Genomic DNA, 46,262 nt, shown 5'->3' with positions numbered 1-46,262 from the left:
TGCTGCGACCACGGACTGTGGGAGGCGGCTTGCCGGCGATGCTTTTTCTGAAGCGATCTATCAGTGACTGAGCTNGCCATCGCCGGCAAGCCGCCTCCCACGGGGTATGCATTCAGTCAGTCACTTTCGTTTTGCCCCCCGTTTTGCGCGTCTTGCGGACTTGGGTATAACGATGAGCGCTGGAGCGTGGGAACGATCAGCGTTCCCGAACTATCACTGATCGTGCCCATCGCTCCGCGTGGGCATGCCGCCCGTGACGCTCCGTGTCAAATTCCCGAGAGCGCCTCTCTTTTTCTGAACGGCGCTTGATCAGCGGTCAGCCATCCATGAACGCAGAGATCACGGATGCAGCTGCATTCGTGCGTCCCGTGCACTTATACGCTGTGCAAATGTAAATTTTCCTGAGTGGCCCCGTTTTCTAAAATGCCAGCGCTTCCCTCGCTCTGGATCCATCGCCCATGTCTTCGCTTGTCGCCATCGACCCTGTCATCCCGGCTGCCCAGCCCATCAAACCTGCGCCTGCGGTATTCGGCCTGCAGACGATCATCGGGCTTCTGGGCGTGCTGCTGGCGGTGCTGGTCGCCGGGATCAACGAGGGCGTGACGCGCATTGCCATGGCTGACATTCGTGGTGCGATGTTCATCGGTGCCGATGAAGCGACCTGGCTGGTGGCGGCCTATTCGGCGACCTCGGTTGCGGCGATGGCCTTCGCGCCATGGTTCGCGGTCAGCCTGTCGCTGCGACGCTTCACCCTTGGCGCTATCACAGCCTTCATCGTGCTTGGCCTGTTGTGCCCGTTCGCGCCGAACTATCCCGGCCTGCTGGTCCTGCGCATCCTGCAAGGTCTGGCGGCGGGCTGTCTGCCACCCATGCTGATGACCGTCGCGCTGCGCTTTCTGCCGCCGCACATCAAGTTGTACGGGTTGGCCGGGTACGCCCTGACCGCAACCTTCGGCCCGAGTCTGGGTACGCCGCTTGCCGCGTTGTGGACCGAGCACTTCAACTGGCGGTGGACGTTCTGGCAGGTCATCCCTCCGTGTCTCGTCGCAATGATCGCCATTGCCCACGGCATTCCGCAGGACCCGTTGCGTCTGGAGCGCTTCAGAGCGTTCAACTGGCGTGGCGTGCTGCTCGGTTTGCCTGCCATTGCAGCGCTGGTGATCGGCATCCTGCAAGGCAATCGCCTGGACTGGTTCGAGTCCACCCTGATCTGCTGGCTGCTGGGCGGCGGACTGGTGCTGCTGGTAGCGTTCATGGTCAACGAATGGTTCACCCCGGTGCCGTTTTTCAAACTGCAGCTGCTGGCGGGTCGAAACCTGTCGCATGCGTTGCTGACGCTGGGTGGCGTGCTGATCGTTCTGACGGCGGTCGCCTCGATTCCGTCGTCCTATCTGGCCCAGGTGCACGGTTATCGCCCGCTGCAGACTGCACCGCTGATGCTGATGGTTGCTTTGCCACAGTTGCTTGCACTGCCTCTGGTGGCGGCGCTGTGCAACGTGCGCTGGATCGATTGCCGCTGGGTATTGGCGACCGGGCTTGGCCTGCTCGCGCTTTATTGCGGGTTGGCGACGCAAATGACTTCGGAGTGGATTCGCGACAATTTCTACAGCCTGCAACTGCTGCAAATCATCGCCCAGCCGATGGCGGTCCTGCCGTTGCTGATGCAGGCGACTGGCGGGATCGCTCCGCCCGATGGCCCGTTTGCGTCTTCATGGTTCAACACCGTGCGCGGTTTGTCGGCGGTTATCGCCACCGGCGTGCTGGAAGCCCTGACCACCTCGCGCCAGCATTTTCACTCCAACGTGCTGGTCGATCGTCTGGGCAACTCACCCTGGCTCGCTGCTGACGATTCGGTGGCCTCCCTGACCCATCGACTGCACGAGCAGGCCGTGGTGCTGACCAGTGCCGATCTGTATTTCTGCATGGGCTGGCTGGCCGCCGGACTGATTCTGTTGATTCCTTTGATGCCGACGCGGGTCTATCCGCCTCGTGCGCCGAACTGATTTTCTGTCGAGACTTTTTCATGAGCATGACTTCAAAACAGACCCTGGCCCTGTGCGGCGCCGCCATTGTGCTCGCCGGTCTGGGTATCTACACACTGACCGGTGACAGCACGCGTCAGGCCACCAACGACGCATTCATCACCGCCGATTATTCGGTGGTCGCGCCCAAAGTGTCGGGTTTCATCAGCCAGGTGCTGGTGGAAGACAACCAGCCGGTCAAGGCAGGGCAATTGCTGGCGGTGATTGATGATCGCGATGTGCAGACGGCGCTGGCTTCGGCAGAGGCGGGTGTAGCGACCGCAGCGGCGGAGCTGGAGCAGGTCACTGCGTTGTTGCAGCGTCAGACTGCGGTGATCGATCAGGCCAGGGCCGCGTTGACCGCCAGTACAGCAGCGGTGCGCTTTGCCGAACAGGAACGCGACCGCTACGAGCATCTGGCAGGCGCCGGTGCAGGGACTGTGCAGAACGCGCAGCAAGCGCGCAACCGGATCGACACGGCCAATGCCAACCACGCCAGTGCCAGTGCGTCACTGGTGGCCGAGCGCAAGCAGGTCGATATCCTGACGGCTCGCCAGCACAGCGCCGAAGCAGGCCTCAAGCACGCACAGGCCGCCCGTGATCAGGCGCAGTTGCAGGTGTCCTACACGCACATCGTTGCGCCCATTGACGGTGTCGTGGGTGAGCGGGCGGTGCGCGTCGGTAACTACGTCAATCCCGGCAGCAAGTTGCTGTCAGTGGTGCCGCTCGCCGACGCCTATGTCGTGGGCAATTTTCAGGAAACCCAACTGACCCATGTGAGTGTGGGGCAATCAGTCGAGGTGCGTGTCGACACCTATCCCGATGAAGTCCTCAAGGCTCACGTACAGAGTATTGCCCCTGCCACCGGCGTGACCTTCGCTGCCGTGCGGCCCGACAACGCCACCGGTAATTTCACCAAGGTCGTGCAGCGCATCCCGGTGAAAATCATCCTCGATCCGGGGCAACCGCTTGCGGCAAGGTTGAGGGTCGGGATGTCGGTGGACGCCAGTATCGACACGCAATCCCCATCCACTGAACAGCCAGTGGGTGCCTTGTGAGCCGCATCGCTGCTGCGAGCAGCCTGGTGCTGCTGGCGAGTCTGTCGGGCTGCCAGGTCGGACAGGATTTCCAGCGCCCGCAAACCAGCGACGTGCAGTGGTTGCCCATTCAGGGAGAACAGGCAGCCAGTCAAGTTAATACCACCCCTTATAGCGCTCGATGGTGGGAGATATTCCGTGATCCCCAGTTGTCATCATTGATTGATCGGGCGGCGGCTTCCAACCTTGATCTGAAAATGGCGGAGGCGCGACTGGCGCAAAGTCGGGCGGCGCGTCAGGTGATCGCCGGCGAGCAAGTGCCCAGTGTGGACGGCAAGCTGGGTTACCAGCGCAAACGCAACAGCGCCGAAGGGTTGAACGATCCGTCGGGCAACGAGGGCAGGGCGGCGTTCAGCCAGTGGGACGGCGGCATCAATGCCAGCTGGGAAGTTGATTTGTGGGGGCGGGTCAAGCGCGAAGTCGAGGCTGCCGACGCCAACGTAGACGTTGCGGACAACGACCGGCGCGCAGCCTTGCTGTCGCTTCAGGCGGAAGTAGCGAGGGACTATCTGCAGCTGCGTGGCACCCAGTCGGTCCTCGCCGTGACCCGGCAAAACCTGCAATTGTCCCGCAACAGCCTGGAGCTTTCGAAGGTCAGGCAGGGCAGTGGGGTGGCGACCAATCTGGATGTGGCTGAAGCCGCTGCGCAGGTATCGGCGATCGAGTCCCGTCTTCCAGTACTTGAGCAGCGACAGGCCAGGCTGATCAATGCATTGAGCCTGTTGCTGGCGCAATCGCCCAGAGCCTTGCAGAGCGAGCTGGAAAAACCTGTGGAAATGGTTGCTGTGCCCGCCACTGTACCGGTGGGCCTGCCCTCCGAGCTGGCGCAGCGCCGCCCGGACATTCGCCGTGCCGAAGCGCGGCTGCATGCCGCGACCGCGAGCATTGGTGTCGCACAAGGCGATTTCTATCCACGCATCGTGCTGTCAGGCAACGTCGGTTTTCAGGCCCTGCAACTGTCTGACCTCGGCAGTTGGGGCTCACGCCAGTTCGGTATCGGCCCACAACTGAGCCTGCCGATTTTCGAAGGCGGCCGGCTGCGCGGCATGTTGCGTTTGCGCGAAGCCCAGGGGCAGGAAACAGCACTGGCGTATCAGCAGACCGTGTTGCGCGCCTGGCAGGAAATCGACGACAGCATGAGTCTCTACAACGCCAGCCAGCTTCAGCAGCGCAAACTGGACGAGGCGGTGCGCCAGAACCGTATCGCGCTGGACACCGCCAAGCGGCAATACACAGAAGGTGTGGTGGACTTCCTCAACGTCCTCACGGTGCAGCGCACCCTGTTGGACATCGAGGAACAGTGGGTCCAGAGTTCAACCACTCAAGCCCAGGCGCTGGTCGGGCTGTACAGCGCGCTGGGCGGTGGCTGGTAGCTCAGGCTTTTGCGGCCTCTTCTTCGTCGAGCCGGTCGGCCTCGAACAACTGGGCCAGCTCGACCCTGGCCTCGCGGGCTGTTTGCAGCACTTTTGCTTCGTCGTCGTAGATCTCGTGCTGCGCGGCGAGCACCTGTTCGTCATGACGTTTGAAGCGGCTGATGCGCGCATCGGCCTGCGCCTCGCTCAAACCCAGCCCCAGCAGCGTCTGTCGCGACATTTCAAGGCTTGAGTAGAAGGTCTCACGCACTGCATGTGCACCGGCATCCATCAGCTTGTGAACGTGCTGACGGTTGCGGGCACGAGCGATGATCTTCATGTGCGGATACAGCTTGTTGATCAGTTCGGCCGTCTTGATGTTGATGTCCGGGTCATCGGTGGCAATGATGAAAAACTCGGCGTCCTGCACCTTGGCTGCTCTGAGGATTTCCGGACGCAACGGATCGCCGTAGAACACTGGCACGTTGCCGAAGCTGCGAGAGAATTCGATGGACTCCACTGCAGTGTCCAGGGCAATGAACGGGATTTTCTGCGCACGCAGGATACGCGCAACGATCTGGCCCATCCTTCCCATGCCGGCGATGACCACGCGTGGCTTGTCGGTCTGGATGTCGCGGTACTCTTCCGGTACTTCCACCACTTTGGCCTTGGGCTTGATCCAGCGCGCCAATGCGATGAACAAGAGCGGGGTGATCGCCATCGACAGGGTGATGGTCAGTACCAGCATGTCATAGAGGCCTGCTTCGAACAGCCCCTGAGCGCTGCCGATCTTGAACACCACGAAGGCGAACTCACCGCCCGCTGCCAGCACCAGACCCAGGCGCAATGCGCTGCGCTTGCTAAGGCCACCTGCGGTGCGGCCAATGATGAACAACAGCGGCAACTTGATTGCGACCAGCAACACCGTGAGGCCAAGCACCACCAGTGGCGCGCTGAACAGCAGGCCGATGTTGGCGCCCATGCCGACACTGATGAAGAACAGCCCCAGCAGCAAACCCTTGAACGGTTCGATCTGAGCTTCCAGTTCGTGTCGGTATTCGGAGTCGGCGAGCAGCAGGCCTGCCAGAAAAGCGCCCAGCGCCATGGACACACCGACCAGTTCCATCAACCACGCTGTGCCGATCACCACCAGCAGCGCAGTAGCGGTCGACACTTCCTGAATGCGGGTCTTGGCCACGATGCGAAACACCGGGCGCAGCAAGTAACGTCCGCCCACGACCACGATGGCGATGCTGCCCAGTACGCGCAGACCATGGTTGATGCTTTCCTGAGTGCTGGTCGCATGGTCCCCACCGGCCAGAAATGGCACCAGCGCGATCAGCGGGATGGCTGCAATGTCCTGAAACAGCAGAATGGCGAACGCCGTACGCCCATGCGGGCTGTTCAGTTCCTTACGCTCGGCCAGACTCTGCAGGCCGAAAGCCGTGGAGGACAGTGCCAGACCAAGGCCCAGCACAATCGCGGTGTTCATCGATTGTCCGAAGGCAACCAGGGCAACTGCGCCGATGACCAGACCAGTCAGTAACACCTGTGCCGTGCCCACGCCGAACACTGCCTTGCGCATCACCCATAAACGCTTTGGCGACAGCTCAAGGCCGATAATGAACAGCAGTAATACCACCCCAAGTTCGGAGATATGGCTGACACTCTCCGTATCTCCTATCAACCCCAGCACCGATGGGCCGATCACGACGCCGGCGGCCAGATAACCGATCACGGCACCGAGTTTCAGGCGCTTGGCCAGCGGGACGGCGATGACGGCGGCGAACAGAAACACCACTGCTGCCTGCAGCAGGCTGCCTTCATGGGGCATGTGAAACTCCTTGGCAATGTCAGGAAACGATTTGAAACAGGCCCGCATTAAACCACGTGAGTTTTTCACGGCAACGTTGAATCCGGCATGACGAACATCAATCGCATTGATGTTTGCACACAGGATCGTAGAAAGGGGAGGTGGTAAGTTGCAGGGACGTATTCCGTCCATGCCATCGGTCATGCATCAGCGTAAGATGTCGGCGCATTTGCACCGCGCCAATGCCGTTCATGACGTAATCAGGAAAACCGATATGACCAACAAGCAGCGTTTGATTTACTCGATTCTGATCGCTTTGGGTGTGCTGGCGATCATGCTGGGCCTTTCGCATTTGCAGAACAGTGGTGTGATCAGCGAGAAGACCTTTCAGTACATCGCCATCGGCGTTGCTGTGCTGGTTGTGGTGCTCAACGGGATCATGCGCCGCAAGGTCAGGCGCTGAGTTTCACGGGGCGTCTGATTATCTGCCCGACTCGCCCAGCCATTCCATGGCACGAGGATGCAGACTGTAGGTCTTGTCCTCGTTGAGATGGATGACGCCTTCATCGCACAGACGCTTGAGCACCTCGCGTACGCTGAGGAATGACAGCGGCACGTCCAGCCTGAGCAGTTGACTGTGCACACCTCGCACGCCGAGTGACTGACCGCTTTCGTTCGATACCAGCAGTGCATCCAGCACCTTGAGTCTGACCAGACTGGTGCGCAGGCCGAAGCTCTTGAGTAGCAGCCGGATGTGATCATTGCCCGGACGCTCGATCTCTCCCGCAGGCGATTGGACCTGGGTCTGCGCCTGCGCAGAAATGGCCGTCTGCCTGAGCATCGTACGGGTCGTTGTTCCTTGACGATTGAACATGCGCAAATTCCTTTTCAGGCTTTTAAACAAAATCTCATCTATAAGACGAACGAGCGGCGCAAAACCTCAGGTGCGAACGCAAAAAAATAGCAGAGAGCTGCACGACGAGCCGGATTACCTGCGTACAAAGTCGCGAAAACAGCGGCGCCGAGCACGATGACTTCACTCGGAAGGGATGTTTCAGGATGTAAGATCAGCGCCGTCTCGGGACATGAGTCAGCCTTTGGGTGAGTTGGGGCCACGTATGTTCAGGACCGGATTTCCATTCTGGTTCTGCGTCACATAAACCGGCAATACCTTGGGCAGTGACGTGAGCAGGCTCGAGATGTCTCGGGTGTTGTAGGTGCCGCCAAGACGAATCGCACCGGTGGCATTGTCCGCCAGCAGGATCGGCGTCTGCAGGTAGCGGTTGATCATCGGCAATGCCTGGCTCAACGGCATATCATTGAAGATCAGTTTGCCGTTGCGCCACGCCAGACTGGTGTCGTCGGCGGCAACGTGACCAATGCTTGGGCGGTTATCACCAGCCTTGTACGTGGCCTGCATGCCGGGATCCAGGTGATCGCTGAAGCCAGGTTGCGAGCGATCGCTGCTGACCTGTACCGACCCCTCGACCAGCGTTACACGAACCTGATCCTGATAGGTCCACACATTGAAGCGCGTGCCGGTTACCTTGATGCTTCCTGCGCCGACGTCCACGACGAAAGGGTGGGTGAGGTCGTGGCTGACTTCGAAAAATGCTTCGCCTTTTTTCAAGGTAACGCTGCGGCGGTCCTTGTAATTGGCGTAGGTCAGTTCTGTGCCCAGGTCCATTTCCACGCGGCTGCCGTCGCCCATGGTGATGAGACGAGTAGCATTGGTTGTGGTGTAGGTTTCGTACGCGTTGGGAATCAGCCCCTGGTTCCAGCCAATGTAGCCAGCCGCGGGTATAGCCAGTGCGGCAACGGTTGCAGCCACGGCGAGAGGACGCCAGTTGCGTCTGCGTCGTGGCAAGACACCAGGCACTGCAGCTGCGCTCGATACGACGGGCGAGGGCGGCGGATTGACGGGTTCCAGCTGTCCCGACACCTCCCAGATATCGCGCATTGCCTCGAACTCGGTCGCGTGCAGCGGATGAGCCTTGAGCCACTGATCGAACAGTTTCCGCTCGGCAGGCGAGCAGTCGTCAGCGTGCAGTCGCATGCACCATTGCGCGGCGGCATCGGTGATCTGCTCGTATTCTGCTTCGCTGAGGCTGGGTTCGTTCATGGACTCTCCGTTACTGACCGCTGGCGCATTCTACCCCCGGATAGGAGAGGGAGAGAACATTGGACCGTTACGATGTATCAATCCCGGCTTAATTCTTCGTGAATGTGATCGGCTCTCATTGATGTATCGGACTACGGGAGTGTTTCTGGAATGCGCTTGGCGCTACTCTTGATCGCAACCCAATACCTGCCCTGACCGTCATGATCCGGAGTTCCAGATGCACGCCGCTCACCCTGATGACTCGACCCGAACCCTTTCCCTTGCGCAACTGACCGAGCTGTTGCAGCGAATCTTTCTGGCCCATGGCACGTCGCTGGATGTGGCGACTGTCCTTGCTGAAAACTGCGCCAGCGCCCAGCGGGACGGTTCGCACAGTCACGGCATCTTTCGCATTCCGGGGTATCTTTCTTCGCTGGCCAGCGGTTGGGTGGACGGCAAGGCGGTGCCGGTTGTGGAGGATGTCGCATCTGCGTTCGTGAGGGTCGACGCGGCCAACGGCTTTGCCCAGCCCGCGCTCGCGGCGGCGCGGCCGTTGCTGATCGACAAGGCGCGCAGCGCAGGTATTGCGATTCTGGCCATCCGAAACTCCCATCATTTTGCGGCACTGTGGCCGGACGTCGAGCCGTTCGCCGAGCAGGGGCTGGTGGCCCTGAGCATGGTCAACAGCATGACCTGCGTTGTGCCGCACGGTGCGCAGAAGCCGTTGTTCGGAACCAACCCCATCGCGTTCGCGGCGCCTCGCCACGGGTCGACGCCATTGGTTTTCGATCTGGCGACCAGTGCCATGGCCCATGGCGATGTGCAGATCGCAGCGCGCGAAGGCCGTCTGTTACCCGAAGGTATGGGTGTGGATCGTGAGGGACAGGCGACCTGTGACCCCAAGGCGATTCTGGATGGCGGGGCACTGCTGCCGTTTGGCGGGCACAAGGGTTCGGCATTGTCGATGATGGTTGAACTGCTGGCGGCGGGTTTGACCGGCGGAAATTTTTCGTTCGAGTTCGACTGGTCAAAGCATCGCGGTGCGCAAACGCCCTGGACCGGCCAGTTGCTGATTGTCATCGATCCCGACAAGGGCGGTGGCCAGTCCTTTGCGCAACGCAGCGAGGTCCTTGTGCAGCAGCTTCATGGTGTCGGTCAGTCGCGTATGCCGGGTGATCGTCGTTACGCCGAGCGAGCCAGATCGATGGCGCATGGCATCGAAATGAACGCCAGCGATGTGATGCGCCTGCAGGCACTGGCAGAGAATGACCATTCGTCGTAACCGGGCTTGTATTAGCCTCTGGATCTAAATACTGTATGCATAACCAGTAAAAAGAAAGAGGTGTTCCATGTCCCTGAAGTCAGCGCATAGCCCGGTTGCCCATCAGCTTCGAACCGGTACGTCGGTCAACGAAATGCAGCGTGAAGATTTTCTGGCTCTGGCCGCAGCACTGCGCCAGTTCAATGCGTACGAGGCTCAAGTGTCCATGGTCGTCGCAGCTGCTCAAGCAGGTGGTGACTACCGTGAAAGCCGCGCGAGTGAATAAAACCCGATAACTCAACATGATTAATGGATGCAGCGTATCGTGATGGATGCAATTCCGCCTCAGGTGCATCCATATGAAAGATTTCGGCGCGCGACTGAAAGAAGAGCGCCAGGCATTGGGGCTATCGCAACACAGATTTGCCGCCATTGGTGGTGTCGAGGCCAATGCCCAGGGCAAATACGAGAACGGTAAGCGCATGCCGCGTTCCACTTATCTGGTGGCGCTGAGCGAGAAAGGAGTCGACGTGCTTTATGTGCTGTGCGGTAAAAGATTACCGGTCTGCATCGACTCACTCTCGGCTGCCGAAAAAGACATCATCCTGCGCTTCAGATCACTGAGCTGCGTCGACCAGAGCGCGATCAGCCAGCTGGCGTTATCGTTGTGCAAGCGTCTCGACTGATCACCTGACACGCCAGTTCTGTTGCTTGTGAATATACGAAACGTATATGCTTCGTATATTCAAAGTGAGGTGAACCATGGGCCTGGTCAAAATTTCCGAACACATGCACGCGGATCTGCGTTGCGCCAGTGTTGCGTTGAGTCGTTCCATCAATGCTCAGGCGGAGCACTGGATGCGCATCGGCATGCTCGCAGAGCTGCATCCAACGTTGGACTACAGCGAAATCTGTCAGATGCTGATTCGTCTCGAAGACGCTGACGGTACTGTGCTGTCGACTCAATCCTTCAAGCTGACCGAACTGTCGAAGGCGGCCTCATGAGCGGCGGCATCAGTCTCAAGACCGAGCAGGATCTGGTTCAGTTGCGCATCGCCGGCAGGCTCGCGGCTGACGTGCTTGCGATGATCACGCCTTACGTCAAGGCAGGCGTGAGCACCGAAGCGCTGGATGACATCTGCAACGAGTACATCGTCAAGGAGCTCAAGGTGATTCCGGCCAACGTCGGGTATCACGGCTTTACCAAGACAACCTGCATTTCCCCGAATGCGGTGGTCTGCCATGGCATTCCGTCGGCATCGGACATCCTGAAGGAAGGCGACATCGTCAACATTGATGTGGCCGTCATCAAGGATGGCTGGTACGGCGATACCAGTCGCATGTATCTGGTCGGCGAGGTCAGTCCGCTGGCCCGGCGTCTGGTCGAAACCACCTACGAAGCAACCCGTGCAGGCATTCACGCGGTGCGTCCGGGTGCGACGTTGGGCGACATCGGGTACGCGATCCAGAGCGTTGCCCATCGCGAAGGTTTCAGTGTGGTGCGCGAGTACTGCGGGCACGGCATCGGGCGCAAATACCATGAAGAGCCTCAGGTGCTGCATTACGGTACGCAGGGCAAAGGCCTGAAACTCAAGGAAGGCATGGTCTTCACCATCGAGCCGATGATCAACGCAGGCAAGGCGGGCACCCGCACATTGCCGGATGGCTGGACAGTATTGACCAGTGACATGTCACTTTCAGCGCAGTGGGAGCACATGGTGGCAGTCACCTCGACGGGCTTCGAACTGCTGACGCCTTGGCCCGAGGGCACAGGTTCTTACCCCGCGATCTGAGTCGCATTGCAGCCCAAAAAAACGACCTCCAGGTGAGGTCGCTTTTTATTGTGAGTCTCGACAATGCCGACTCAGGTCTGCTCAGGCTGCGTACACCGCTTCCAGTGCACTTCGGTCACACCAAAGCCTTGAGCCTGCAAGGTCGCCAGTCTCACAGGCCCGGCGGCGACATGATCGCTGACCGTACCGACACCTGCATGCAGCGTTGCGCAATGCAGCGCATCGCTCTGGCAGAGTTGAAGAGTCTGGTGAAGAAAGGACCGGGTTTCACCCTTGAACCGATAGTGAATTTCAAATTCCGTTTGATTCATCATTACCTGCCTGCAAGGCGTAGACACTACGCCATCCTAAAATGAGTACGTGGGGTACTGGGCAGTTCGAAGCCGGGGCTGCTTCGACGCTGCAACATCATTTCGAGATCGATACAGGCGTGTACGGCTACACGTCGCCTTGATCGGACCGCTGTCTCAGAAGGGTGAAACGAGAATTACACCGTTTCGATTGCAAGTGAACAGTCGTCCGACAAGTGGCACTAAGCCATATCCGTTCGCGTGTAAAAGTTGTGTATGACTGCCCGAACGAAGGTGTCGCGATTACAGGATGTTCAACTGGCTGATCTGCTGACAATCAGCCAGGTGATGAATGCCACAAGCGGTGCGAGCAATGCCACGCTTCCGACGACCAGCGCCCAGCCAAATGCGAACCCGCGTTCGCCTTTGAATCTGCCGCCACTCAAGGCTTTCAATATGCGTACGCCGACACTGTGCGCCAGCAGGTTGAAGAAGGCGTCAAAAATCCCGTCCAGCGTAATCACGGTCACACTCCATGCGTTATCCAGGCCAAGCGTCGTGGGATTCTACGTTCAAATCAGAGGCTGCATTGAGAGCTGAAAACCGCCCCTCAATCCTCCTTGGGCACTGTCCAGAACAGCTGTACGCCACCATCATCACGCCAGGCGAGGGTGACGTTGTCGTTCTCGGCTATCTCTTCAAGCAACTGAGCCCAATCATCTTCCGATTCATCCTGCAGACGAAAGAGCAGGGCGGCTCTGGATTTCTGCGCGGTCGGCGAGTTGATGATCTTCTGTACCCGAATGCCCATGCGCTGATAGGAGTCGGGGGCTGAGGTCGCTGAGGATTGATTTGCCACGGAAAAGTCCCTGAATAAGCTGTACGTGCGCACAGTATTTGAGTGTCGGATCTTTCGCAACACTTACGTAGGATAATGTTTCCGCCCTTTGATGATGCCTGTATCGTTTCACCTGCACATTCGTATAGGCCCAAGGAGTGAACATGAAATTCAAATTGCTGGTGTTGCCTGCCGTGGTTGCGGCCTCTCTCATGTTGTCTGGATGCTCCACCCCGTCGGTCGTCACGTTGCAGGACGGAACGCAATACATCACCAAGGATGCGCCAAAGACCAAGAGCCGTGACGGCTTCTATGAGTTCGAAGATATTTCGGGCAAAACCATTCGGATCAAGGCCGACGAAGTGGCCACTGTCCGCCCCGAAGAGTGAGACAGCGCTGCCCGGAGCAATGCTTCGGGCAGACTTCATTTCCCCGATTGACAAACCCCGCGACATTTTTCATAGTTCGCTTCTCGCAAACGTTTGCGTATCGATCCTGCGGATTGATTCTGCGTCGTTCGCCCGAACAATAATCACAAGATCGGAGATGAACTCATGAAGCTGCCATTCGCTGGACGCCTGCTCGCTGTCGCCATGTTTTCTGCCCTTGCGGCAATCGTTCCCCTCTCTGCCGTAAACGCTCAGACCCCTGAAAAGCCTAAAGTCGCGCTGGTCATGAAATCCCTGGCCAACGAGTTCTTCCGGACCATGGAAGACGGTGCCAAGGCTTACCAGAAAGAACACGCCAGCGAGTTTGATCTCGTCTCCAACGGCATCAAGGATGAGTCCGATACCGCGAGCCAGATTCGTATCGTCGAGCAGATGATTGTTTCCAAAGTCGATGCACTGGTCATTGCGCCTGCCGACTCGAAAGCACTGGTGTCGGTCTTGAAGAAAGCCTCCGATGCCGGGATCAAGGTCGTCAACATCGATAACCAGCTCGACGCCGACGTACTCAAAAGCAAGAACCTGCAGATTCCGTTCGTAGGCCCGGATAACCGCAAGGGCGCTGCCCAGGTCGGTGATTACCTGGCGACCAAGCTGAAGGCAGGCGATGAAGTCGGCATCATCGAAGGTGTGCCGACCACCACCAACGCTCAGCAGCGTACGGCCGGTTTCAAGGACGCCATGGATAAGGCACAGATGAAAGTCGTGTCGGTACAGTCCGGCAACTGGGAAATCGACAAGGGCAATGCCGTCGCGTCCGCCATGCTGAACGAATACCCAAACCTCAAGGCACTGCTGGCCGGCAATGACAGCATGGCACTGGGCGCCGTTTCTGCCGTACGTGCTGCAGGCAAGACTGGCAAGGTGATGGTGGTGGGTTACGACAACATCAACGCCATCAAGCCGATGCTCAAGGACGGTCGAATCCTCGCCACCGCCGATCAGTACGCTGCCAGGCAGGCCGTGTTCGGGATCGAAGCGGCACTCAAGGCTGTCAAGGGCGAGAAGGTCGACACCAACGAGAAAGGCGTTATCGAAACGCCGGTCGAACTCGTTACCCAACCTTGATCCACACCGAGTGAAAGGCGTCTGCCCGAACAGGGCAGGCGCTGGGAGAAATGTATGTCAGCGTCTGCTCAGACGGCTGTTCTTTCGGTCAGTGGCATTGGTAAAACCTACGCTCAACCCGTGCTTGGCGATGTCGACCTGACGTTGATGCGCGGTGAAGTGCTGGCCCTGACCGGGGAAAACGGTGCCGGAAAAAGCACCTTGACAAAGATCATCGGCGGGCTGGTCACGCCCACCACTGGCAGCATGCAATTTCAGGGGCAGCCCTACCAGCCAGCCAATCGCACCCAGGCCGAAAAGCTCGGCGTGCGTATGGTCATGCAGGAACTGAACCTGCTGCCAACCCTGACCGTTGCCGAAAACCTGTTTCTGGACGATCTGCCACGTCGCGCGGGCTGGATCGATCGCAAGCGCCTGCGTGAAAACGCCATCAAGGCCATGGCCCAGGTTGGGCTGGACGCGATTGACCCGGACACGCTGGTTGGCGATCTGGGCATCGGGCATCAGCAGATGGTTGAGATCGCCCGTAACCTCGCTGGCGACTGCCACGTGCTGATTCTCGACGAGCCGACGGCAATGCTGACCTCGCGTGAGGTCGAAATGCTGTTCGAGCAGATCACGCGGTTGCAGGCTCGTGGCGTCTCGATCATCTACATTTCCCATCGCCTCGAAGAACTGGCCAGAGTGTCGCAGCGCATCGCCGTATTGCGTGACGGCAAGCTGGTTTGCGTCGAGCCGATTTCCCGTTACAACAGCGAGCAACTGGTCACCCTGATGGTGGGGCGCGAACTGGGCGAACACATGGACATGGGCGCCCGGCAGATCGGCGAAGTCGCACTGTCGGTCAAATCGCTCAACCGCAAGGGCAAGGTCCAGGATGTCTCCTTCGATGTTCGCCGTGGCGAAATCTTCGGTATCTCCGGGCTGATCGGCGCGGGGCGGACCGAGCTGCTGCGCCTGATCTACGGCGCCGACATCGCCGACAGTGGCACGATTGAAGTGGGCCAGCCATTACAGGCCGTCACCATTCGTTCGCCCGCCGATGCGGTCGAGCATGGCATTGCCTTGATCACGGAAGACCGCAAGAGCGAAGGCTTGCTGATGTCGCAATCGATCAGCGCCAACATCGCGCTGGGCAACATGAAAGCCATTTCCAGCGCAGGCATCGTCAATGCCGCTGACGAGCTCAAGCTCGCGCAGCGTCAGGTGGACGCCATGCGTATTCGCAGCTCCAGCCCGACGCAGTTGGTGTCGGAACTGTCCGGCGGCAACCAGCAGAAAGTGGTGATCGGCCGCTGGCTGGAGCGCGATTGCCCGGTCATGTTGTTCGACGAGCCAACGCGGGGCATCGACGTCGGCGCCAAATTCGACATCTACGCGCTGCTCGGCGAACTGACCCGTCAGGGCAGGGCGCTGGTGGTGGTTTCCAGTGATCTGCGCGAACTGATGCTGATCTGTGACCGCATCGGCGTGCTGTCGGCCGGTCGCCTGATCGATACGTTCGAACGCGACAACTGGAGTCAGGACCAATTGCTGGCCGCAGCCTTTGCCGGTTATCAGAAACGTGATGCGCTGCTCAACGATGCAGCGCCCAGGAACGAGCCATGAAAAACGACACATCCCCGACGCTGACACTGCCGGCCCGTCGCGGCGGCACTTATTTCGGCCTGGGCACTTACCTGGGACTGGCGGGCGCCTTGCTGGCGATGATCGTCCTGTTCTCGCTGCTCAGTGACCATTTCCTGTCGTACCAGACCTTCAGCACCCTGGCCAACCAGATTCCTGATCTGATGGTGCTGTCTGTCGGCATGACCCTGATCCTGATCATCGGCGGCATCGACCTGTCCGTGGGTTCGGTACTGGCATTGGCTGCAGCCGCGGTCAGCGTGGCTGTTCTGGGCTGGGGCTGGAGTGTGTTTCCGGCCGCGTTGCTGGGCATTGCCTGCGCAACACTGGCGGGCACCATCACCGGTTCGATCACCGTCGCATGGCGCATCCCGTCATTCATCGTTTCGCTGGGCGTGCTGGAAATGGCCCGTGGCGTGGCGTACCAGATGACTGACTCGCGCACGGCCTACATCGGTGATTCATTCGCCTGGCTGTCCGATCCGGTGGCATTCGGTATTTCCCCGTCGTTCATCATTGCGCTGCTGGTGATCATCGTCGCTCAGGCTGTGCTGACCCGCACCGTCTTCGGTCGCTACCTGATCGGTATCGGCACCAACGAAGAAGCCGTGCGTCTGGCAGGTATCAATCCCAAGCCCTACAAGATCCTGGTGTTCTCGCTGATGGGTATGCTGGCGGGCGTCGCGGCGCTGTTCCAGATATCGCGACTGGAGGCAGCTGATCCAAACGCCGGTGCTGGGCTGGAATTGCAGGTGATCGCAGCGGTGGTCATTGGCGGTACCAGCCTGATGGGTGGACGCGGTTCGATCATCAGCACATTCTTCGGCGTGCTGATCATTTCGGTACTGGCCGCAGGCCTGGCGCAGATCGGCGCCACCGAACCCACCAAACGCATCATCACCGGCGCTGTGATCGTGATTGCCGTGGTGCTGGACACCTACCGCAGCAACCGGGCGCGGCGACAGGGCTGACATGGCAACCATCAAGGACGTAGCAGCACTGGCCGGGATTTCCTACACAACGGTTTCCCATGTGCTGAACAAGACCCGGCCGGTGAGCGAGCCGGTCCGGCTCAAGGTCGAGGCGGCCATCGCACAACTGGACTACGTGCCCAGTGCGGTGGCCCGTTCGCTCAAAGCCAAAAGTACGTCGACCATCGGCCTGTTGATTCCCAATGGCATGAACCCGTATTTCGCCGAGCTGGCCAGAGGCATCGAGGACTACTGCGAGCGCAACGGTTTCTGCGTGATTCTGTGCAACTCCGATGACAATCCCGAGAAGCAGCGCAGTTACCTGCGGGTTCTGCTGGAGAAGCGGGTAGACGGCCTGATCGTCTCATCGGTGGGCGCAGACGCGAGTGTTGCGGGAGGTCTTGCGGACGTTCGCACGCCGTTGGTCATCGTCGACCGCGAGCTGGAAAGTATCGAAGCCGACATGGTGCGTATCGATCACGAGCAGGGGGCCTATCTGGCGACGCGTCATCTGCTCGATCTGGGGCATAAACGCATTGCCTGTATCGGTGGGCCTCGCAACAGCACGGTTGCCGAAATGCGTCTGGCAGGGTATCGGCGTGCGATGCAGGAGGCGTCTGTCGAAATTGATCCGCAGTGGGCCGTACACAGTGATTTCACCAGTTCGGCCGGATACGACGCCGCAGGCGAGCTGTTGGCCAGGCATCAGCCCACCGCGATCTTCGCCGGTAACGACGTCATTGCCATTGGTGTGCTGAGGGCTGCCGCCGAACGCAATATTGCTGTCCCGCAAAATCTGTCGGTCATCGGTTTCGATGACATCGAAATGAGCCGCTATGTCTATCCCGCACTCACCACGGTGGGACAGTCGATCATGCAACTGGGCGAAACGGCGGCGCAAATGCTCTTGTGCAGAATCGCGTCGCCTCATGACTCGCCCGTCGAGAAGCGTCTGGTGACGCCTGTCGTCGTGGTGCGTGAATCCACGGCTGCACCCTACAACGCTCCTGATCAATGATGAGCACGCACAGCAACGAGTGAATGAGCCATGCAAGCAAAAATAGTGATAGTGGGCAGCCTCAACATGGATCTGGTGATCCGCGCCCAGCGTCTCCCGCGCCCTGGCGAAACACTGACCGGAGAGAGCTTCGATACCGTTCCCGGTGGCAAGGGCGCCAACCAGGCGGTCGCCGCTGCACGTCTGGGTGCTGAGGTGGCAATGATCGGCTGTGTAGGTGCCGACGCTTACGGTGAGCAACTGCGTGCTGCGCTGCTGGCCGAACAGATTGACTGCCAGGCGGTGACAGTGGTCGATGGCGTGCCCACCGGCATTGCCTCGATCGTGGTCGACGCGAACAGTCAGAATGCAATCGTCATCGTCGCGGGCGGCAATGGGCAACTGACGCCTGCGCTTATCAAGCGCTTCGACCCGCTGCTCGCAGGTTCGGACATTGTCATTTGCCAGCTCGAAGTGCCGACCGAGACGGTCTTCCATACCTTGTCGCGTGCCCGTGAGCTGGGCAAGACCGTTATTCTGAATCCTGCTCCCGCCAGTGAGCCGCTGCCCGCCCACTGGTACAGCCTGATCGATTACCTGATTCCCAACGAAAGCGAAGCCCAGGCATTGTCCGGGATTAATGTCGACTCGCCAGCCTCTGCGCAAAAGGCGGCTCTGGCGCTGCTGGCAGCCGGTGCACGTAACGTGATCATCACGCTCGGTGAGCAGGGGACGTTGTTCGCCAGTGCCGCTGGCGTCGAACATATTCCAACGCGTCGCGTTCAGGCCGTGGACACCACCGCTGCAGGTGATACCTTTGTCGGTGGTTTTGCAGCGGCGCTCGCCAGAGGGCAGAGCGAATCGCAGGCCATCCGCTTTGGTCAGGCTGCCGCAGCGCTGTCGGTCACCCGCGCAGGCGCGCAGCCGTCCATCCCGACGTTCGAGGAAGTACAAGGATTCAACCCGAGATGAAAAAAACACCGCTACTCAATATCGCCCTGTCGCGCGTGATCGCATCGCTGGGTCACGGCGATATCCTGATGATTGTTGACGCTGGCATGCCCGTGCCGCCCGGCGTCGAACTGATCGACCTGGCCCTGACCCGTGGCGTACCGGATTTCGTCAGCGTGCTGGATGTGGTGTTGAGCGAAATGCAGGTCGAAAGCCACGTGCTGGCAAATGAAATGGCTGAAATCAAGCCACCTGCGTTGCAGGTCATCGAGAGCCTGAACCTTGATGATCAATTGGGTCATCAGCGCTGGATCAGCCATGACGACCTGAAAATTCTGAGCCGCAAGGCCAAGGCCATCATCCGCACTGGCGAGTGCCAGCCCTACAGCAATGTGGCGCTGGTATCCGGAGTTGTGTTCTAGGCATTTAGCCTGAACACGTATTCATGACAGGGAGTTACACATGACATTGACACAGTTTTCCAGACAACTCATTCGGGGAGCGCTGCTCTTGTCCATTCTCGGTGCGACAGCCGTTCAGGCCGTCGAAAAGCGTGACGTGATCATCGACACTGACCCGGGTGCCGACGATGTGGTCGCTTTGCTGCTGGCGTTGGCATCGCCTGAAGAACTCAATGTCATGGCGATCACCACCGTTGCCGGCAATGTGCGTCTGGACAAGACATCACGTAACGCCAGACTCGCTCGCGAGTGGGCGGGCCGTGAGGAGGTGCCAGTGTATGCCGGTGCGCCCAAGCCGCTGGTGCGTACGCCGATCTACGCGGAAAACGTGCATGGCAAGGAAGGCCTGCCCGGCGTGCCGGTACACGAGCCTGCCAAAGGCCTGGCCCAAGGCAACGCCGTCGATTATCTGATTCAGACACTGAGCAAGGCCAAGCCTCATAGCATTACCGTTGCAATGCTTGGCCCACAGACCAATCTCGCGCTCGCATTGGTGCAGGCACCGGAGATCACCCAGGGCATCAAGGAAGTGATCGTCATGGGCGGCGCGCACTTCAATGGCGGCAATATCACGCCGGTTGCCGAGTTCAACATCTTTGCCGATCCTCATGCGGCGCAGATCGTTCTGGCCAGCGGTGTGAAGCTGACCTACGTGCCGCTGGATGTGACTCACAAGATCCTGACCAGCGAGAAGCGTCTCCAGCAGATTGCCGCGCTGAACAATCAGGCTGGCAAGCTGGTGGAAGGTATTCTCAATGAATACGTGAAGCTGGATATGGAGCACTACGGTCTGCCGGGCGGCCCGATTCACGATGCCAGCGTCATCGCCTGGATGCTCAAACCCGAGCTGTTTTCGGGCAGGCAGATCAATGTGGCGATCGACAGCCGTGAAGGCATTGGTTTCGGCCAGACCGTCGCGGACTGGAACGGCACGCTCAAGCAACCGCAAAACGTCTTCTGGGTCGAGGATGGCGACGCCCAGGGCTTCTTCGATCTGCTGACCGAGCGTCTGGCTCGATTGAAGTAACGCTGTCTGGAGTCGAACGCTGTCAGGCAGGCAGCTCTGTCGTCGCGTACCGGCTCCACACTTGAGTGATGAAGGCTCGGGCACCCTCGGTGCCCAGTTCCTTGATCAACAGATCGACAGCGATGATCACCAGCTCCTCCGGTGTGCCCGGGCTGTGCGAGCAGTGGCCCTGGGGCCATTTGGCCTTGATGTCCGCATCGATTGAAATCACTGTCATGTCCGTCTCGCCTTCAAGAAAGCACCGCATTGCTCAGGCCGCCGTGCATCGCCCTTTATCCCTATGGTCGGTTGCAGTAAACCATTGTGCGAGCCGTTTGACACTTCTACTTACGCATCATGAGCGCGATCTGACGTCCATTGAAAACATGTTGTGACGATTTGCGGGCGCATGGAAAAGCGGGGCGAGGCAGACTGCGCGCGCCTTGCAGACATCTTCGCTTACGAGTGGTGGCGATGACTGCAGTGCAACCAATGCGGCAAGGTGCGGTCGCACAAGGTCTGGAAAATGTTTATTGGCAAAGGAGGGTGTATGCCCTGGAAATTCGCAACATTGGGTTTTGTGGTCGTGACGTCGGTTCTGGCAGGGTGCAGCAGCACGCCTGATTCGGTGCCCGAGGCCACCAGCAAGACCGAGGCGCCCGCCGCCAGTAATACCGTGCCGGGCCGCTGTGATGCAGAGCCTGCACAATTTGCCATTGGCAAGCAGGCATCCATCGATTTGCTGACCCAGGTACGCAGCCGTACCGGCTCCATGGATGCACGCATTCTGGGTCCCAACGACATGGTCACGCTTGAGTACCGCTCCGAGCGCGTCAACGTCAATACCGACGCCTCCGGCAAGGTGATCCGCATCAACTGCGGCTGAACCTTGCTCATTGCGCAGGCATAAAAAAACCCCGTCAATGACGGGGTTTTTTCAAATCAAGTGGATCAGTCCACTTTGACTTCTTCTGCCTGCATGCCTTTCTGGCCTTTAGCAGCAACGAAAGAAACGGTCTGGCCTTCTTTCAGGCTTTTGAAACCGTCGCTCTGGATTGCTTTGAAGTGTACGAACAGGTCGTCACCGCCACCTTGTGGAGTGATAAAGCCGAAGCCTTTTTCATCGTTGAACCATTTTACGGTGCCGGTTTGGCGATTAGACATGGTGTATCTCCAAGAACATAATTTTCAATAGCGTGCTGCTCAGGCCAACTGGGCACACCGGCCTATCATAGTCGAAATGTACGAAAAGACAGCTATTTAGGTGGGAACTTTGAGCGTCGCGCGTAGGTATGCAGATCGTCATATTCAGGAATGGCCGAATCGGCTTGCTAGCTGGCGTGGAGTTACGCGTACGAGGAGGGCGCTCAAAGCCCCGTTTGACGGGGCCTTGAATGGTATTGGTACTGACAGGATGCCGCTCAACGACAGGGCGTTTTTACACGCCCGGCCGGATATTAATTTTTTGCTTTAGTGCAGTTTTCGGTGACCAGTTTCTGCAATTTCGAGGTCAATTCCGGGCTTGGCGCAGTGCCAGTATTGTTCAGTGACGCGATTTCCTTGTCGGAGAAATGGCTGTCCACCTGTTTGGCGCCGCAGTCGCAATGCGCCTTGGCGGTCTTGTCATCCAGGTTCTGTGCCTTCGCGGCACTGATGCACTCTTGAGTGAACGTGCTGCGAGTCGCTCCGTCCATCGCGGCCTGGGCGCCCAATGGGGCCAGAATTGCAGCGCAAGCGAGGAGTGCGGACAGACGTGGAAGCTTCATGGTGTTCTCCTTTGCTGGGGAAATTCTTGCAAGTTGACGAATAGTTCTGACGGTCTGCGGACGTACCAGTTCAGGTGCTGTGCCGATTTCATCTTCATTTGTCATGAGGTGCGACTAGACGGCTGCGCTGTGGTAGGATGCGCGTCCTGTAAATTTCCAGCACCCTCTATTGGCTTTGTTTTCAGTCAGGTGCAAGCAGGTTTTTGTACACTCCAGTCATCTGGTCCGTTTCAAGGTTGGCCGCAAGGCTCCTGCCACTGTGAGGCAGGCGTACCACCGGATCACGTACTGGCTCATCCCAACCCACGTGACCTTTGGTAGGGGTCACCACTAGGAGAGGAGGCGCCATGCCAACTATTACTCTTCCCGACGGCAGTCAACGTTCTTTCGATCATGCGGTTTCCGTAGCCGATGTCGCGCTTTCAATTGGTGCGGGTCTGGCCAAGGCCACCGTGGCCGGCAAGGTCGACGGCAAGCTTGTCGACGCCTGCGACCTGATCGAAAACGATGCCAGCCTGCAGATCATCACCCCGAAGGATCAGGAAGGACTGGAAATCATCCGTCACTCTTGTGCTCACTTGGTAGGCCATGCCGTCAAGCAGTTGTACCCGACTGCAAAGATGGTCATCGGCCCGGTGATCGACGACGGCTTCTATTACGATATCGCCTACGAGCGCCCGTTCACGCCAGATGACATGGCGGCGATCGAGCAGCGCATGCAGCAGCTGATCGAAAAAGACTACGACGTCATCAAGAAAGTGACCCCGCGCGCCGAAGTGATCGAGGTGTTCACCGCTCGTCACGAAGACTACAAGCTGCGTCTGGTCGAAGACATGCCGAACGAGCAGGCCATGGGCCTGTATTATCACGAAGAATACGTCGACATGTGCCGCGGTCCGCACGTGCCGAACACCCGCTTCCTGAAGTCCTTCAAGCTGACCAAGCTGTCCGGTGCCTACTGGCGCGGCGATGCCAAGAACGAGCAGTTGCAGCGCGTCTACGGCACCGCATGGGCTGACAAGAAGCAACTGGCGGCCTACATCCAGCGTATCGAAGAGGCCGAAAAACGCGACCATCGCAAGATCGGCAAGCGTCTGGGCCTGTTCCATACCCAGGAAGAAGCGCCGGGCATGGTGTTCTGGCACCCTCAGGGCTGGACCCTGTATCAGGTGCTCGAGCAGTACATGCGCAAGGTTCAGCACGAAAACGGCTACCTTGAAATCAAGACGCCGCAAGTGGTTGATCGCTCGTTGTGGGAAAAGTCCGGCCATTGGGCCAACTACGCCGACAACATGTTCACCACCGAGTCCGAGAGCCGCGACTACGCCATCAAGCCCATGAACTGCCCTTGCCACGTGCAGGTATTCAATCAGGGGCTGAAGAGCTACCGCGAGCTGCCGATGCGTCTGGCCGAGTTCGGTGCCTGCCACCGAAATGAGCCGTCAGGTGCCTTGCATGGCATCATGCGTGTACGTGGCTTCACTCAGGACGACGCGCACATCTTCTGCACCGAAGAGCAGATGCAGTCCGAGTCCGCAGCCTTCATCAAGCTGACCCTGGATGTCTATGCCGATTTCGGCTTCAAGGACATCGAGCTCAAGCTGTCCACTCGCCCTGAAAAGCGCGTCGGCTCCGATGAGTTGTGGGATCGTGCAGAATCGGCTTTGGCCGCAGCACTCGACAGCGCAGGTCTGCCTTACGACCTGCAGCCGGGCGAGGGTGCGTTCTACGGTCCGAAGATCGAGTTCTCTCTGAAAGACTGCCTCGGCCGTGTCTGGCAGTGCGGCACCTTGCAGCTGGACTTCAACCTGCCGATCCGTCTCAGTGCCGAGTACGTTTCGGAAGACAACAGCCGCAAGAGTCCGGTCATGCTGCACCGTGCAATCCTCGGTTCGTTCGAGCGTTTCATCGGAATTCTGATCGAACACTACGAAGGTGCGTTCCCGGCCTGGCTGGCGCCGACTCAGGCAGTGATCATGAATATCACTGATAAACAGGCCGATTTTGCCCTCGGAGTCGAAAAAACCTTGGCCCAAAGCGGGTTTCGTGCCAAGTCCGACTTGAGAAATGAAAAGATCGGCTTTAAAATCCGTGAGCATACTTTGCTCAAGGTTCCTTATCTCCTTGTGATAGGAGATCGGGAGGTTGAAATGCAAACTGTCGCTGTGCGGACACGCGAAGGCGCTGACCTCGGCTCGATGCCGGTCGCCCAATTCGCTGAATTCCTCGCACAAGCGGTTTCCCGGCGTGGTCGCCAAGATTCGGAGTAATTATTATTAAGCGTGAAATGAGACAAGATAAACGAGCTGCACCCAAGGCCCCGATCAATGAGAATATCTCGGCCCGCGAGGTTCGGTTAATTGGCGCTGACGGCGAGCAGATTGGCATCGTCTCGATTGATGAAGCGCTTCGTATAGCGGAAGAGTCGAAGCTGGATCTGGTAGAGATTTCTGCCGACGCAGTACCTCCTGTCTGCCGTGTGATGGATTACGGCAAGTCGATCTTCGAGAAGAAGAAGCAGGTCGCTGCAGCGAAGAAAAACCAGAAGCAGATCCAGGTTAAAGAAATCAAGTTTCGTCCAGGGACGGAGGAAGGGGATTACCAGGTAAAACTGCGCAACCTGGTACGTTTCCTGAGTGACGGGGACAGGGCCAAGGTATCGTTGAGATTCCGCGGTCGTGAGATGGCCCACCAGGAGCTGGGTATGGAATTGTTGAAGCGGGTTGAAGGTGACCTTCTCGAATACGGTTCCGTCGAACAGCATCCTAAGATGGAAGGACGCCAGCTGATCATGGTCATCGCCCCGAAAAAGAAGAAGTAACCACCAGGGCACGGCAGGCCTTGCGGTTATGTTTATCAACTGAATGCGGAGTATCCGAACATGCCAAAGATGAAGACTAAAAGTGGTGCAGCTAAGCGGTTTCTGAAAACTGCTAACGGCATCAAGCACAAACACGCTTTCAAGAGCCACATCCTGACCAAAATGTCGACAAAGCGTAAGCGTCAACTGCGCGGAAGCAGCCTGCTGCATCCGTCCGACGTGGCAAAAGTCGAGCGCATGCTGCGCCTTCGTTAATTTTGATCAAGATATAGAGGAAGTAACTCATGGCTCGTGTTAAGCGTGGCGTCATTGCCCGTAAGCGTCACAAGAAAATTCTGAAACTTGCAAAAGGCTACTACGGTGCGCGTTCACGCGTATTCCGTGTTGCCAAGCAAGCGGTAATCAAGGCAGGCCAATACGCCTACCGTGACCGTCGTCAGAAAAAACGTCAGTTCCGCGCTCTGTGGATCGCTCGTATCAACGCTGGTGCTCGTGTTAACGGTCTGTCCTACAGCCGTTTCATTGCCGGCCTGAAAAAAGCGTCCATCGAGATCGACCGTAAGGTTCTGGCTGATCTGGCAGTGAACGAAAAAGCGGCGTTTGCTGCGATTGTCGAGAAAGCTAAAGCCACTTTGGCCTAAGTCCCCGACAATCACTGGCCCCGGTTTTCCGGGGCCGGTGTTGAACGTCATAAATAGGGGAAGAGCCTTCAGCTCTTCCCCTATTTCGTATCTGGAGTCTGTACATGGAAAACCTGGACGCGCTGGTCTCTCAAGCTCTTGAGGCTGTGCAAAGCGCCGAAGATATCAATGCCCTGGAGCAAATCCGGGTTCACTACCTCGGCAAGAAAGGCGAGTTGACTCAGGTGATGAAGACCCTGGGAAACCTGCCTGCTGAAGAGCGTCCGCAAGTCGGTGCGCTGATCAACGTTGCCAAGGAACGTGTCACAGAGGTCCTCAATGCACGCAAGGCATCGTTTGAGCAGGCAGAACTGACTGCCAGACTCGCGGCCGAATGCATCGACGTGACCCTGCCGGGCCGCGGTCAGACCTCTGGTGGTCTGCACCCGATCACCCGCACTCTGGAGCGGATCGAACAATTCTTCACTCACATTGGCTACGGCATCGCCGAAGGCCCTGAGGTCGAAGACGATTACCACAACTTCGAGGCGCTCAACATCCCTGGCCACCACCCGGCGCGGGCGATGCATGACACCTTCTATTTCAATGCGAACATGCTGTTGCGTACCCACACCTCCCCGGTGCAGGTGCGGACCATGGAATCGAAGCAGCCGCCGATCCGGATCGTTTGTCCGGGCCGCGTCTATCGCTGCGACTCGGATATCACCCACTCGCCGATGTTCCACCAGATCGAAGGCTTGCTGGTTGACCGTGATATCAATTTCGCGGACCTGAAAGGCACCATCGAAGAATTCCTGCGCGTGTTCTTCGAGAAAGAGCTGGCCGTTCGCTTCCGTCCTTCGTTCTTCCCGTTCACCGAGCCATCGGCGGAAGTCGACATGGAATGCGTGATGTGCAGCGGCAAAGGCTGCCGCGTCTGCAAGCAGACCGGCTGGCTGGAAGTCATGGGCTGCGGCATGGTCCACCCGAATGTGCTGCGCATGTCCGGTATCGATCCTGAAGAATTTCAGGGTTTTGCATTCGGCATGGGCGTAGAGCGTCTGGCCATGCTGCGTTACGGCGTCAATGATTTGCGCCTGTTCTTCGACAACGACTTGCGGTTCCTCGCGCAATTTCGCTAGGTCGCACGTAACGAATCTTTCAGGAGAGCAGGATGAAATTCAGTGAACAATGGCTGCGCGGCTGGGTAAGCCCGCAGGTTTCCCGCGACGAGCTGGTTGCTCGTCTGTCGATGGCCGGTCTTGAGGTTGACAGCGTCACGCTGGCCGCCGGCGCATTCACCGGTGTCGTGGTCGGCGAGGTGCTGAGCACCGAGCAACACCCTGATGCCGACAAACTGCGTGTTTGCCAGGTCAGCAATGGCACCGAGACTTTCCAGGTCGTCTGCGGCGCGCCCAATGTGCGCCCGGGCCTGAAGATCCCTTTCGCCATGATCGGTGCCGAGCTGCCGGGCGATTTCAAGATCAAGAAAGCCAAGCTGCGTGGCGTCGAGTCCAACGGCATGCTGTGCTCCGCCGCGGAATTGCAGGCCGGCGAGGGCAACGATGGCTTGATGGAACTGGCTGCTGATGCGCCGGTGGGTCAGGACATTCGTGTCTATCTGGGGCTGGACGATGCCAGCATTGAGGTCGATCTGACCCCGAACCGTGGCGACTGCCTGTCGGTTGCCGGTCTGGCTCGTGAAGTCGGCGCGCTCTATGCCGCCGAAGTCACGCGTCCACAGGTGGCAACCGTTGCTGCCGTGCATGACGAAGTTCGCCCTGTTGAAGTGCTGGCACCCGCTGCTTGCCCACGCTATCTGGGCCGCGTCATCCGTAACGTTGACCTGTCACGTCCGACCCCCTTGTGGATGGTCGAGCGCCTGCGTCGTTCCGACGTGCGCAGCATCGATGCCGCTGTCGACATCACCAACTACGTGATGCTTGAACTGGGTCAGCCGCTGCATGCGTTCGATCTGGCCGAAATCAACGGCGGGATTCGCGTACGCATGGCCGAGGAGGGCGAGAAGCTCGTTCTGCTCGATGGTCAGGAAGTCAGCCTGCGTGCCGGCACCCTGGTTATCGCCGACCACCAGCGCGCGCTGGCGATTGCCGGTGTCATGGGTGGCGAACACAGCGGCGTGACCGCTGGCACGCGCGACATTTTCCTGGAAAGTGCCTTCTTCGACACCATCTCGGTGGCTGGCAAGGCGCGTTCCTATGGTCTGCACACCGACGCATCCCATCGTTACGAGCGCGGTGTCGACTGGCAACTGGCTCGCGAAGCGATGGAGCGGGCAACCGGTCTGCTGCTGGAAATCACGGGTGGCGAAGCCGGTCCTGTGACCGAAGTGGTCAGCGAACAGCACTTGCCGTCCGTGGCTCCAGTGACATTGCGCGCGAGCCGCGTCGAGCAAATGCTCGGTCTGGTGATCGAGAATGCCGAAATCGAACGCCTGCTCAAAGCGTTGGGTCTGGGTGTTTCGGCTGAAGCGAATGGCCAGTGGCATGTCACCGTGCCGAGTCATCGTTTCGACATCAGCCTCGAAGTCGACCTGATCGAAGAGTTGGCGCGTCTGTATGGCTACAACCGTCTGCCGGTACGTTACCCGCAGGCCCGTCTGGCGCCGCAGGCCAAGGCCGAAGCCCAGGGCGATCTACCTGAATTGCGCCGTCTGCTGGTTGCACGTGGCTATCAGGAAGCGATCACCTACAGCTTCATCGATCCCAAGTGGTTCGAACTGTTCACGCCGGGCGTCAAACCTCTGTTGCTCGCCAACCCGATCTCCAATGACATGGCCGCCATGCGCGCCTCGCTCTGGCCGGGTCTGGTCAAGGCGTTGCAGCACAACCTCAACCGTCAGCAGGATCGTGTGCGGATGTTCGAAAGTGGCCTGCGTTTCGTCGGGCAACTGGAAGGTCTGAAGCAAGAGCCGATGCTGGCGGGTGTGGTGTGCGGCAGCCGCCTTCCGGAAGGCTGGGCGCAAGGCCGTGACGCTGTCGATTTCTTCGATGTGAAAGCCGATGTGGAAGCTGTATTGGGCTTCGCTGGCGCACTGAGCGATTTCAGCTTCACGCCGGGTGAGCATCCTGCGCTTCATCCAGGCCAGACAGCGCGTATCCTGCGCGATGGTCGTGAAGTCGGTTTCCTGGGCGCAATTCACCCTGAGCTGTCGAAGAACCTGGGTCTGGATCGTCCGGTATTCGTTTTCGAGCTCGTTCTGGGGGAAGTCGCCAAGGGCCGTCTGCCGAAATTCCACGAGCTGTCGCGCTTCCCTGAAGTGCGTCGCGACCTGGCACTTCTGGCCGATCGGGATGTCTCTTCCAGTGCGGTAATGGACGTTATTCGTGAAAATGCAGGCGAATGGCTCACAGACCTCAGGCTATTTGATGTTTATCAGGGTAAAGGCATTGATCCGCATAGAAAAAGCCTTGCGGTCGGCTTGACCTGGCAGCATCCATCGCGCACTCTTAATGACGATGAGGTCAACGCAACGACACTTGCCATCCTCACCTCACTTGAGGAGAGGTTAAACGCCACATTAAGGAAGTAGCGTATGGGGGCTCTGACGAAAGCTGAAATGGCCGAACGTCTGTACGAAGAGCTGGGCCTGAATAAACGAGAAGCCAAGGAATTGGTGGAGCTGTTCTTCGAGGAAATCAGGCACGCTCTTGAAGACAACGAGCAGGTAAAACTGTCCGGTTTCGGTAATTTCGACCTGCGAGACAAACGCCAGCGGCCTGGGAGAAATCCCAAGACTGGCGAAGAAATTCCGATCACGGCACGCCGTGTGGTCACCTTTCGTCCAGGGCAGAAGTTGAAGGCCCGAGTTGAGGCATATGCTGGAACCAAGTCATAACGACGAGCTGCCGCCGATTCCTGGCAAACGCTACTTCACCATCGGTGAGGTGAGCGAGCTCTGCGCGGTCAAACCGCACGTTTTGCGCTATTGGGAACAGGAATTTCCTCAGCTCAACCCCGTAAAACGCCGCGGAAACCGTCGGTATTATCAGCGCCAGGATGTGCTGATGATCCGCCAGATCCGCGGCTTGCTATACGACCAGGGTTTTACCATCGGCGGTGCGCGATTGCGCCTCACCAACGGTGAAGCCAAGGACGACACCCAACAGTACAAGCAGATGATCCGGCAGATGATTGTCGAACTGGAAGACGTGCTGGTCATGCTCAAGTCGTAACCGAGCCCACCAGATACTTCCATAATTCAAAAGCTTAGGGTATATTCCTCGAAGTTCTCGCAACATGCGAAACAGTTTCACGCCTAGTCGGGGCGTAGCGCAGTCCGGTAGCGCACTAGCATGGGGTGCTAGGGGTCGAGTGTTCGAATCACTCCGTCCCGACCATATTCTCCAATGATCGAGCCCAGCCTTTTCAGGTTGGGCTTTTTCATGGGCGGGACTTTTGCAGGGGATAGGCCAGTGGTGATTCAGCCTCTTTGCGGATCAATAAGCACAAGCAAGGCAAGTAACATAATCCCCGGTTTCGAATCTGCCGATGACCGGCAACCAATGAGTCTGCCAATCGTCTATTCTCGGTGAAACGATTTTGTCAGGTGGAATACAAGATGTTTTCAAAGTCTGATCTTCAACGAGTCCTTGAGACCGCTTTTTTGCCCTCCAAGTGTGAATGCGTCATGGGGGCGAACGAAACCTTTTCGGTCAAGCTTCTCCATCCCGAAACAAGTGAGCTTCAGTTGTATGTCACGGGGATGCCGTTGTCCGACCTGGCCACCAGCCGGTCCATCGCAAAACTGGTGCTCTCACTGAAAGAGCAGAGAGACCTGATGGGGCAGATGGAGCTGTCGATGAAGCGTCTGGCTTAGGGCGGAGCGAAAAAGCCCGGCACCGTGCCGGGCTCGCCTTACTTACAGGTGCCGCCCTTGTGGTGCGAACCTGTTCCCCCAGTCGGATGCGTGCCCTTGGGGCAGGCTGACGCAGAGACTGAAACGATTGAAAGTAGAGCGATGAGTCCGGCTACAGCTATCTTTTTCATGATGCCTCCTTGCACTGCGGTACAAGGCTATCGGCGCTGATGGTAACTTCTTAACGAACTCGGCATTGAGATGCCGAAGTCTCTTCTATCGTCCAATCCCCGCGCCAAGCGCCAGCCGGAACCGCGTTTATCGTGGATAGGGTGCCATGGGCGAACGGTTGCCAATCCGATGATCAGCCTTCATGCCACCATGAACTCCGCCAGACGATCACATGCATCAACTGAGACTTCTCTTGGCATGCGCACACAACTAAAAACTTGAAAAATCCATAAAGTTCAAGCGATTACAGTCGATACCCATACGCACCGTTACTAAGTGGCAATTTGGTACAGACCTGTTCAGGATGCCGCGTTACTTGATCGTCATGGAAAGCGAAATGAACGAAATGAAAGTCCCGTCTTCACCCCGCAAGGTCGGAATCATTCTGGGGATTCTGATTGCGCTGATGCCTCAGTTCTTCGCCTGGCTGCTGCTGCGCAAAGGGCATACAAAAAAAGCCAGGCTGATTGGCTTCGGGTGGATGGCGCTCTGGATGATTATTTCCCTGGTCTTACACAAGCCTGCCAATCGTGATTCATCAGCTTCCGTTGCTCCGGCCGTTGCCGTAGCCCCCTCAGCGTCGCCCGCAACCCCGGCTGATGTTGCTCCTGTTCTTGCTCCAGTTCTAGCCTCGGCTCCAGCGGCCAAACCTGTCGCTCAGGTACCTGCCGAGCCCGTTGCAGAACCTGTAAAAGCCTACACGGCCCTACAAGTATCGACCGGGTACGATGAAAATACCGTAGCGGCGGACATGCTGTACAAGGACAAACGCGTGCAAGTGACCGGTCGCATCCTGGACATCAATACCGATTTCATGGGGTATCCGTACCTGATATTGGCAGGGCACAACAGGATGCTGGCGCCGCAGTTCAAGTTCGGCAAGTCTCACTTGTCATCGATCGCGGCGCTGAAGAAGGGGGCAGAGGTTTCTGTTGTCTGTACAGGGACCGGCGACTTGGCCAAGACGCCGATGTTCAAGGACTGTGTGTTTCCAAAGTAAACACGAGTCACCGGGTCAAGCGTGAAAGACCTCATCACCACTCGCCTCATAAAACGTGCATCAAACGAAAAAGCCCATCCTGAGATGGGCTTTTTCATGTCCAGCGAGTTTCACACGTTCTGCGGCAACGCTCTTGCAGGCTACTGAACAACCATGATTTTTTTAGGCTGACACATCAGCAATGAACTGCCATCCGGCATTTCCAGAATGATGCCGTAGGCCCCTGTGTCCAGACCAGACAGGTCGACGGTGAAATTGAATCCCGTCTTGAGCAGTTTTTCGTTATTAAAGGCTTTGACGATATCCGGCCGATCTACCTGAGCGGGCTTCTCGAAGGTATGAGGTGCGCCTTGTGCACCTGTGAGACGAAGCCTCAACTCAGTCGGTGACGCCTGTTTCTGCGTGTCAACGGCCCAGCCAGAGATCATGACCGTACCCCGCTTGACGTAGACGGTTGCGTCGCCTTTTCCGCCGATGGCGTCGACAAAGCATTTGTCTGTTGCAGACCGGTTGGCAGCTTTGCTTTCTTGCGTGTCGCCGCATCCTGCAAGCGAAGCCAGGCCGATAGCCATTGCAACAAATGCGGTAAGTTTTCTGTACATGAGGTTTCCTGAGAGCGGCATGGTGAAATTTTGCCAGTCAATCGCTTTTCAGCCGACCGCCGTTTCGCCTATGAGAGAAGGTAAGTCACAGGTCGCGTGCACAGCGCCCGGCGACTGAAGGGTGCGCGATTATGGAGTGAGTGTCGGAATGTAACAAGATAGCTTTCCGAGGTTTCACAAACCTTGTCTCACTTGCGTCGCACCTGCGGCGCAACGCCTGTCAGATGCAGGCGGGCAGTCGCCCAGGCGAGGTGCAGGGCCTGGCGCAACACCACCGCATCAGTGCCCATTATTCTCACCGACACCCCGCAATCACTCGGCAAGGCACTGACCCCCACGTAGCTGTCAGTTAGCCCGCGAAACGCCTCTCGCAACCCCGTCTTTATCTCTTCTAATGGCAGCCCGTGGCCGAGCAGCATGAAAGTGGCGACGGCTTCAAATGGACCGCTGACACCCGGTAGGCGACGTTGCAGGTCTTCGCCGGTCAGGGCCAGCCTATCTCCGGCCAAGAGCCGCCCAGCTGGGCAACGTACTTCAAGATCGGCGCGGTAATAGCCCGGCAGTCCGTCTGTGCCGTGCGGCGTGTGCACGCAGAATGCGTCGCAGAGCAGAACGCGAGCGTTGGGGTGCAAGCTCACGAGCACCTGGCTGTGCAGGCGGGCCTGGGGGAACAGGATGGTTGCCATCGGCAGGTATTCCAGCAGCGCGCCGGTCTCGGCCACCAGCGTAACAGTCTGGTGTGCGGGTTGTTCGAGCATGCTGTGGACGATGGTCGCCGCGCCTGTGCTGACATGCACTTGCGTGTCGGCCTCGGCGTGCAGACGTAGATGCAAGTGCTCTCCCGCGAACAGGCCTCCCGAGCAGGATTGCAGATAGACCGCCGCCATGCCGGGTGGGTCCTGAGGCAGTTTCAAGGTCCGGCCCAGGTGGAAGGGATAGCCCACTTCCTGACGCGAGACGTAGCTGATCCCCGACGGTGCTCTGCTGAAGCTGATCTGTGCGGCAGGGCGCGTCTGCACGGGCACGATGGGTTGACGGGCGTTCATGCTCGGTCGAACAGCACGGCACGGCTGATCGCCTCGACCACTGCATCGACGCCATCCCCGGTGCTGCAGTTGGTGAACAGCACCGGGCGGCCGTCGCGTGCTTCGGCAGACTCACGTCGCATACGCGGTAAATCGACGCCGACATAGGGCGCCAGATCGTATTTGTTGACCACCAGCAGATCGCAGCTCAGCACGCCAGGCCCTCGTTTGCGTGGAATATCATCACCACCGGCGACGTCGATGACGAAAATCCAGTAATCCACCAGATCCAGTGAGAAGGTCGAAGCCAGGTTGTCGCCGCCGGATTCGATCAGCACCAGATTGAGGTTCTTGAAATGCGCTTCCAGCTCATCAGCCATTTGCAGGTTGAGTGTCGGGTCCTCCCGAATCGCTGTATGCGGGCATGCACCCGTTTCCACCGCGCGGACTCGCATCGGGTCGATCAGGCCGCTGCGCTGCACGCGTTCGGCGTCCTCGCGGGTCGCGAGGTCGTTGGTGATGATGGCCAGCTCGATTCCGCGGGCGATGAAGCGTGGAATCAACTGTTCCAGCAGACGGGTCTTGCCCGAGCCAACCGGGCCACCGATGCCGACACGTGCAGCGCCGGGGTGAGGCTGTGAAGTGGACAGGGTTGGCGCATTCAATGGCAGATGCATGATCAGGCTCCTTCGGTCATGGACTCAGCGCAGCATGTAGCGTTGAGCGAGCGGGACTTCGCTGACCGGATCACAGAACAGCCGCTCGCCGTCGGCGTACACGTCGAACGTCTGTGGGTCGACGCGAATGTCCGGGCAGGCATCGTTATGCAGCATGTCGGACTTGCGCAGGGTGCGGGTGCCGAACGCGGGCAGCAGCGCTTTCTTCAGGCCCAGTTTGCTGGCCGTGTCGGCTTCGACGGCCAGCCGGTTGACGAAGTTGACCGACAGCGCCTTGCTCGCTTCACCGAACGCACCCCATTGCGGGCGCATTACCAGCGGTTCGCAGGTGTAGAGCGAGGCGGCCGAGTCACCCATCACGCCGTGCACGATGAAACCGCCTTTGATCACCAGTTCCGGCTTGATACCGAAAAAGGCTGGTCGCCACAGCACCAGATCGGCCAGCTTGCCCGGCTCCAGCGAGCCGATGTAGCTGTCGATGCCGAACACACGCGCTGCGTTGATGGTGTACTTGGCGATGTAGCGTTTGATGCGTTCGTTGTCACCCAGCGCTGTGGCTTCTTCCGGCAGACGACCGCGCTGATCCTTCATCTTCGACGCCAGTTGCCAGGTGCGGCAGATGACTTCGTTGATGCGGCCCATCCCTTGACTATCCGAGCCCAGAATCGAGATCGCGCCAGTGTCGTGGAGGATGTCTTCGGCAGCGATGGTCTGCGGCCTCACGCGGGATTCGGCGAACGCTACGTCTTCCGGCACGTCCGGATTGAGGTGGTGGCAGACCATGATCATGTCCAAGTGTTCGTCGAAGGTGTTGATCGTGTAAGGGTTGGTCGGGTTGGTGGAGGAGGGGATGCAGTTCGGCTTGCCCGCCACGCTGATGATGTCCGGCGCATGCCCGCCGCCCGCGCCTTCGGTGTGGTACATGTGGATCGTTCGGTCGCCTATGGCGGCCAGGGTGTCTTCCAGAAAACCCGATTCGTTGAGCGTGTCGGTGTGCAGTTGCACCTGAAAGTCATGTTCGTCGGCGACCTTTAAGCAGGTGTCGATCACCGCAGGCATCGCGCCCCAGTCCTCATGGATTTTCAGCCCCAGGCAGCCGCCGCGCAGTTGCCCGAGCAGCGATTCGGGTTTGCTCGAATTGCCGCGTCCGAGAAAGCCGAAGTTGATCGGCCAGTGCTCGGACGCCTGCAGCATCTTGCCCACGTTCCACTCGCCACCGCAGTCTATGCCGACGGTGATCGGGCCCAGCGAGCCGCCGATCAGGGTGGTCAGCCCGGCCGCCAGCGCGTGATCGCACAATTGTGCCGAGTCGAAATGTACGTGCACATCGATGCCGCCGGGGGTGACGATCAAACCTTCCGCATCGCGCACGGTGGTGGCGACGCCGCAGATCAGTTGCGGGTGCACGCCGTCCATGATCTGCGGGTTGCCTGCCTTGCCGATGGCGACGATCTTGCCGTCCTTGATGCCGATGTCGCCTTTGACGATGCCGATCACCGGATCGATGATCAGCGCGTTGCAGATCAACATGTCGAGGGCGCCGTCGTCGCTGTCGTGACCCGGCATCAGGCCCATGCCATCGCGCAGGGTCTTGCCGCCGCCGTGCAGGCATTCGTCGCCGGGTACCGCGTGGTCGAACTCGACCTCGGCCAGCAGCGAGGTATCACCCAGCCGGATCGCGTCGCCCTTGGTGGGGCCGTACATCGCGGCGTATTCCTTGCGGGTCATCGTGGCCATGGGTCAGGCTCCCTTGAAGTGCTGGGCGCGTGCACGGTCCAGCGCCACGCGCTTGCAGGCCGGGTCGTGCAGGTTGCCATTGGTCAGGCCGCTGAAGCCGTGAATGTCGCCGGTGCCGCCGAACTGCACCAGTTGTACCTCACGCAATTCGCCGGGTTCAAAACGCACAGCGGTGCCTGCTGGAATGTCCAGGTGCATGCCGAAGGCGATGTCGCGGGGGAAATCCAGCGCCTTGTTGACTTCGAAAAAGTGGTAGTGGCTGCCGATCTGCACGGGTCGGTCGCCGGTGTTCAGGGCGCGCAGCGTTGCAGTCGGCCGGCCGCTGTTGAGCTGAATGTCGCCATCAGGCGCAAGAATCTCACCGGGCGTGGGCATCTCCGCCAGCGGCAATCGGCCCGGACGAATCGGTTGATGAACCGTGACCAGCTTGGTGCCGTCCGGAAAAGTACCTTCGACCTGCAATACCGGCAGCAACTCGGCAACGCCGGGCATCACGTCATCGGTGTTCAGAATCGTCGAGCCGAAGCCGATCAGTTCGGCCACGCTGCGTCCTTCGCGGGCACCCTCCAGAATTTCGTCGGCGATCAGCGCCGAGGCTTCCGGAAAATTCAGGCGCAGGCCCTTGCCCCGACGTTTGCGTGACAGTTCGGCAGCGGTGTAAAGCGTGAGGCGTTCAAGCTCGGTGGGGGTCAGCAGCATGGCGTGGCTCCTGCGGGCAGGTGATCAATTGGCAAACAGGCGTAATTCCTGGGTTTCGTGACGCATCACGGCGATTTCTGCCATCGGCGTGAAGCCGCTGGCGTTGTCCGGCTCTGGTGCTGCGTCCGCGAGCAGTTGCGTGATCAAAGGTTGAATGGCGGTCAGCACCCGCTGAGCATCAATGTGGCCCATGACGCCTAGGCGTACGGCGGCACTGACCAGTCCGGTGCCCAGGCCGTGGGCCGCCGCCAACTGGCAATGTTCAAGCTGCATGCCCAGCTGTTTCCAGATCAGGCCCTGCAACACCGGCAGATGCCCCGGCGTTTCGCCGGCCAGCACCTGCTGCTGATAGCGCGCCGCGCCGGGTGTGCCGAGCGCGACATGAACGCCCAGCAGCGCCTGGCCGACACGCCGTGAACCCTGGCGCAGCTCTTCGGCCATCGTCAGCGCTTCGACCTGCGCATCCAGTGTCATCAGATGTTCCAGATAGTCGGCCGACTGCCAGGCGGCGACCAGAAACGCCCGGTCAAAACTGCTCCAGCGGTGACGCAGTTGACCTTCGACAAAACCGCACACCTCAGCGCTGCGATCCGGACGTGTTTCCCGCTGGCGGCGTCGCGGCGGGACCCGTTCAATCGGTCCCAGATGACCGTCCGCCTTGAGGGTTTCCAGCCCCCACGACCAGGCCACGGCACCTGTGGGGAAGAAACTGTCGGCCTGCTGCATGGCCAGCAGGGCGCTGCCCAAATCGTCGAGAAGGTCGTTCATGCGCGAGACACCCGGCCGTCAGTAATCATGGGCGCCAGGCGTTCCAGGTAATCGGCTTCAGGCCCGCTGAGCGGGATCTGCAAGGTGTCCTCGGCAAAGCGCACGGCCCAGTGCATGTTGCCTGCGAAGTAACCCAGTTCCAGCGCTGCGGCTGCATCGCGTGGCCGCAGGCTCAGGTACTGCTGATCCTGCATCTGCACGACGATGGCGCGCTGGCCGTCGAGCATCAGCACCGAGCCGTTGCGCAATTGCTGATGCCGCTCCAGACGAATCGCGCAGTCGGTGCCCCGGTCGCTGGCCAGCCGCAGACGATGGCGCTGGATATCGCTGCCGGACAGGCTCAGGGTTTCCACCTGCCCGTTATGGCTCAGGTCATGAAGCCGCTCGGCGAGGGCCGGGTCGCTGGCCTGGCCGAGGATGCGGTCGAGTATCAGCATGGCGTGTTCTCCCGTGCCGGTTCAGATGGTGAGGTAACGCAGGATGCGCTCGCGGTCGACGGTTTCGCGGACTTCGCTGTGCACGAACTCGCCCTTTTCGATAATCAGGTAACGGTCGGCCACCGCCATGGCGAACGACAGCACCTGCTCGGACACAATCAGCGAAAAGCCGCGTTCCTTCTTGAGTAGGTTCAGGGCCTTGGCGATGTCCTTGATGATCGACGGCTGGATGCCTTCGGTGGGTTCGTCGAGGATCAAGACCTTGGGGTTGGACACCAGTGCGCGCGCGATGGCCAATTGTTGCTGCTGGCCGCCGGAGAGGTTGCCGCCCTTGCGCCTGCGCATCTCGAACAACACCGGAAAGTACTCGAAGATGTAGTCGGGAATTGCTGCAGCGGGCGCGCCCTGCATGCCGGTCAGGATGTTTTCCTCGACGCTCAGGTACGGAAAGATCATCCGGCCCTGTGGCACGAAGCCGACGCCTGCGGCAACGCGCTCATAGCTCTTGCTGCCGGTCAGCTCCTGCCCGGCCAGCTTGATGCTGCCGCTGCGGGTCGGCAGCATGCCCACGAGGCTGCGCAGCAGCGTGGTCTTGCCCATGCCGTTGCGGCCCATGATCGCCAGCGATTCGCCCGGCGCAAGGTCCAGGCTGAGGTTGCGCAGCACGTGGCTGTCGCCGTAATAGACGTTCAGTTCGGTGACATTCAGCATGTTCAGTGCCCCAGATAGACGTCGATGACACGAGGATCGTTCTGCACCTGATCCATCGAGCCGTAGGCCAGGGTCTTGCCCTGATGCAGCACGGTGACCTTGTCGGCCACCGACTTCACGAATTCCATGTCGTGCTCGATGATCACCATTGCGCGGCCCTTGGCGATCAGCTTGAGCAGGCCTGCGGTTTTCTCCCGCTCGCCTGCGCTCATGCCCGCCACCGGTTCGTCCAGCAACAGCAGTTCTGGACGCTGCATCAGCAGCATGCCGATCTCCAGCCACTGTTTCTGGCCGTGGGACAGCAGCCCGGCCTTGCGGCCCAACTGGTCCTTGAGAAAGATCATCTCGGCGGTCTGCTCGATTTCGGCCTGCAAAGCGGTGTTCTTTCCCGCGAACAGGCAGTTGAAAATGCCGCGTTTGTCCGGCGAGGAAATGTCCAGGTTCTCGCGCACGGTCAGGTCTTCGTACACCGACGGGTTCTGGAACTTGCGACCGACGCCCGCACGGGTGATCTGGTACTCGATCATGTTGGCCAGTTGCAGGTCCTTGAAGCGAATGCTCCCGGCGCTCGGGCGGGTCTTGCCGCAGATCATGTCCAGCAGCGTGGTCTTGCCTGCGCCGTTCGGGCCGATCACCACATGCACCTGGTTTTCTTCGACATAGAAATTGAGGTTGTCCACGGCCTTGAAGCCGTCGAACGACACCGTCAGGTCTTCGACACTCAGTAGCAGCGCGCCCATCAGTTCGCCTCCTTGTTGTTCAGTCGTTGCAGCAGACCGGCCAGGCCTGCGGGCAGGAACAGCACCACGCCCATGAACAGAAAGCCGATGAAGTACTGCCAGAAGCTGACGAAGTTTTCCGACAGGTAGGTTTTCGCCGTGCCGATCAGAAGCGTGCCGTACACCGCACCGACCAGCGACAAACGTCCGCCCAGGGCGGCGTAGATGACGATTTCAGTCGACGGAATAATGCCCACCAGCGAGGGCGATGCCAGACCGACCTGCAGGGTGAACATCACGCCGCCCAGCGCCGAGATCAGCGCGGCGACGGCAAAGATGAAGGCCTTGAACAGGGCGGTGTTGTAGCCGGAGAAACGCACCCGGTCTTCGCGGTCGCGGATCGCCACGATCACCTTGCCCAGACGGCTGCGCAGAATGAAGCCGCACATCGCGACGCAGGCCAGCAACAGCAGGGTGGTGATCAGGTACAGGATCCAGGGCGTCTGCGGCGTTTGCAGGCTCAGGCCGAAGACGGTCTTGAAGTCGGTCAGGCCGTTGACCCCGCCGGTGTAGCCTTGCTGGCCGATGATCATGATCGACATGATCGAGGCCAGCGACAGGGTGATGATCGAGAAGTACACGCCGCCCACGCGTTTCTTGAAGTAGGCGTAACTGAACAGGAACGCCAGCAGTGCCGGAAGAATCAGGATCGCCACCAGCGTGAAGGTCGCCGACTCGAACGGCTTCCACCACCACGGCAGCGACTCGACGCTGTTCCAGATCATGAAGTCGGGCAGTGCCGAGCCGTAGAAGGCGGCGAGGGCGCTGGCGGCCTCGTCCGTGGCGGTGGCTTCGAGTTTCAGGTACATCGCCATCATGTAACTGCCCAGGCCGAAGAAGATCCCCTGGCCGAGACTGAGGATGCCGCCGTAGCCCCAGATCATCACCATGCCGACTGCGCAGAAACCCAGGCTCAGGTATTTGCCGGCGAGTCCGAGGCGAAAATCGCCCAGGCACAACGGCAACACCACCAGCAGCAGAACCGAGAGCCAGATGAGGCTGTAGCGCTCCAGCAGTGCCAGCCAGCCACCGTTGAGCCAGCTGGGGCTGGAAGTCGTTGTACGGGGCAGGGCTGGCGGCTTTTCAGTCATGTCATTCATCTCAACGTCTCACTTTCGTGGCGAACAGGCCGTTGGGGCGGAAGAACAGCAGCACGATCACCACCAGCAGCGTCATGGCCTTGGCCATGGAGCCGGTGGTGAGGTATTCCAGCGAGATCTGCGTCTGGCCGATGGCGAAGGCCGACAGGAAGGTCCCCAGCAAACTCTCCACGCCGCCGAACACGACCACGATGAAGGTGTCGACCAGGTATTGCTGGCCGCTGACCGGGCCGGTGGAGGCGAGCATGGTGAACGAGCTCCCGGCGATGCCGGCCAGCCCGCAACCCAGCGCGAAAGTCACCGAATCCACCCGTGCGGTATTGATTCCCGCAGCACCGGCCATGGCGCGGTTCTGGGTCACAGCGCGAATGCGCAGGCCCCAGCGGCTTCGGTAGAGAAACAGGAAAACGGCAGCGGCAATGACGAACGTCAGGCCGATGATGAAAATCCGGTTGATGGGCAGCTCCAGGCCTTCGCTGACTTTCCAGGCACCCTGCAGCCATTGCACGGTCGGCACGCTGACTTCCTTGGGGCCGAAGACCTGACGAAAGACCTGTTGCAGCACCAGTGACAGGCCCCAGGTCGCCAGCAGCGTGTCCAGCGGGCGGTTGTACATGAAACGGATGAAACAGCGTTCAAGCAGGAAGCCAAAGGCGAAGGTCACCAGGAAGGCAACGCCGATCGCGACGATGAAATACCAGCCCATGAGTTCGGGCAGGTAGCGCTGAAACACCACCGACGTGACGTAGGTCATGTACGCGCCCATCGCCATCAGTTCACCGTGGGCCATGTTGATCACGCCCATCAGGCCGAACACGATGGTCAGCCCCAGTGCCATGAGCACCAGCACCGAGAACAGCGAGAATCCGCTGAAGACTTGCATTACCAGCGTATCGAAAGTCATGGCGTCGCCACCTGTCGCTGAAGGTTGAAAGAGGCGGGCGTGGATTGGCTCACGCCCGCGCAGGTGTCAGAGTTTCGGGAACGGGTTGGGCTCGATGGGCGCGGACTCGTAGATCACGTCGACCTGACCCTGCGCGTTGAGGGTGCCGATGCGTGCGCGTTTCCACAGGTGATGGTTGTCCTTGTGCACCTTGATCTCGCCTTCAGGCGCATCCAGTTCCATCTCCGAGGACGCTGCAATGACGTTCGGCACGTCGAAACTGCCCGCTTTCTCGACGGCCTTTTTCCACAGGTACACGGCGGTGTAGGCGGCTGCCATCGGGTCGCCGATCACGCGTTGCTGGCCATAACGGGTCTTGAACGCCTGAACGAATTTTTCGTTGACCGGGTTTTTCAGACTCTGGAAGTAGCTCATGCAGGTCAGAAAACCGGTGAGGTTTTCGGCGCCGATACCGGTGACTTCTTCTTCCGTCACGGCGAGCGCCATCAGGGTCTGGTTGCTGCTGTCGATCCCGGCGGCCTTGAGCTGTTTGTAGAACGCCACGTTGGAGCCGCCGACGATGGTGGAAATCACGATGTCAGGCTTGGCGACCTTGATCTTGTTGATCACCGAGGAGAACTCGATGGCCCCCAGTGGCAGGTAATCCTCGCCGACAATCGAGCCGCCTTGCTTGGTCACCGACACGCGCGCCAGCTTGTTGGTGGTGCGCGGCCAGATGTAGTCCGAGCCGACCAGATAGACGCTTTTGCCCTTGTTGGCCATCAGCCAGGTGACGGCTGCCAGGGTCTGCTGCGAGGCCTCGGCGCCGGTGTAGATAATCGCTGGGGATTTTTCCAGACCCTCGTAGAAGGTCGGGTAGTAGAGCAGGCCCTTGTTGCGTTCGAAGATCGGCAGCACAGCCTTGCGCGAAGCTGAGGTGAACGCACCGAAGGTTACTGCGACCTTGTCGTTTTCCAGCAGCTTGCGCGCCTTCTCGGCGAAGGTCGGCCAGTCACTGGCACCGTCTTCGACGATTGGTTCGATGGTCTTGCCCAGTACGCCACCGCTGGCGTTGATTTCATCGATGGCCAGTTTCTCGGCGTCCACCACCGAGGCTTCACTGATGGCCATGGTGCCGGTGAGCGAGTGGATGATCCCCACTTTCACGGTCTCGGCTGCCTGCGCCTGACCGATCAGGGAAAACGGCAGCAGGCTCATGGCGCTCAGCAACAGCGCATGCTTGATCAAACGGCGTTTGTCGTTGTGCATTCACTTCTCTCCCAGAAATAAAAAAAGCCCGACATTCCGTCCTGCGAACAGGCGGAAGGTCAGGCTTTTGTGCCGAATCTGGCGGGACAGACGATGTCCGATCCAGTCGTACGCGAGGTGTCTCCTTACTTGCCATGAGGGCGTAGGGCAGGCAGCTGGCGCGATGTCTCTGAAAGGTCATAGCAAGGCCGGTGCCAAGTGCCAAATATCGGCGATGGCTTGCTTTACAACGCGTTGCCAGAGCGCCCCTTCATTAATTGCACGCGCGCAAGGGCCTGCGCCGCTTTGGCGCGAGAGCAGGGCGGCACGCACCAAAAACGTGACCAGAAACGTATGCCTGTCGGTGCATTTGCTGTCGATTATTGATAGTGCGCACGCTGGCCCGCTCCCTGCATAGGCTTGAACGACACCTTCGCAGGGTCCCTTGTCACACGCCCATCCCCGGCAGGTGTGGAAGGCCCCTCGCATGCGCTGGCCCTGACACTGTCGTCACGCCAGCCCAGGCACAACCGCCTGAGAGCCGCCGCTGATCCTCGCGGTTTTCGCTCAGCCCTTTTATGCATGAACTCCAGGACCCCGGCCAAAGGCGGGCGTCTCATCTCACGCTGAACAAGGTTTAATGGCATGGTTGACCAGTCGATCCGCATAGGCGGTCTGTTTTCAAACACCGGGGTCACGGCCGCAGGCGAGTGCTCGACGATGCGCGGCGCGCAGTTCGCCATTCAGCAGATCAACGCAGCCGGTGGTGTGGATGGCCGGCCACTGGAAATGATTACCCGCAACCCCGATTCCACGCCTGCGCTGTTTGCCATGCATGTCGAGTCGCTGATTCGCGAAGAGAAGCTGAAGTTCTTCTTCGGCTGCTACACCTCGGCCGCGCGCAAGGCGGTGTTGCCAGTCGTTGAACGTTACGACGCCTTGCTGCTGTACCCCGTGTACTACGAGGGCTTCGAGTACTCACGCAACATTATCTACACCGGTGCCACGCCCAATCACAATGCCGTGCCGTTGGGCAATTACATGTTCGAGCACTTTGGTAATCGCGTGCTGATGATCGGCTCGGAATACGTCTATCCGTACGAAACCAACCGCCTGATGAGCGACCTGCTGTACGAGCGCGGCGGGCAGAAACTGGGCGAGTATTACCTGCCACTCAAGAACGCCCGTCCCGAAGATTTCGCCAGACTGATGGTCAAGGCGCGAGACCTGAAACCCTCATTCATCTTCTCGACAGTGGTTGGCGAGACCATGGCCCATCTGTATCAGGCCTACGCCGATGCAGGCTTCGATCCGGCTGCCATGCCGATCGCCAGCGTCACCACCAGCGAAACCGACATTCAACAGATGGGCGTGCATTTGGGCACCGGGCATATCTCGGCGGCGAGTTATTTTCAGTCCATCGACACACCGCTCAATCGCCAGTGCATCGCCGAGTACCGCGAGCTGTTCGGCCAGCACCAAGTGACCGACCGCTGCTGGGAAGCGGCGTATTTTCAAGTGCACCTGCTGGCCAAGGCCATCAGCCGTGCAGGCAGCACTGAGGTGGAAGCGGTGCTGCAGACCATGCGCGGTCTGGAATTCGACGCGCCTCAAGGACGAGTGAGAATCGATGAAAACAACCACCACACCTACCTGTACTCACGGATCGGACGCGCCAACGCCGAAGGTCAGTTCGACATTCTTTACGAGAGCCAGAAGGCGCTCAAACCCGACCCCTATGCCATTGCGCCTGATTTCAGTGGCTGGTCCGGTCTGGCCGGGAGGCGTCCATGACCCTGCGTGCTGCCAAGAAACGCCTGCGCAACGACAGCGCAGGCGGCATCAAGGACCTGCGTGACATCAGCGTGCTGGTGATGCACCCGGATGACGAAGACGGGCGCAACCTGATCGCGCAACTGCAACGCATCGGCTGTCAGGTACGCGTGCAATGGCCGATCCCGGAACGCCTGCACAGTGAAGCGGACGTGATCGTGCTGGCGATATCGCCGGAAAGCCTGTCGACCAATACGCCCTGGCTGCTGCACAGCGCGACCCCGCCGATCATCCCGGTGATCGCCTACGAAAATCCGATCATCGTCGAGGCGCTGGTCCAGTTGAACGCCTGCTCGGTGATCCCGTCACCCGTCAGATCCTTCGGACTGCTCACTGCCCTGACCCTCACCCTGAGCCATGCGCGCAAGGCCCGCGAACGGGAGAAGCACGTCAAGCGCCTTGAAGGGCGCATGGCGGTCATGCGGACCGTGCAGCAGGCGAAAATCATCCTGATGGAAACCAAGGGGCTGTCGGAAATCGACGCCTACAACGCACTACGTGATCAGGCCATGAGCAAGCGCGAACCGGTAGAGAAAATTGCCGAGGCGCTGGTGAAAGCCCACGAGTTGTTTCAACAGGCCTGCTCCTGATCATTTGTTGAGCGTCAGGCCATAACGCCTGATCCTCTTCTGCGTGGACGTTTGCCATACGCCCTGAACCGGCAGGTATGGAGCACCGCGTGGCGACCGGCACGGACAACGGCGTCCTCCGGAACGAGCTTGAGCCGGTGCACTCGGCACCGGCGGCTCCTACCGTCATCTGGAGAACATCATGTCCATCAAACGCCCTGAAAATGCCGACTTTCTTCTTGCCGCCCAAGACCATGGCTACGACCTGTCCGACAGCCAGATGCACGCGTACCTGAACCTCGCTGACAAGAGCCTGAATTCCTACGAAGCCATCGATGCGCTGTATGCTGCCCATGTCGCTCAGCCGACACCGCTGCGCGAGCACAGCACGCCGCTGCCCGCGGAAAACCTGCACGCCGCCTGGTACGTGAAAACCCACATCACGGGTGCCGCCGAAGGTCCGTTGAAGGGCCGGACGGTGGTCATCAAGGACAACGTCTCGGTGGCGGGCGTGCCCATGGCCAATGGCTCGTTGAGCCTGGAAGGCTACGTGCCGTCCGAAGACGCCACCGTGGTCAAACGCCTGCTGGCAGCGGGTGCCACAGTGGTCGGAAAATCGGTGTGCGAAGACCTGTGCTTTTCCGGTGCCAGCTTCACCTCCGCCAGTGGTGCGGTGAAGAACCCGTGGGACATGACCCGCAACGCGGGCGGCTCGTCCAGCGGCAGCGCGGTGCTGGTTTCCCTTGGCGAAGTCGACATGGCCATCGGTGGCGATCAGGGCGGATCGATCCGTATGCCGTCGGCCTGGAGTGGCATCGTCGGCCACAAACCGACCTACAGCCTGGTGCCTTACACCGGCGCGTTTCCCATCGAGCGGACCATCGACCACGTCGGCCCGATGGCCAATACCGTGCGTGACTGCGCCTTGATGCTCGATGTGATCGCAGGCGCCGACGGACTGGATTCGCGGCAGAAAAATCCGCCCGCAGTCCATTGCCTTGCGACCCTGGATCAAGGCGTTGCCGGCTTGAAAATCGGTCTGCTGCGTGAAGGTTTTGCGATTCCCGGTATGTCCGAGCCGCAGGTGGATGCGTTGGTCAAGGCTGCCGTCGCGCAGCTTGAAAGCCTTGGCGCCATTGTCGGCGAAGCCAGTGCGCCATGGCATTCGGGCGTTGCGCTGGACATGTGGAACGTGATCGCCACCGACGGCGCCGCTTACCAGATGCTGCAAGGCAATGGTTATGGCATGAACGTCGATGGTTACTACGATCCAGAGATCATGAGTTATTACGGCGCCAAACGCCGCGAACACGCCAACTCGCTGTCGCACAGTGTGCGCGCCGTGGCGTTGACCGGTCACTACAGCCTGAAGAACCTGCATGGCGCCAGCTACGCCAAGGCGCGCATGCTGGCGCCGGAACTCACGCGTCAGTACGACGAAGCGTTCAAGTCATTCGACGTGCTGGTGATGCCGACCATGCCGTTCGTGGCGACGCCCTTGACCGCACCGGACGCACCCATCGAGGAATACGTACACAGCGCACTGAACATGCTGGCCAATACCGCACCGTTCGACATCACCGGCCACCCGGCAACGTCGATTCCCGCCGGATTGGCCGACGGTTTGCCGGTGGCCATGATGATCGTCGCACCACGCTTTCAGGACGCACTGGCGTTGCGGGTGGCGCAGGCTTACGAACAGGTCCGGGGTGAGTTCCCCAAGCCGCCGCGCTCGTCGTGACACACACACAAGTCTGCCTCGACACTGATCGTGCCCATCGCTCTGCGTGGGCATGCCTCCCGTGACGCTCCGCGTCACACATGGCACGGATTGCGGACTCAGTT

General features: G+C 59.4%; 52 protein-coding genes and 1 tRNA gene. 32 read left to right on the top strand and 21 right to left on the bottom strand.

Annotated elements, in window-relative coordinates:
- The first annotated feature begins 458 nt into the window (after positions 1 to 458).
- The 3 genes from AO065_RS03460 to AO065_RS03450 are packed head-to-tail and all read left to right on the top strand — an operon-like array spanning position 459 to position 4,491.
- Complete coding sequence (locus AO065_RS03460) at positions 459 to 2,003, top strand: MFS transporter (protein WP_004886905.1); 1,545 nt, start codon at positions 459 to 461, stop codon at positions 2,001 to 2,003.
- A gap of 20 nt (positions 2,004 to 2,023) precedes the next feature.
- Positions 2,024 to 3,079 (top strand): HlyD family secretion protein, encoded by a 1,056-nt coding sequence (locus AO065_RS03455; protein WP_004886907.1) that lies wholly within the window; start codon positions 2,024 to 2,026, stop codon positions 3,077 to 3,079.
- Positions 3,076 to 4,491 (top strand): efflux transporter outer membrane subunit, encoded by a 1,416-nt coding sequence (locus AO065_RS03450; RefSeq protein WP_004886910.1) that lies wholly within the window; start codon positions 3,076 to 3,078, stop codon positions 4,489 to 4,491. Before AO065_RS03455 ends, AO065_RS03450 begins: the two co-directional genes overlap by 4 nt.
- A 1-nt stretch (position 4,492) precedes the next feature.
- Here AO065_RS03450 and AO065_RS03445 read toward each other — a convergent pair whose 3' ends face one another.
- Positions 4,493 to 6,304 carry a monovalent cation:proton antiporter-2 (CPA2) family protein gene (locus tag AO065_RS03445; protein WP_004886912.1) on the bottom strand — a complete coding sequence of 604 codons (1,812 nt, stop codon included), beginning with the start codon at positions 6,302 to 6,304 and terminating at the stop codon, positions 4,493 to 4,495.
- Positions 6,305 to 6,557: 253 nt separating this feature from the next.
- Between AO065_RS03445 and AO065_RS03440 the strand changes: the two genes are divergently transcribed.
- The gene (locus AO065_RS03440) at positions 6,558 to 6,746 is read left to right on the top strand and encodes a hypothetical protein (RefSeq protein ID WP_004886913.1); all 189 of its coding nucleotides are present in this window, start codon (positions 6,558 to 6,560) and stop codon (positions 6,744 to 6,746) included.
- Positions 6,747 to 6,764: 18 nt separating this feature from the next.
- Here AO065_RS03440 and AO065_RS03435 read toward each other — a convergent pair whose 3' ends face one another.
- Positions 6,765 to 7,157 (bottom strand): hypothetical protein, encoded by a 393-nt coding sequence (locus AO065_RS03435; RefSeq protein ID WP_004886915.1) that lies wholly within the window; start codon positions 7,155 to 7,157, stop codon positions 6,765 to 6,767.
- A 216-nt stretch (positions 7,158 to 7,373) separates the two neighbouring features.
- A complete protein-coding gene (locus tag AO065_RS03430) occupies positions 7,374 to 8,405 on the bottom strand; it encodes a FecR family protein (RefSeq protein WP_004886916.1) in 1,032 nt (343 codons plus the stop codon).
- Positions 8,406 to 8,622: 217 nt separating this feature from the next.
- Here AO065_RS03430 and AO065_RS03425 point away from each other — a divergent pair, with 217 nt between their 5' ends.
- From AO065_RS03425 to map, 5 genes are all read left to right on the top strand, one after another.
- The gene (locus AO065_RS03425; protein WP_004886918.1) at positions 8,623 to 9,666 is read left to right on the top strand and encodes an Ldh family oxidoreductase; all 1,044 of its coding nucleotides are present in this window, start codon (positions 8,623 to 8,625) and stop codon (positions 9,664 to 9,666) included.
- A gap of 67 nt (positions 9,667 to 9,733) precedes the next feature.
- Positions 9,734 to 9,931: a hypothetical protein gene (locus AO065_RS03420; protein ID WP_004886920.1), complete on the top strand. Its 198-nt coding sequence runs from the start codon at positions 9,734 to 9,736 to the stop codon at positions 9,929 to 9,931.
- Between the two features lie 73 nt (positions 9,932 to 10,004).
- Positions 10,005 to 10,331 carry a helix-turn-helix domain-containing protein gene (locus AO065_RS03415; protein ID WP_004886922.1) on the top strand — a complete coding sequence of 109 codons (327 nt, stop codon included), beginning with the start codon at positions 10,005 to 10,007 and terminating at the stop codon, positions 10,329 to 10,331.
- A gap of 76 nt (positions 10,332 to 10,407) precedes the next feature.
- Complete coding sequence (locus tag AO065_RS03410) at positions 10,408 to 10,650, top strand: ParD-like family protein (protein ID WP_004886923.1); 243 nt, start codon at positions 10,408 to 10,410, stop codon at positions 10,648 to 10,650.
- Positions 10,647 to 11,438, top strand: a complete 792-nt coding sequence (gene map / locus AO065_RS03405; protein WP_004886925.1) for a type I methionyl aminopeptidase — start codon at positions 10,647 to 10,649, stop codon at positions 11,436 to 11,438. The genes AO065_RS03410 and map overlap by 4 nt, the downstream gene beginning before the upstream one ends.
- A 71-nt stretch (positions 11,439 to 11,509) precedes the next feature.
- On the opposite strand, the gene AO065_RS03400 is transcribed toward map, so the two are convergent.
- The 3 genes from AO065_RS03400 to AO065_RS03390 all read right to left on the bottom strand — a co-directional run bounded on the left by AO065_RS03400 (position 11,510) and on the right by AO065_RS03390 (position 12,539).
- Complete coding sequence (locus AO065_RS03400; RefSeq protein ID WP_032652217.1) at positions 11,510 to 11,752, bottom strand: DUF6555 family protein; 243 nt, start codon at positions 11,750 to 11,752, stop codon at positions 11,510 to 11,512.
- A 290-nt stretch (positions 11,753 to 12,042) separates the two neighbouring features.
- Complete coding sequence (locus tag AO065_RS03395; protein ID WP_004886928.1) at positions 12,043 to 12,252, bottom strand: hypothetical protein; 210 nt, start codon at positions 12,250 to 12,252, stop codon at positions 12,043 to 12,045.
- 86 nt (positions 12,253 to 12,338) lie between these two features.
- The gene (locus tag AO065_RS03390; RefSeq protein ID WP_043306431.1) at positions 12,339 to 12,539 is read right to left on the bottom strand and encodes a DUF1654 domain-containing protein; all 201 of its coding nucleotides are present in this window, start codon (positions 12,537 to 12,539) and stop codon (positions 12,339 to 12,341) included.
- A 191-nt stretch (positions 12,540 to 12,730) separates the two neighbouring features.
- On the opposite strand from AO065_RS03390, the gene AO065_RS03385 reads away from it, so the two are divergent.
- The 8 genes from AO065_RS03385 (at position 12,731) to AO065_RS03350 (ending at position 20,113) form a co-directional block, all read left to right on the top strand.
- Complete coding sequence (locus tag AO065_RS03385) at positions 12,731 to 12,955, top strand: YgdI/YgdR family lipoprotein (protein WP_004886930.1); 225 nt, start codon at positions 12,731 to 12,733, stop codon at positions 12,953 to 12,955.
- Positions 12,956 to 13,120: 165 nt separating this feature from the next.
- Positions 13,121 to 14,080, top strand: a complete 960-nt coding sequence (locus AO065_RS03380; protein ID WP_004886931.1) for a sugar ABC transporter substrate-binding protein — start codon at positions 13,121 to 13,123, stop codon at positions 14,078 to 14,080.
- A gap of 54 nt (positions 14,081 to 14,134) precedes the next feature.
- Complete coding sequence (locus AO065_RS03375; RefSeq protein WP_004886933.1) at positions 14,135 to 15,688, top strand: sugar ABC transporter ATP-binding protein; 1,554 nt, start codon at positions 14,135 to 14,137, stop codon at positions 15,686 to 15,688.
- Positions 15,685 to 16,677, top strand: a complete 993-nt coding sequence (locus AO065_RS03370) for an ABC transporter permease (RefSeq protein ID WP_004886935.1) — start codon at positions 15,685 to 15,687, stop codon at positions 16,675 to 16,677. Before AO065_RS03375 ends, AO065_RS03370 begins: the two co-directional genes overlap by 4 nt.
- Before the next feature lies 1 nt (position 16,678).
- Positions 16,679 to 17,695 (top strand): LacI family DNA-binding transcriptional regulator, encoded by a 1,017-nt coding sequence (locus AO065_RS03365; protein WP_004886936.1) that lies wholly within the window; start codon positions 16,679 to 16,681, stop codon positions 17,693 to 17,695.
- Between the two features lie 30 nt (positions 17,696 to 17,725).
- Positions 17,726 to 18,646 (top strand): ribokinase, encoded by a 921-nt coding sequence (gene rbsK / locus AO065_RS03360; RefSeq protein ID WP_004886937.1) that lies wholly within the window; start codon positions 17,726 to 17,728, stop codon positions 18,644 to 18,646.
- A complete protein-coding gene (gene rbsD, locus AO065_RS03355; protein ID WP_004886940.1) occupies positions 18,643 to 19,047 on the top strand; it encodes a D-ribose pyranase in 405 nt (134 codons plus the stop codon). The genes rbsK and rbsD overlap by 4 nt, the downstream gene beginning before the upstream one ends.
- A gap of 40 nt (positions 19,048 to 19,087) precedes the next feature.
- Positions 19,088 to 20,113, top strand: coding sequence for a nucleoside hydrolase (locus tag AO065_RS03350; protein ID WP_004886941.1), 1,026 nt, complete (start codon positions 19,088 to 19,090; stop codon positions 20,111 to 20,113).
- 22 nt (positions 20,114 to 20,135) lie between these two features.
- Here AO065_RS03350 and AO065_RS03345 read toward each other — a convergent pair whose 3' ends face one another.
- Entirely contained in the window at positions 20,136 to 20,330 is a 195-nt protein-coding gene (locus AO065_RS03345; protein ID WP_004886943.1) for a hypothetical protein, read from the bottom strand.
- Positions 20,331 to 20,642: 312 nt separating this feature from the next.
- Here AO065_RS03345 and AO065_RS03340 point away from each other — a divergent pair, with 312 nt between their 5' ends.
- The gene (locus AO065_RS03340) at positions 20,643 to 20,978 is read left to right on the top strand and encodes an I78 family peptidase inhibitor (RefSeq protein WP_004886945.1); all 336 of its coding nucleotides are present in this window, start codon (positions 20,643 to 20,645) and stop codon (positions 20,976 to 20,978) included.
- A gap of 65 nt (positions 20,979 to 21,043) precedes the next feature.
- Here AO065_RS03340 and AO065_RS03335 read toward each other — a convergent pair whose 3' ends face one another.
- Complete coding sequence (locus AO065_RS03335; protein WP_004886948.1) at positions 21,044 to 21,256, bottom strand: cold-shock protein; 213 nt, start codon at positions 21,254 to 21,256, stop codon at positions 21,044 to 21,046.
- Between the two features lie 293 nt (positions 21,257 to 21,549).
- A complete protein-coding gene (locus tag AO065_RS03330) occupies positions 21,550 to 21,858 on the bottom strand; it encodes a hypothetical protein (RefSeq protein WP_004886950.1) in 309 nt (102 codons plus the stop codon).
- 347 nt (positions 21,859 to 22,205) lie between these two features.
- On the opposite strand from AO065_RS03330, the gene thrS reads away from it, so the two are divergent.
- From thrS to AO065_RS03275, 11 genes are all read left to right on the top strand, one after another.
- Positions 22,206 to 24,128, top strand: coding sequence for a threonine--tRNA ligase (gene thrS, locus AO065_RS03325; protein ID WP_004886953.1), 1,923 nt, complete (start codon positions 22,206 to 22,208; stop codon positions 24,126 to 24,128).
- Complete coding sequence (gene infC / locus AO065_RS03320; protein WP_170969009.1) at positions 24,128 to 24,679, top strand: translation initiation factor IF-3; 552 nt, start codon at positions 24,128 to 24,130, stop codon at positions 24,677 to 24,679. The genes thrS and infC overlap by 1 nt, the downstream gene beginning before the upstream one ends.
- Positions 24,680 to 24,739: 60 nt before the next feature.
- Positions 24,740 to 24,934 carry a 50S ribosomal protein L35 gene (rpmI, locus tag AO065_RS03315; RefSeq protein ID WP_002553160.1) on the top strand — a complete coding sequence of 65 codons (195 nt, stop codon included), beginning with the start codon at positions 24,740 to 24,742 and terminating at the stop codon, positions 24,932 to 24,934.
- A gap of 29 nt (positions 24,935 to 24,963) precedes the next feature.
- On the top strand, positions 24,964 to 25,320 hold the full coding sequence (rplT, locus tag AO065_RS03310) for a 50S ribosomal protein L20 (protein WP_002553161.1): 357 nt from the start codon (positions 24,964 to 24,966) through the stop codon (positions 25,318 to 25,320).
- A 104-nt stretch (positions 25,321 to 25,424) separates the two neighbouring features.
- Positions 25,425 to 26,441, top strand: a complete 1,017-nt coding sequence (gene pheS / locus AO065_RS03305; RefSeq protein ID WP_004886956.1) for a phenylalanine--tRNA ligase subunit alpha — start codon at positions 25,425 to 25,427, stop codon at positions 26,439 to 26,441.
- A gap of 32 nt (positions 26,442 to 26,473) precedes the next feature.
- Positions 26,474 to 28,852, top strand: a complete 2,379-nt coding sequence (gene pheT, locus AO065_RS03300; RefSeq protein ID WP_004886957.1) for a phenylalanine--tRNA ligase subunit beta — start codon at positions 26,474 to 26,476, stop codon at positions 28,850 to 28,852.
- 3 nt (positions 28,853 to 28,855) lie between these two features.
- Positions 28,856 to 29,158, top strand: coding sequence for an integration host factor subunit alpha (gene ihfA, locus AO065_RS03295; protein WP_002553164.1), 303 nt, complete (start codon positions 28,856 to 28,858; stop codon positions 29,156 to 29,158).
- Positions 29,139 to 29,495: a MerR family transcriptional regulator gene (locus AO065_RS03290; RefSeq protein WP_004886959.1), complete on the top strand. Its 357-nt coding sequence runs from the start codon at positions 29,139 to 29,141 to the stop codon at positions 29,493 to 29,495. The genes ihfA and AO065_RS03290 overlap by 20 nt, the downstream gene beginning before the upstream one ends.
- A gap of 88 nt (positions 29,496 to 29,583) precedes the next feature.
- Positions 29,584 to 29,660 (top strand) — tRNA-Pro (locus tag AO065_RS03285).
- Between the two features lie 221 nt (positions 29,661 to 29,881).
- Complete coding sequence (locus AO065_RS03280) at positions 29,882 to 30,139, top strand: DUF1652 domain-containing protein (RefSeq protein ID WP_004886961.1); 258 nt, start codon at positions 29,882 to 29,884, stop codon at positions 30,137 to 30,139.
- 535 nt (positions 30,140 to 30,674) lie between these two features.
- Positions 30,675 to 31,349 (top strand): OB-fold putative lipoprotein, encoded by a 675-nt coding sequence (locus AO065_RS03275; RefSeq protein WP_235811626.1) that lies wholly within the window; start codon positions 30,675 to 30,677, stop codon positions 31,347 to 31,349.
- 140 nt (positions 31,350 to 31,489) lie between these two features.
- Here AO065_RS03275 and AO065_RS03270 read toward each other — a convergent pair whose 3' ends face one another.
- From AO065_RS03270 to urtA, 12 genes are all read right to left on the bottom strand, one after another.
- Positions 31,490 to 31,951, bottom strand: coding sequence for a hypothetical protein (locus AO065_RS03270; RefSeq protein ID WP_004886964.1), 462 nt, complete (start codon positions 31,949 to 31,951; stop codon positions 31,490 to 31,492).
- A 188-nt stretch (positions 31,952 to 32,139) separates the two neighbouring features.
- Entirely contained in the window at positions 32,140 to 32,997 is an 858-nt protein-coding gene (locus AO065_RS03265) for an urease accessory protein UreD (RefSeq protein ID WP_004886965.1), read from the bottom strand.
- Positions 32,994 to 33,653, bottom strand: coding sequence for an urease accessory protein UreG (gene ureG, locus AO065_RS03260; RefSeq protein WP_004886967.1), 660 nt, complete (start codon positions 33,651 to 33,653; stop codon positions 32,994 to 32,996). The genes AO065_RS03265 and ureG overlap by 4 nt, the downstream gene beginning before the upstream one ends.
- Before the next feature lie 24 nt (positions 33,654 to 33,677).
- Entirely contained in the window at positions 33,678 to 35,390 is a 1,713-nt protein-coding gene (gene ureC, locus AO065_RS03255) for an urease subunit alpha (protein WP_004886969.1), read from the bottom strand.
- Positions 35,391 to 35,393: 3 nt separating this feature from the next.
- Entirely contained in the window at positions 35,394 to 36,089 is a 696-nt protein-coding gene (locus AO065_RS03250; protein WP_004886972.1) for an urease subunit beta, read from the bottom strand.
- A gap of 24 nt (positions 36,090 to 36,113) precedes the next feature.
- On the bottom strand, positions 36,114 to 36,857 hold the full coding sequence (locus AO065_RS03245; protein ID WP_004886974.1) for an urease accessory protein UreF: 744 nt from the start codon (positions 36,855 to 36,857) through the stop codon (positions 36,114 to 36,116).
- Positions 36,854 to 37,294 (bottom strand): urease accessory protein UreE, encoded by a 441-nt coding sequence (gene ureE, locus AO065_RS03240; RefSeq protein ID WP_004886975.1) that lies wholly within the window; start codon positions 37,292 to 37,294, stop codon positions 36,854 to 36,856. The genes AO065_RS03245 and ureE overlap by 4 nt, the downstream gene beginning before the upstream one ends.
- A 21-nt stretch (positions 37,295 to 37,315) precedes the next feature.
- Positions 37,316 to 38,005, bottom strand: coding sequence for an urea ABC transporter ATP-binding subunit UrtE (gene urtE, locus AO065_RS03235; protein WP_004886976.1), 690 nt, complete (start codon positions 38,003 to 38,005; stop codon positions 37,316 to 37,318).
- Between the two features lie 2 nt (positions 38,006 to 38,007).
- Entirely contained in the window at positions 38,008 to 38,745 is a 738-nt protein-coding gene (gene urtD, locus AO065_RS03230) for an urea ABC transporter ATP-binding protein UrtD (protein WP_004886977.1), read from the bottom strand.
- Complete coding sequence (urtC, locus tag AO065_RS03225; protein WP_004886979.1) at positions 38,745 to 39,884, bottom strand: urea ABC transporter permease subunit UrtC; 1,140 nt, start codon at positions 39,882 to 39,884, stop codon at positions 38,745 to 38,747. The genes urtD and urtC overlap by 1 nt, the downstream gene beginning before the upstream one ends.
- A 1-nt stretch (position 39,885) precedes the next feature.
- Positions 39,886 to 40,788 carry an urea ABC transporter permease subunit UrtB gene (gene urtB / locus AO065_RS03220; protein ID WP_004886981.1) on the bottom strand — a complete coding sequence of 301 codons (903 nt, stop codon included), beginning with the start codon at positions 40,786 to 40,788 and terminating at the stop codon, positions 39,886 to 39,888.
- Positions 40,789 to 40,854: 66 nt separating this feature from the next.
- On the bottom strand, positions 40,855 to 42,036 hold the full coding sequence (gene urtA / locus AO065_RS03215) for an urea ABC transporter substrate-binding protein (RefSeq protein ID WP_004886983.1): 1,182 nt from the start codon (positions 42,034 to 42,036) through the stop codon (positions 40,855 to 40,857).
- A 624-nt stretch (positions 42,037 to 42,660) separates the two neighbouring features.
- Here urtA and AO065_RS03210 point away from each other — a divergent pair.
- The 3 genes from AO065_RS03210 (at position 42,661) to AO065_RS03200 (ending at position 46,158) form a co-directional block, all read left to right on the top strand.
- Complete coding sequence (locus AO065_RS03210; protein WP_004886984.1) at positions 42,661 to 43,809, top strand: transporter substrate-binding domain-containing protein; 1,149 nt, start codon at positions 42,661 to 42,663, stop codon at positions 43,807 to 43,809.
- On the top strand, positions 43,806 to 44,438 hold the full coding sequence (locus tag AO065_RS03205) for an ANTAR domain-containing response regulator (protein WP_004886987.1): 633 nt from the start codon (positions 43,806 to 43,808) through the stop codon (positions 44,436 to 44,438). The genes AO065_RS03210 and AO065_RS03205 overlap by 4 nt, the downstream gene beginning before the upstream one ends.
- A gap of 181 nt (positions 44,439 to 44,619) precedes the next feature.
- Positions 44,620 to 46,158 carry an amidase gene (locus tag AO065_RS03200; RefSeq protein ID WP_004886989.1) on the top strand — a complete coding sequence of 513 codons (1,539 nt, stop codon included), beginning with the start codon at positions 44,620 to 44,622 and terminating at the stop codon, positions 46,156 to 46,158.
- Positions 46,159 to 46,262: the final 104 nt, after the last annotated feature.

The organism is Pseudomonas viridiflava (genome assembly GCF_001642795.1).
Taxonomy (GTDB): Bacteria; Pseudomonadota; Gammaproteobacteria; order Pseudomonadales; family Pseudomonadaceae; genus Aquipseudomonas; species Aquipseudomonas viridiflava.
This window is presented reverse-complemented; position numbering and strand designations above follow the sequence as displayed.

What these genes read in the sequence shown, in the direction of transcription:
- AO065_RS03435 (WP_004886915.1), bottom strand. Translation starts at nt 7,157, where the DNA reads ATGTTCAATCGTCAAGGAACAACGACCCGTACGATGCTCAGGCAGACG.
- urtC (WP_004886979.1), bottom strand. Translation starts at nt 39,884, where the DNA reads ATGAATGACATGACTGAAAAGCCGCCAGCCCTGCCCCGTACAACGACT.
- rbsD (WP_004886940.1), top strand. Translation starts at nt 18,643, where the DNA reads ATGAAAAAAACACCGCTACTCAATATCGCCCTGTCGCGCGTGATCGCA.
- AO065_RS03425 (WP_004886918.1), top strand. Translation starts at nt 8,623, where the DNA reads ATGCACGCCGCTCACCCTGATGACTCGACCCGAACCCTTTCCCTTGCG.
- AO065_RS03275 (WP_235811626.1), top strand. Translation starts at nt 30,675, where the DNA reads ATGGAAAGCGAAATGAACGAAATGAAAGTCCCGTCTTCACCCCGCAAG.
- AO065_RS03200 (WP_004886989.1), top strand. Translation starts at nt 44,620, where the DNA reads ATGTCCATCAAACGCCCTGAAAATGCCGACTTTCTTCTTGCCGCCCAA.
- AO065_RS03335 (WP_004886948.1), bottom strand. Translation starts at nt 21,256, where the DNA reads ATGTCTAATCGCCAAACCGGCACCGTAAAATGGTTCAACGATGAAAAA.
- AO065_RS03440 (WP_004886913.1), top strand. Translation starts at nt 6,558, where the DNA reads ATGACCAACAAGCAGCGTTTGATTTACTCGATTCTGATCGCTTTGGGT.
- AO065_RS03400 (WP_032652217.1), bottom strand. Translation starts at nt 11,752, where the DNA reads ATGATGAATCAAACGGAATTTGAAATTCACTATCGGTTCAAGGGTGAA.
- ureE (WP_004886975.1), bottom strand. Translation starts at nt 37,294, where the DNA reads ATGCTGATACTCGACCGCATCCTCGGCCAGGCCAGCGACCCGGCCCTC.
- AO065_RS03350 (WP_004886941.1), top strand. Translation starts at nt 19,088, where the DNA reads ATGACATTGACACAGTTTTCCAGACAACTCATTCGGGGAGCGCTGCTC.
- AO065_RS03280 (WP_004886961.1), top strand. Translation starts at nt 29,882, where the DNA reads ATGTTTTCAAAGTCTGATCTTCAACGAGTCCTTGAGACCGCTTTTTTG.
- AO065_RS03415 (WP_004886922.1), top strand. Translation starts at nt 10,005, where the DNA reads ATGAAAGATTTCGGCGCGCGACTGAAAGAAGAGCGCCAGGCATTGGGG.
- AO065_RS03445 (WP_004886912.1), bottom strand. Translation starts at nt 6,304, where the DNA reads ATGCCCCATGAAGGCAGCCTGCTGCAGGCAGCAGTGGTGTTTCTGTTC.
- rpmI (WP_002553160.1), top strand. Translation starts at nt 24,740, where the DNA reads ATGCCAAAGATGAAGACTAAAAGTGGTGCAGCTAAGCGGTTTCTGAAA.
- urtD (WP_004886977.1), bottom strand. Translation starts at nt 38,745, where the DNA reads ATGGGCGCGCTGCTACTGAGTGTCGAAGACCTGACGGTGTCGTTCGAC.
- pheS (WP_004886956.1), top strand. Translation starts at nt 25,425, where the DNA reads ATGGAAAACCTGGACGCGCTGGTCTCTCAAGCTCTTGAGGCTGTGCAA.
- AO065_RS03455 (WP_004886907.1), top strand. Translation starts at nt 2,024, where the DNA reads ATGAGCATGACTTCAAAACAGACCCTGGCCCTGTGCGGCGCCGCCATT.
- AO065_RS03380 (WP_004886931.1), top strand. Translation starts at nt 13,121, where the DNA reads ATGAAGCTGCCATTCGCTGGACGCCTGCTCGCTGTCGCCATGTTTTCT.
- AO065_RS03420 (WP_004886920.1), top strand. Translation starts at nt 9,734, where the DNA reads ATGTCCCTGAAGTCAGCGCATAGCCCGGTTGCCCATCAGCTTCGAACC.
- pheT (WP_004886957.1), top strand. Translation starts at nt 26,474, where the DNA reads ATGAAATTCAGTGAACAATGGCTGCGCGGCTGGGTAAGCCCGCAGGTT.
- urtA (WP_004886983.1), bottom strand. Translation starts at nt 42,036, where the DNA reads ATGCACAACGACAAACGCCGTTTGATCAAGCATGCGCTGTTGCTGAGC.
- thrS (WP_004886953.1), top strand. Translation starts at nt 22,206, where the DNA reads ATGCCAACTATTACTCTTCCCGACGGCAGTCAACGTTCTTTCGATCAT.
- ureG (WP_004886967.1), bottom strand. Translation starts at nt 33,653, where the DNA reads ATGCATCTGCCATTGAATGCGCCAACCCTGTCCACTTCACAGCCTCAC.
- urtB (WP_004886981.1), bottom strand. Translation starts at nt 40,788, where the DNA reads ATGACTTTCGATACGCTGGTAATGCAAGTCTTCAGCGGATTCTCGCTG.
- AO065_RS03345 (WP_004886943.1), bottom strand. Translation starts at nt 20,330, where the DNA reads ATGACAGTGATTTCAATCGATGCGGACATCAAGGCCAAATGGCCCCAG.
- AO065_RS03250 (WP_004886972.1), bottom strand. Translation starts at nt 36,089, where the DNA reads ATGCTGCTGACCCCCACCGAGCTTGAACGCCTCACGCTTTACACCGCT.
- ureC (WP_004886969.1), bottom strand. Translation starts at nt 35,390, where the DNA reads ATGGCCACGATGACCCGCAAGGAATACGCCGCGATGTACGGCCCCACC.
- AO065_RS03205 (WP_004886987.1), top strand. Translation starts at nt 43,806, where the DNA reads ATGACCCTGCGTGCTGCCAAGAAACGCCTGCGCAACGACAGCGCAGGC.
- AO065_RS03390 (WP_043306431.1), bottom strand. Translation starts at nt 12,539, where the DNA reads ATGGGCATTCGGGTACAGAAGATCATCAACTCGCCGACCGCGCAGAAA.
- AO065_RS03265 (WP_004886965.1), bottom strand. Translation starts at nt 32,997, where the DNA reads ATGAACGCCCGTCAACCCATCGTGCCCGTGCAGACGCGCCCTGCCGCA.
- AO065_RS03385 (WP_004886930.1), top strand. Translation starts at nt 12,731, where the DNA reads ATGAAATTCAAATTGCTGGTGTTGCCTGCCGTGGTTGCGGCCTCTCTC.
- AO065_RS03410 (WP_004886923.1), top strand. Translation starts at nt 10,408, where the DNA reads ATGGGCCTGGTCAAAATTTCCGAACACATGCACGCGGATCTGCGTTGC.
- urtE (WP_004886976.1), bottom strand. Translation starts at nt 38,005, where the DNA reads ATGCTGAATGTCACCGAACTGAACGTCTATTACGGCGACAGCCACGTG.
- rplT (WP_002553161.1), top strand. Translation starts at nt 24,964, where the DNA reads ATGGCTCGTGTTAAGCGTGGCGTCATTGCCCGTAAGCGTCACAAGAAA.
- AO065_RS03270 (WP_004886964.1), bottom strand. Translation starts at nt 31,951, where the DNA reads ATGTACAGAAAACTTACCGCATTTGTTGCAATGGCTATCGGCCTGGCT.
- AO065_RS03340 (WP_004886945.1), top strand. Translation starts at nt 20,643, where the DNA reads ATGCCCTGGAAATTCGCAACATTGGGTTTTGTGGTCGTGACGTCGGTT.
- rbsK (WP_004886937.1), top strand. Translation starts at nt 17,726, where the DNA reads ATGCAAGCAAAAATAGTGATAGTGGGCAGCCTCAACATGGATCTGGTG.
- AO065_RS03245 (WP_004886974.1), bottom strand. Translation starts at nt 36,857, where the DNA reads ATGAACGACCTTCTCGACGATTTGGGCAGCGCCCTGCTGGCCATGCAG.
- AO065_RS03290 (WP_004886959.1), top strand. Translation starts at nt 29,139, where the DNA reads ATGCTGGAACCAAGTCATAACGACGAGCTGCCGCCGATTCCTGGCAAA.
- AO065_RS03370 (WP_004886935.1), top strand. Translation starts at nt 15,685, where the DNA reads ATGAAAAACGACACATCCCCGACGCTGACACTGCCGGCCCGTCGCGGC.
- AO065_RS03460 (WP_004886905.1), top strand. Translation starts at nt 459, where the DNA reads ATGTCTTCGCTTGTCGCCATCGACCCTGTCATCCCGGCTGCCCAGCCC.
- AO065_RS03365 (WP_004886936.1), top strand. Translation starts at nt 16,679, where the DNA reads ATGGCAACCATCAAGGACGTAGCAGCACTGGCCGGGATTTCCTACACA.
- map (WP_004886925.1), top strand. Translation starts at nt 10,647, where the DNA reads ATGAGCGGCGGCATCAGTCTCAAGACCGAGCAGGATCTGGTTCAGTTG.
- AO065_RS03330 (WP_004886950.1), bottom strand. Translation starts at nt 21,858, where the DNA reads ATGAAGCTTCCACGTCTGTCCGCACTCCTCGCTTGCGCTGCAATTCTG.
- AO065_RS03375 (WP_004886933.1), top strand. Translation starts at nt 14,135, where the DNA reads ATGTCAGCGTCTGCTCAGACGGCTGTTCTTTCGGTCAGTGGCATTGGT.
- AO065_RS03210 (WP_004886984.1), top strand. Translation starts at nt 42,661, where the DNA reads ATGGTTGACCAGTCGATCCGCATAGGCGGTCTGTTTTCAAACACCGGG.
- ihfA (WP_002553164.1), top strand. Translation starts at nt 28,856, where the DNA reads ATGGGGGCTCTGACGAAAGCTGAAATGGCCGAACGTCTGTACGAAGAG.
- AO065_RS03430 (WP_004886916.1), bottom strand. Translation starts at nt 8,405, where the DNA reads ATGAACGAACCCAGCCTCAGCGAAGCAGAATACGAGCAGATCACCGAT.